Raw genomic sequence first — 53,845 nt, 5'->3', positions numbered from 1 at the left:
GGTGTCAGCGAGGCGCCGATGAATGTGCCGATGGCCTGGTCGACATGGGCATAGAAATAGTCGCGGTCCGCAAAGCTCTGCTCCGGCGGCGGCGAGGCAAGGCTGTTGACCAGCGACTTTCCGTCCGCATCGAAGATCCAGGCCGATTTGAGCTGCGGCAGCGCATAGGTCAGTTGCTTCAGGCGGCGGTGCAGGGCCGGTTCGCGCGAGCGGATGACGTCGTCGGGCAGGCCGCGCACCACCTCGTTGAGCTCGGCGAGGCTGCGGTCGATCGTCTCGAACACCTTGAGGGCGTGCTCATGTGCGACATCGAGGGTGCGCTCGATCTCGCGGTCGGCGATGTCGTGTGTCGAGGTGTAGGAGATCGAGGAGGCGATCGCGAACAACGCAATCGGGAGCGCCAGGGATGCGCCCATCATCCACTGCAACAGTCTCAGCGAATTGCGTTGCGCGCCCTGCACGGTCGCTCCGGTCCCACACCGGAGAGCTTACTTGAATTTTACGCCGGGAAGGAAGCGGCTTGTGGCGGTAACCGGAGGTTGCAATCCGCCGGTGCGCTCGCTCACGGAGCGGAGGAGAAATCTACTCCAACAGGCGCCCGCCATAGAATGCCCCGGCCGTTTCGGCCGGGCATCGCAGCATGAATGACGCCTAGATCTGGCGCTCGACCAGCTTGAGCTTGAGCTCGGCGATGGCTTCCGCCGGGTTGAGGCCCTTCGGGCATGCCTTGGCGCAGTTCATGATGGTGTGGCAGCGGTAGAGGCGGAACGGATCCTCGAGATCGTCGAGGCGCTCGCCGGTGGCCTCATCCCGTGAATCGGACACCCAGCGGTTGGCCTGGAGCAGCGCGGCGGGACCGAGATAGCGCTCGCTGTTCCACCAATAGCTCGGGCAGGAGGTCGAGCAGCAGGCGCAGAGGATGCACTCGTAGAGGCCGTCGAGCTTCTCGCGGTCCTCGTGGCTCTGCTTCCATTCCTTCTGCGGCGTCGGCGAGGTCGTCTTCAGCCACGGCTCGATCGACGCATATTGCGCGTAGAAATTGGTGAGGTCGGGGACCAGGTCCTTCACCACCGGCTGGTGCGGCAGCGGATTGATCTTCACCGCGCCGTCCTTCACGTCGTGCATCGAGCGGGTGCAGGCCAGCGTGTTCTGGCCGTCGATGTTCATCGCGCAGGAGCCGCAGACGCCTTCGCGGCAGGAGCGGCGGAAGGTCAGCGACGGGTCGATATGGTTCTTGATCCAGATCAGGCCGTCCAGCACCATCGGACCGCAATCATGGGTGTCGACGTAATAGGTGTCGACGCTCGGATTCTTGCCGTCGTCCGGATTCCAGCGATAGACGCGGAACTCGCGCGTTTCGGTCGCGCCCGCGGGCTTCGGCCAGGACTTGCCGCCGGTGATTTTCGAGTTCTTCGGAAGTGCGAATTCAACCATTTCGATTAAGGCCTTCGCTGTTCGATCAATACACGCGCGCCGCTTAGTAAACGCGAGCTTTGGGCGGGATGTACTGGACGTCGTTGGTCATGGTGTAGTCGTGAACCGGGCGGTACTCGATCTTGACCTTGCCGGAGTCTTCCAGCCAGGCCAGCGTGTGCTTCATCCAGTTCTTGTCGTCGCGGTCGGAGAAGTCCTCGCGGGCATGCGCGCCGCGGCTCTCGGTGCGGTTGGCGGCCGAGTTCATCGTCACCACCGCCTGCGAGATCAGATTGTCGAATTCGAGCGTCTCGATCAGGTCGGAATTCCACACCAGCGAGCGGTCGGACACGGCGATGTCGGTGATGCCGCTGTGGACCTTCTCGATCAGATTCTGACCTTCGCTCAGGATGTCGCCGGTGCGGAACACTGCGCAATTGTTCTGCATCACATGCTGCATGCCTTCGCGCAGTTTTGCGGTCGGCGTACCACCGGAGGCGTAGCGGTAATGGTCGAGGCGACCGAGCGCGAGATCGGCCGAATTCGCCGGCAGTTCGGGCTGCTTGGCGTTGGGCGTGAGCTTTTCGGCCAGCCGCAGCGCGGCGGCGCGGCCAAACACGACCAGGTCGATCAGTGAGTTCGAGCCGAGGCGGTTGGCGCCGTGCACGGAGACGCAGGCCGCTTCGCCGATCGCCATCAGACCGGGGATGATGGCGTTGTCGTCGCCGTCCTTCTTGGTCAGCACTTCGCCGTGATAATTGGTGGGGATGCCGCCCATGTTGTAGTGCACGGTCGGCACGATCGGGATCGGCTCGCGCGTCACGTCGACATTGGCGAAGATCTTTGCCGATTCGGAGATGCCCGGCAGGCGCTCGGCGAGCACCGCGGGATCGAGATGGTCGAGATGAAGAAAGATGTGGTCCTTCTTCTTGCCGACGCCGCGGCCTTCGCGAATCTCGATGGTCATCGCGCGCGAGACGACGTCGCGTGAGGCGAGGTCCTTCGCCGACGGCGCATAACGCTCCATGAAACGCTCGCCTTCGGAGTTGACGAGATAGCCGCCTTCGCCGCGCGCGCCTTCGGTCACGAGACAGCCCGAGCCGTAGATGCCGGTCGGGTGGAACTGCACGAATTCCATGTCCTGCATCGGCAGGCCGGCGCGCAGCACCATGCCGCCGCCGTCGCCGGTGCAGGTGTGCGCCGAGGTGCAGGAGGCATAGGCGCGGCCATAGCCGCCGGTCGCGAGAATCACCGTCTGGGCCCGGAAGCGGTGCAGCGTGCCGTCCTCGAGCTTGATCGCGACGACGCCGCGGCAGGTGCCCTGGTCGTCCATGATCAGGTCGATGGCGAAGAACTCGATGAAGAACTCGGCCGCGTGACGCAGCGACTGGCCGTACATCGTGTGCAGCATGGCGTGACCGGTGCGGTCGGCGGCGGCGCAGGTGCGCTGCGCCTGGCCCTTGCCGTAGTCCAAGGTCATGCCGCCGAACGGGCGCTGGTAGATCTTGCCGTCTTCGGTGCGCGAGAACGGCACGCCCCAGTGCTCGAGCTCGTAGACCGCCTCGGGCGCGTTGCGCACCATGTATTCGATCGCGTCCTGGTCGCCCAGCCAGTCCGACCCCTTCACCGTGTCGTACATGTGCCAGCGCCAGTCGTCCTTGTGCATGTTGCCGAGCGAAGCCGAGATGCCGCCTTGCGCCGCGACCGTATGCGAGCGGGTCGGAAACACTTTGGTGATGCAGGCCGTGCGGAGGCCGGCTTCGCCGCAGCCGACCACGGCGCGCAACCCCGCGCCGCCGGCGCCGACCACGACGACGTCATAGGTGTGGTCTTCGATCGGATAGGCTTTTCCGTTGGTGGCGGGAGCGCCGTTGCCCTTGCCATTCGTTCCTGTGGCCATGGGTTTACACTCCGGATGAAAGTTTCACGATCGCGTAGGTCGAGGCGAGCGCCACGGCGATCGAGAAGAAATTGTTGAGCATGACCGAGATGAGCTTCAGCTTCTCGTTATGGATGTAGTCCTCGATCACGACCTGCATGCCGATCTTCATGTGCCAGGCGCTGGCGACGATGAAGAGCAGCATGATCACCGCTATCGGCAGCGAGCCGAGGATCACCTTGGCGCCGGCCTGGTTGCTGCCGAGCGTCATCATGACGACGACGATCACCGGCAGCATCAGCAGGGTCATCGCGACGGCGGTGATGCGCTGGCGCCAGAAATCGGAGGTGCCGGAATGTGCGGCGCCGAGATTGCGGACGCGGCCGAGCGGGGTGCGCATGCTGCGCTTCGGGGTGTCGGCTGCGCTCATCGTACACCTCCGATCGCGTAGGCGATGATCCAGATCAGCACCGTCAGCACGATGCCGCCGATCAGCGCCCCCCAGGTCAGCGCTTCGCGCTCATTGGCCTTGAAGCCGTAGCCGAGATCCCACACCAGGTGCCGGATGCCGCTCAACATATGGTGCATCAGCGCCCAGGTGTAGCCGAACACGATCAGCCGGCCGATGACGCTGCCGGTGAACGCCTGGACGGTGGCGTAGGCGGCGTGGCCGGAGGCTGCGGCGACCAGCCACCAGACCAGCAGCAGCGTCCCGGCGTAAAGGGCGATGCCGGTGGCGCGATGGACGATGGAAAGGGCCATCGTCAGCGTCCAGCGGTAGACTTGCATGTGGGGAGAAAGCGGTCGTTCGATCCGTGCGGTCATGGGCTTCGATTGCTTTATTGCGGCCCAGCATGGGCGCGCGGGGATCGCGGAAGGTCGGCTCTATTTACGGAGTCGATTTGGCCTGCGCAATCACCAATTCGCCATCAATCGAACCGGCGTTCAGCGCTATGGCGTTGATGAAACAAGGCCAATCCGGTGCCTGGTATACCAGGGCGCTGGCCCACGGACCAAACATAGAATATATATTCATTTCTTCGTGCTTCCCGTCCATCGTCATTGAAATCGCTGTTGGAACACCTCTAAACGGACCATCCCGTCCAAACTTCCGATGGCGTGTGCCAGCGGACCTCCCGACCCGGTCTGCAAGCTGCCGCTTCACCATTTTTGGGGCATCTGCCGGATATGCGCAGCCTGCATTCCACCCCAGCCCGCAAATGCGATGTGTCGACCGCGCAAACCAGATCGCTTACAGCTTTCCGCGCAACCATGTCCGGGCGCATGCTTCGGAGACGTTGCGACCAGTCGCGGGGGGCAGGTCAGGGGTGATTGCAGGTCTCGATATCAAGGAGATCGTCGAACTCGCGCTGCTGCTGATCGCAACGGGCGCGCTCTCGGGATTTCTGGCCGGCGTGTTCGGCATCGGCGGCGGCGCGATTCTGGTGCCGGTGTTTTATGAATGCTTCCGCATCGCCGGCGTGCCACTGGAAGTGCGTATGCCGCTCTGCATCGGCACATCGCTGGCCGTGATCATCCCGACCTCGATCCGTTCGTTCCAAGCGCATTACAAGCGCGGCGCCGTCGACATCCCCATCCTTCGCGTCTGGTGGCTACCGATCGTAATCGGTGTCATCGCCGGCAGCGTGGTCGCGCGCTACGCGCCGGAGCGGCTGTTCAAGATCGTGTTCGTCGCCGTCGCCTGGTCGGCCGCGGTACGGCTGATCTTCGCGCGCGAGAGCTGGAAGCTCGGAGATGACTTGCCGAAGGGTCCGCTGATGCGAATCTACGGCTTCTGCGTCGGCATTTTGTCGACGTTGATGGGCATCGGCGGCGGCCTGTTCTCGAACCTGCTGATGACGTTCTACGGCCGGCCGATCCATCAGGCAGTGGCCACATCGTCGGCGCTCGCGGTGCTGATCTCGATCCCCGGCGCGCTCGGCTACATCTACGCCGGCTGGCCGGCGGCGGCCAGCTATCCCGGCGTTGCAGCCCTGCAAGTCCCATTCGCGCTCGGCTACGTCTCCCTGATCGGCGCCGTGCTGGTGATGCCGATGAGCCTCGTCACCGCGCCGCTCGGCGTGCGTGCCGCGCATGCGATGTCGAAGCGGACGCTGGAGGTGGCGTTCGGGTGTTATCTCTTCATTGTCGGCAGCCGGTTTGTGTTGAGCCTGGTGGGCGCTAGTTAACCGACCGGTCCTTCAATCTCACTTCGCTCCGAGTCCACACCCGGAGATCACCTTGCGCATCCAGGAGGTCGGCCTCGACCAACGCCTGAATGCGGGCCGCGAACACTTCATATTCGATAGGTGCGCCTAGCTCTCCCTCCTCGACCTTCTCCGCCGCGCAGTAAAGGACCATCGCCACCTTCTGCCAGCGAGGTTTCATCACGGAGAAAATGATTCGATCGATATCGGTCTCCAGCACCGACGGCGGCAGCGAGACTTCCTCCCAGCGAACTGTGCTGTCGATTGTTGCCGGCGGTAGCGGCGGCTCCAGGTCAGGGTATCTTTTGTAGATCAGTCGCAGAAGCTTGAACTGCAAATGGAAAACCGCCGTTACAAGCGGTTCTGCAAACAGCTTTCTGCCGTCATCGCCAACATCGACGATCGCGGCCTCAGCTCGGCGGAATGCCGCGGCAGCATCGAGCAGGTGTTTGTGTATCTTTTTTGCTTGCTCTCGGTTCATGTCCCCCAGCCCGGAGCGATTGCGCCCCTATTTCTTCGCGTACAGATCCTTGTACGTATCCCGCAAAATATTCTTCTGCACCTTGCCCATGGTGTTGCGCGGCAGCTCGTCGACGACAAAGACGCGCTTGGGCATCTTGAACTTTGCCAGCCGGCCGTCGAGCGCCTTCAGCACCGCCGCCTCGCTCACATCGGCGCCCTTGTTGCAGACCAGCACGGCCGTGACGCCCTCGCCGAAATCGGCATGGGGCACGCCAATCACGGCTGATTCGATCACGCCGGGCATGGCGTCGATCTCGCTCTCGATTTCCTTGGGGTAGACGTTGAAGCCGCCGGAGATCACGAGATCCTTGCCGCGGCCGAGAATGTGGACATAGCCCTTGCCGTCGATCTTGCCGAGGTCGCCGGTGATGAAGAAGCCGTCGTCGCGGAATTCCGCCTTGGTCTTCTCCGGCATGCGCCAATAGCCTTTGAACACGTTCGGGCCCTTGACCTCGATCATGCCGATTTCTTCACGCGGCAGTTCCTTGGCGGTTTCAGGATCGGTCACGCGTACGGAGACGCCGGGGAGGGGAAAGCCGACCGCGCCGGGCACGCGCTCGCCGTCATAGGGATTCGACGTATTCATGTTGGTCTCGGTCATGCCGTAGCGCTCGAGCACCGCGTGCCCCGTGCGCGCCGACCATTCGCGATGGGTTTCGGCCAGCAACGGCGCCGAGCCCGAGATGAACAGCCGCATGTGTTTTGTGGTTTCGCGCGATAGCCCGGCGTTCTGGAGCAGGCGGGTATAGAAGGTCGGCACGCCCATCAGCACCGTGGCACGCGCCATCAGCTTGATGATCAGATCCGGGTCGAGTTTTGGCAGGAAGATCATCGACGCGCGCGCGAACAGCGTCACATTGGTGGCCACGAACAGGCCATGGGTGTGGTAGATCGGCAGCGCGTGGATCAGCACGTCCTTGTCGGTGAAGCCCCAGTAGCCGACGAGCGCGAGCGAATTCGATGCCAGATTGTCATGGGTCAGCATCGCGCCCTTGGAGCGGCCGGTGGTGCCCGACGTGTAGAGGATCGCGGCGAGATCGTCGTTTGCACGCGACACCGTGGCGAATTCGCTGCTCGCCTTGTCGGCGGCCTCTGTCAGCGAGCCCTTGCCGTTCGGCCCGAGCGTCTCGACTTTTGCCTTCACCTTGGCGGCGATCGGGGCAAGGCCCTCCGCCTTGGAGGGATCGCAGACCACCAGCGAGGGCTCGGCATCGCCGATGAAGTAGTCGAGCTCGTTCAGCGTATAGGCGGAGTTGAGCGGCAGATAGACCGCGCCGGCCCGCACCGTGGCCAGGTACAGCACGATGTTGGCCACGGATTTCTCGACCTGCACCGCAACGCGATCGCCGGGCTTCACGCCGCGCGCGACCAGCACATTCGCCATTTGACCGGCCCGCGCGATCAGATCGCCATAGCTGATGCGCCCTCCGTCATGCGTCTCGATCGCAAGGCGCTTCGGATCGTCCAGGCCGTCGAACAGGCGGGAAAACAGGTTGGCGTTGGCAGCTGGGTTCATGCAAGATTTCCTCGACCGCAGGAACTTGTACGACAAGGCTCGTCAGACAAGGCCGGTCAAAACCGAGGGCTGGATTAGCAAAAACCGCCCCAATGAAGCAACGGAGACAGTTTGCATGACCAAAAACGGGAAACGCGTGGCCTGGGTCACGGGCGGGGGCAGCGGGATCGGGGAAGCCGGTGCCGAGGCGCTCGCGGCCGACGGCTGGATCGTCGTGGTCTCGGGCCGCCGCAAGGACGCCCTGGATACCGTGGTTGCGAAGATCGCCGGGGACGGCGGGGCGGCCGAGGCGATTGCTCTGGACGTGTCGGTCGCCTCCGAAGCCCAGAAGGCGGCCGATCAAATCGTCGCGAAGCACGGCCGGATCGACCTGCTCGTGAACAATGCCGGTATCAATGTTCCCAAGCGGAGCTGGAAGGACATGGAACTGGAGGGCTGGGACCAACTGGTCCAGGTCAATCTCAACGGCGTGCTCTATTGCATGCGCGCGGTGCTGCCGACGATGCGCAAGCAGCAGGACGGCGCCATCGTCAACGTCTCGTCCTGGGCCGGCCGCCACGTCTCGAAAATGCCGGGCCCGGCCTACACCACCACCAAACACGCCGTGCTGGCGCTGACCCATTCCTTCAACATGGACGAATGCGTCAACGGCCTGCGCGCCTGCTGCCTGATGCCGGGCGAGGTGGCGACCCCGATCCTGAAGCTGCGCCCGGTGGTGCCGAGCGAGGCCGAGCAGGCGAAGATGCTGCAATCCGAAGATCTGGGCCGCACCATCGCGTTCATCGCGAGCATGCCGGCGCGGGTGTGCATCAACGAGCTCTTGATCAGCCCGACGCATAATCGCGGGTTTATCCAGACGCCGCACAACAGGGATTAGCAGGACGTACAGCCGCTCGCGTCATTGCGAGCAAAGCGAAGCAATCCAGAAATGCGTGCGCGCTAGCAGTCTGGATTGCTTCCTCGCGTTGCTCCTCGCAATGACGGGTTGATGATGCACCCCACGAACATCCCTCCGCATAGTTTCACGCATCACAAAGAATTTTAATCCGAAACCCCATCGCAAACCCTCCCGTAGTTTGAGCCAACGACGGCGCTACTGCCTCACGTCAAACTGTCGCAAGCGCCGTTGTTGCCCAACTCGAACGCCGGCCAATGCCGGTCACCATCCAATCGGGAGACTCTCCATGTCGAAGCGTATTGCCTATCTCGCTGCCGCCGCGTTCAGCACCCTGGCCATCACCGCGACCGTCGTCGCGCCCGCCCGCGCCGAGGAAAAGACCGTCATGGTCGGCGGCGCCGCGATGTTCCCGTCCAAGAACATCGTCCAGAACGCCGTCAACTCGAAGGACCACACCACGCTGGTGGCGGCGGTGAAGGCGGCCGGCCTGGTGCCGACGCTGGAAGGCAAGGGCCCGTTCACGGTGTTCGCGCCGACCAACACCGCCTTCGGCAAGCTGCCGGCCGGCACCGTCGACACTCTGGTCAAGCCTGAGAACAAGGCCACTCTGACCAGGATCCTGACCTACCATGTCGTGCCCGGCAAGCTCGAGGCCTCCGACCTCACCGACGGCAAGAAGATGAAGACCGCCGAAGGCGAGGAACTGACGGTGAAGAAGCAGGACGGCAAGGTCTGGATCGTCGATGCCAAGGGCGGCACCTCGATGGTGACGATCAGCAACGTCAACCAGTCCAACGGCGTGATCCATGTGGTCGATACCGTGCTGATGCCCGCGACGTAACCCCGCGCGGTCCGGCTTCATCCCCGAACCGGATGCGACGAAAAAGCGAGCCGGGGATACCCGGCTCGCTTTATTGTGACCACTATAGATCGCCGGTATCGATTCGATGTCGGACAGGGCGTAACGAAAGCGGAAGCATCGGCGTATAATTGCTGTCAGACGATGTTCAGGACGGAACCATCATGTCGAGCCTCACAGTCACCGACGAGCAGGTCAGCGCCGCCCCGGCCAAAGTAATCCAGCCGGCCTGGGTCCGGGTCATGCACTGGATCAACGCCCTCGCCATGATTCTGATGATCCTGTCGGGTTGGCAGATCTACAACGCCTCGCCGCTGTTCGGCTTCAGCTTTCCCCGCGACTACACGCTCGGCGGCTGGCTCGCCGGCGGCCTGCTTTGGCATTTTGCGGCGATGTGGCTGTTGATGATCAACGGCCTCGCCTATCTCGTCACCGGTTTCGCCACCGGCCGCTTCCGCAAGAAACTGCTGCCGATCACCCCGTCCGGCGTGCTTCACGATGTCAGGGCGGCTCTGACCTTCAAGCTCGGCCATGCCGATCTCACCGTCTACAATTACGTCCAGCGCGTGCTCTATGCCGGCATCATCGTGGTCGGCGTGCTGATCGTGCTGTCGGGTCTGTCGATGTGGAAGCCGGTGCAACTGCATTGGCTGGTCATGCTGTTCGGCGACTATCCGACCGCGCGCTACATCCATTTCTTCTGCATGGCCGCGATCTGCGCCTTCCTCGTCATTCACGTTGTGCTCGCGCTGTTGGTGCCGAAGAGCCTGCGCGCGATGATCATCGGCCGTTGAGCGGAGCAAGAACCATGGCAAAACGCTCATTCCTGATCCCCGGCGTCGACAAGCGGCTGCTGATCAAGGACTCCCTCAAGACGATGCCTGATGTCAGCCGTCGCCGCTTCATCGCGGGCGGCGCCAGCTTGGGGGCGCTGACGCTGCTCACCGGCTGCGACGTGATCGACTCGTCCTCCGCCGAGGAGATGCTCAAGACGGTTTCGAAATTCAACGACGCCGTGCAGGATTTCATCTTCAATCCCGACGCGCTGGCGCCGACATTCCCCGAGAGCGCGATCACCAAGCCGTTTCCGTTCAACGCCTATTACGATCTCGACGACGCGCCGGATGTCGACGGCGCCGACTGGAAGCTCGAAGTCCGCGGCCTCGTCGACAACAAGAAGTCCTGGACGCTTCCGGAGTTGTACAAGCTGCCGCAGGTCACGCAGATCACCCGTCACATTTGTGTCGAGGGCTGGAGCGCGATCGGCAGCTGGACCGGCACGCCGTTGCGCGACTTCCTCAAGCTGATCGGTGCCGACACGCGCGCAAAGTACGTCTGGTTCCAGTGCGCCGACAAGGACGGCTACAATTCTCCGCTCGACATGCGTACCGCGCTGCATCCGCAGAGCCAGATGACGTTCAAATACGCCAACGAGATCTTGCCGCGCGCTTATGGGTTTCCAATGAAGATCCGCGTGCCGACCAAGCTCGGCTTCAAGAACCCGAAATACGTCGTGTCGATGGAAGTCACCAACGACTACAAGGGCGGTTATTGGGAAGACCAGGGGTATAATTCGTTTAGCGGGAGCTAGTCACGCTGTCCTACGGCACCGAGCCCTTCGGCCCCACCTTCTGCTGGCACAGCGCCGCAACCGCCCCCAACGCCAGCAGCGCCGCCGACACATTCAGCGCGTAACTCAAGCTCCCCAGCGCATCCGTGATCGCGCCGACCACGATCGGGCCGAGCGTCTGGCCGACGCCGAACGAGATCGTCATCGCCGCGATTGCGGTCGGCCACACCTCCGGCGGATAGTTGAAGCGCACGAAGGCGGTGGTCGAGCCGACCACGGCGAAGAAGGCGACGCCGAACACGACGGCGGAGACCGCGAGCCATGCCGGCGAATGCCCGAGCATCGGCAGGGCGGCGCCGAGCGCGTTGGTGCCGAGGATGATGGCGGTGGCAAGTCCGCCGCGATCGAGCGCGAGCACGCCGCGCCAGGCCCACGGCGTGACGAAGGCGCTGAGACCGATCAGGCTCCAGAACGCCGCCTGCGCCGCGGGGCCGCCGCCGCCGTCGCGCACATAGGCGATCATGAAGGTCATGTAGGCGATGTAGCCCGCGCCGAACAGGAAGTAGCCGGCGAGATAGATCAGTACGGGCACAATCGCGAAGGCGGCGTGGCCGCCTTGCGAGAAACGCACTCCGCTCTCGATGCGGACCAGGAACAGGGGCACGGTCATCACGACGGACAGCAGCGTCAGCGCCCACCACACGATCCACCACGAGCCCGGCCCGAAATATTGCAGCGTGAACGGGGCGATCAGGCCCGAGGCGAGAATGCCGATGCCCGGCCCGGCATAGAACAGGCTGAGGAGGAAATTGGCCCGCTGCGGGCGCGATTGCGCGATCGAAGCGGCCAGCGCGCCTCCGGCGACGAAACCGGCGGCGGCACCGAAGCCGAGCACGAGGCGCGCCAGGCTCAATGCAACGAAATTCCCGGTCAGCGCGCAAGTCGCAAGGGCGGCGACGCAGGCCAGGGTTCCGCCGCGGATCGCGGCCGCCCAGCCGACGCGCTGGATCAGCCGGGATGCCACAAGCGCGCCCACGAGATAGCCGACGGCGTTGATGGTGTTCATGAAACCGGCGGCCGAGTAGGACCAGCCGAGGTCTTCCCGCATGTCCGGCAGCACCAGGGCATAGGCAAAGCGGCCGATGCCGAGCCCGACCGTCGCAGCCAGCGACAGGGTCAGGATCAGCCGCGCGGGATGGGCGTCGGGTGGAGGGCGGCGGTCTTGAGCAAAACAGTCTTGGGCGGGCAAGGGGTACTCCGGCATGCGCAGTGTGGCAGGCCCTGCCTGCGTTGCACAGCCGCGAGGCGGCAATGGTGTCTTGCCAAGCGCGCAACGCCGCTCTAGCACTCCGGCCGAAATTCAAGAGCGCCGTCATGCCCGGCCTTGTGCCGGGCCATGACGAAACGGAGGAAGAACGTCATGGCGACCCACAAGCTGCTGCTGCTCCCCGGCGACGGTATCGGCCCCGAAGTGATGGGCGAGGTGAAGCGGCTGGTCGACTGGCTCAATTCGGCCGGGATCGCCAGGTTCGAGACCGATACCGGCCTGGTCGGCGGTTCGGCCTATGACGCGCACAAGGTGTCGATCTCGGAAGGCGACATGGCCAAGGCCAGGGACGCGGACGCGATCATTTTCGGCGCGGTCGGCGGCCCGAAATGGGATGCCGTGCCGTACGAGGTGCGCCCGGAAGCCGGCCTGCTCCGCCTGCGCAAGGATCTCGGCCTGTTCGCCAACCTCCGCCCCGCCGTCTGCTACCCGGCGCTGGCGGATGCCTCGAGCCTGAAGCGCGAAGCCGTCGAGGGCCTCGACATCGTGATCGTGCGCGAGCTCACCGGCGGCGTCTATTTCGGCGAGCCCAAGACCATCACCGATCTCGGCAACGGCCAGAAGCGTGCCATCGATACTCAGGTCTACGACACCTATGAGATCGAGCGCATCGCCCGCGTCGCCTTCGAGCTTGCGAAGAAGCGCAAGAACAAGGTGACGTCGATGGAGAAGCGCAACGTCATGAAGTCGGGCGTGCTCTGGAACGAGGTCGTGACCCAGGTCCACAAGCGCGAATATGCCGACGTGACGCTCGAGCACCAGCTCGCCGATTCCGGCGGCATGATGCTGGTGAAATGGCCGAAGCAGTTCGACGTCATCGTCACCGACAATCTGTTCGGCGACATGCTGTCCGACATCGCCGCGATGCTGACGGGATCGCTCGGCATGCTGCCCTCGGCCTCGCTCGGCGAGGTCGATGTCAAGAGCAAGAAGCGCAAGGCGCTGTACGAGCCCGTGCACGGCTCGGCGCCCGATATCGCAGGCCAGGGCCTCGCCAATCCGATCGCGATGATCTCGTCCTTCGGCATGGCGCTGCGCTATTCCTTCGACATGGGCGCGCTCGCCGACAAGGTCGACGCCGCGATCGCCGCCGTGCTGGCCAGCGGCCTGCGCACCGCCGACATCAAGTCGGACGGCACCACAGCCGCCTCGACCACGCAGATGGGCGAAGCGATCTTGAAGGAATTGCAGAAGCTGCACGCTTAGAGTCGTAGCCCGGATTGCTTCGCGAAATCCGGGCTACACCACAAACAAAAATGGCCGGACGCGAGCCCGGCCATTTTGATTCAGGTCGATAATTCCGCCTCAGTACAGCGGGAAATTTCGCGGGTACCCGCCAACATCCGACGGGGTGCTGAGCGGCTGGCGATCGATTGGACGGGTGTTGTTCTCGCGCGCGAATGTCGGGAGACCGTTCTCCGGCGGAAACGCATAGTCGGAGAACTTGCGGTCGCCCGGATTGACCTCGGTGCCGCCGTCGAGCCAGGAGCGCTTGCTCACATAGAGGCGGGTGCGGCCCTGCTGATAGACGGTGTTGGGGCCGCTCGGTCCGTAATAATGCCGGCCGCGATCGTCATAGCGCTTGGGCTTGGTGTCGGCCGAGGCCGGCGTCGCGAGGCTCATGGCAACCACGGCGCCTGCCGCGAGCCACGTCGCCAATTTGGCAGAGAATTTCGAGCTCATCACGTCCCCTTCAGGCGGCAAGCCGCCAGTCGATATCATCCCATACTAGCCCGGCCGGGGCGGCCGCAACTAGGTCTATTGGGTCACACCAGCGCGGAATAATCGTGCGCGTTGGCAAAAGTTGCATGAATACCAGCCACTTGAGCTTGATGCCGGTCAGAGCGCTCCGCGCAATTGTGCGTTCGCGGTACCCAGCAGCCAGTCCGACGAACCCTGGGAAGTGCAAGCGCGGCGCTTCAGCTCGGCATGGGCGAACAATTCGGCCAGCTTCGGCTCGTTGCCCGAGGTCAGTAGCGTCAGCCGGTTCAACGTGCAGGCGATCGCCGCGCGCCGCTCGGGCAGGGTACCGCCCTGGCAGGAGAAGCCGGAGATCTGGAGCGCTGGCTCCTCGCTGCGCTTGAGGTAGCCGAGGCAGGACGACGCGCCCGCCGCCGTGCCCGTTGGCCGGAACAGGGCGACATGGCCGAATTTGGTGTCGATCAGGCCGGCCTGCTCAAGCGGGGTCGCGGTGCCCAGTCCCATCTGGACGGCCAGGTCCGCGGTCGCCGGACGCGCCACGTCGAATTCGTCGCCTTCCCGGTAAATCTCGAGCTCGGCCACGGGCTTGTCCGCCTCGCTCGCCCAGCGCATCACGTCCCTGCGGCCGCCTTCGGGATGCCTGAGGATGGTGTAGGCTCCTGTTTTTTCTGATGAATCGAGCCGGCTGAGGGCGAAGGCCGGATGCGAGCGGTCGGCTACGCTCCAACCCGGCTTCACCGCCGACCCATCGTCGCGGAGCTCAGGCAGCTGGCCGAGTGCCGCAAGCCCGAGGATGGCAAACAGCACCAAAGCCCCCACATAGACGAACAGACGCGCCAGCGTGCCGACGATCTCATCGGCGAAGGCTGCGAGCGCCAATTGGATTTGGGTGGGGGTTGCGGCCGTGCGGGCCTCAGGCGACTGCATCCACGGCCTTCAGGCATGGTCCAACGTTGTCTTGAGGCCGGTTCTCGCATAGAAGCGCTGCTCTTCCTGTTTAAGCCTCAGCTTCAGGAAAGAGCTTTTTCGTCGGAGAGTGAACGATGGGTTACAAAGTCGCAGTCGTCGGCGCGACCGGCAATGTCGGACGGGAAATGCTCAACATCCTCGATGAGCGCAAATTCCCCGCGGACGAGGTGGTGGCCCTGGCGTCACGCCGCAGCATGGGCGTCGAGGTCTCCTACGGCGACCGCACCCTGAAGGTCAAAGCGCTCGAGCATTACGACTTCTCCGACGTCGACATCTGCTTGATGTCGGCGGGCGGCGAGGTGTCGAAGGAATGGTCGCCGAAGATCGGCGCCGCCGGCACCGTCGTGATCGACAATTCCTCGGCCTGGCGCATGGACCCGGACGTGCCGTTGATCGTGCCGGAAGTGAACGCGGATGCGACGGCCGGCTTCAAGAAGAAGAACATCATCGCCAACCCGAACTGCTCGACCGCGCAGCTCGTGGTCGCGCTGAAGCCCTTGCACGACAAGGCGACCATCAAGCGCGTGGTGGTCTCGACCTATCAATCGGTGTCGGGCGCCGGCAAGGATGCGATGGACGAATTGTTCTCGCAGACCAAGGCCGTCTACACCAACCAGGAGCTGGTCAATAAGAAGTTTCCCACGCGCATCGCCTTCAACGTCATCCCCCAGATCGACGTCTTCATGGAGGACGGCTACACCAAGGAAGAGTGGAAGATGATGGCGGAGACCAAGAAGATTCTTGATCCCAAGATCAAGCTCTCCGCGACCTGCGTGCGCGTGCCGGTTTTCGTCGGCCATTCCGAGGCCGTCAACATCGAGTTCGAGAATCCGATCACCGCGGACGAAGCGCGCGACATCCTGCGCAAGGCCCCGGGCTGCCTCGTCATCGACAAGCATGAGCCCGGCGGCTACGCTACGCCGTACGAAGCGGCCGGCGAGGACGCCACCTATATCAGCCGCATCCGCGAGGACGCGACGGTGGAGAACGGTCTCGTGCTGTGGTGCGTGTCGGACAATCTGCGCAAGGGCGCCGCGCTCAATGCGATTCAGATCGCCGAAGTCCTGATCAACCGCAAGCTGATCAGCGCGAAGAAAAAGGCGGCGTAAGCGCGGGATCCCACCATCTTTCCAAGATGACGAAAGAAGTGGTGGGCACGCTTCGCTTTGCCCACCCTAAGAAGGGCGATTTCAAGCCACGCTTCGCGCGTTCTTGAATTCCTTCGCGTCCTTGTCCAGCACGAACAGCGACCCTTCCGCGACGCCGAAATAGGCGCCGTGGGTCTGCATCTGGCCGGCATCGACCGCCTTCTGCACGAACGGGAAGGTCATCAGGTTTTCGAGGCTGCGGAACACCGCGGCCTTCTCGATGCGCTCGACGAATTGCGCCATGGTTTCGTGGTCGCGCTGCTCCACCACTTCGCCGGGCTTGATGAACATCTGCATCCATTTGCCGATGAAGTCGCCAGGCGTCAGCGGCTCGATCTTGTCGACGAAAGCGCGGATGCCGCCGCATTGTGCGTGCCCGAGCACCACGATGTGCTTCACCTTCAGCACCGTCACGGCATATTCCAGCGCCGCAGAGACGCCGTGAGCGTTGCCGTCGGGCTGATACACCGGCACCAGATTGGCGATGTTGCGGACCACGAAGAGTTCGCCCGGGCCGACGTCGAAGATCACTTCGGGCGAGACGCGGCTATCGCAGCAGCCGATCACCATCACTTCCGGGAACTGCCCCTTCACCGACAGCTCGCGGTAGCGGGTCTGCTCGGTCGGCAGCCGCTGAGTGGCGAAGGCCTTGTAGCCTTCCAGCAAGTGCTCTGGGAATGTGTTCATGGCCTATGCCTAATCATATACCGCAGGGGCGGACAAGCCTTTCGAATAGGCAGGCCAGATGCTATCGGCTTCGGTCCAGAAGTGTGACGAGGAAACCGGAAGGAACACTTGCATGACCCGCCCGCGCCGCAGCCATCTGTTCATGCCCGGCTCCAACCCCCGCGCGCTGGAAAAGGCGCGCAATCTCGCCGCTGACGGCCTGATCCTCGATCTGGAAGACTCTGTCGCGCCTGATGCCAAGGCATTGGCGCGCGACGGGGTCGCTGCCGCGATCGCGGCCAAAGGGTTCGGCAAGCGCGAGATCCTGATCCGGACCAACGGCCTCGACACGCCCTGGTGGGCCGACGATTTCGCGATGGCGGCCAAGGCCTCGCCCGACGGCATCCTGGTCCCGAAGGTCTCCAGCGTCGAGGACCTCGACACGATCGGCCGCCGTCTCGCCGAGCTCGGCGCGGCGCCAACCGTAAAAGTCTGGGCCATGATCGAGACCGCGCGCGCGGTGCTGCATGCGGAGGAACTGGCTGCCGCCGGACGCGATCCCAAGAGGCGCCTGTCAGGCTTCGTGTTCGGCCCGAACGACATTTCGCGCGAAACCCGGATCAAGATGCTGCCGGGCCGCGCCGCGATGATCCCGATGATCACCCATTGCATCCTGGCAACGCGCGCCCATGGCCTCGAACTCCTCGACGGTCCCTACAGCGACATCGCCAATTCCGACGGCTTCGCCACCGAATGCGCGCAGGGCCGCGATCTCGGTTTTGACGGCAAGACGCTGATTCATCCGTCGCAGATCGACGCCTGCAACGCGATCTTCACGCCGCCGGAGGAGGAAGTCGCGCGCGCGCGAAAGATCATCGCGGCGTTCGAATTGCCGGAGAACGTCTCGCGCGGCGCGATCCGTCTGGATGGCGCCATGGTGGAGCGCCTGCACGCCGACATGGCCCGACGCACGATCGAGATCGCGGATGCGATCGCCGCGATGGGGAAGGGTCAGGGCTAGGGCGCGTACCGCATCAGCTAGTCGCGGTATCGGCAGAACTCGTCCCCGTTTTCGTATTCGAGACAGGTCTTTACGCGAGGACGAGGCCGGACTTCGTGGTAATAGCGGCCTTCGCTCCGATTCGCAGAGCCATATCCGGGGCCGCGATCCATATCATCATCGTCGCGCCGCCAATTTCGTCCCGTGGTCTGATGATCCTCATCCCGGTCCATCATGCGTCCCATCTGGCGCTGACGCATGCGGTCCATGTCCATGCGGTCCTCGCCACGCTGCCGCGTCGTCCAATCTCGATTGATCCGCGTGTCTTCGGCGCTGCGGCGGTCTTGGTCGCGGGATTGGTCCGACTGCTGAGGTGTGCGGTCCGGCTGAGTTGGGGTGTTTTGGGTTTGGGATTGGCCCGACTGTTGGGGGGTGCGATCAGGGCCAGCTTGGCTGGAAGATTGGTTCGTATCCGGCGTCGTCTGCTGAGCAGACGCGGTGACGGGAACGAAGCCAGAGAGCAGGAACAGGACGGTTGCTAAGTCTGAACGGCGCATGATCTCACCTCGCGAGTTTGCTGTCTAACCGCGTGGCTCAGCTTTTGTTCTTAGTCATCTTCGCCTTTCGGCCGCGATCGGTTTTGACGGCAAGACGCTGATTCATCCGTCGCAGATCGACGCCTGCAACGCGATCTTCGCGGACGCGATCGCAGCGACGAGCAAGCCGTAGCTCAGCCTCGTCACTCGGCACTTCCATACAATGGGCGCGGGTCCCTTGGGGAACCGACGCCGTCATCGGCCGTTGCCTTGCATCGAGCGGCTGGGACAATCGGAGCCCCGCCTTGGCGCGGGCCATCGCCGCATGCGCATTTGGCAAGGAAGTTCGCCGGCCTTCACCTTCGTGTTCACCATGGGCATCGTCAATCTGTTCGGCGATGTCACTTATGAGGGCGGCGGCAGCATCAATGGTCCGTTCATGGCGACGCTGGGGGCGAGCGCCGCCGTGGTCAGCATCACCGCCGGCGCGGGAGAGTTTCTTGGCTATGCGCTGCGGCCCTTCTCCGGATACCTTGCCGACAAGAGCGGGCGCTATTGGCTCATCACCTTCATTGGCTATGGCATCAACCTGATTGCGGTGCCTGCGATGGCGGTTGCAGGAAACTGGCAGATCGCTGCTTTGCTGGTGCTGGCCGAGCGTGTCGGGCGCGCGATCCGCAAGCCGACGGTCGAGGCGATGATCTCGTACACGACCGGCGAACTCGGCAAGGGGTGGGTTTACGGTCTCAACACCGCGCTCGACGAGGTCGGAGCTACGATCGGACCGCTCATGATTGCCGCCGTCCTTTTCTGGAATGGCAGCTATCAGCTGGGCTATCTGCTGCTGCTGATTCCGGCGTTGCTTGCATTCCTGTCGCTCGCTGTGGCGCGCGCCGGCTTTCCCGTGCCTTCGAAGCTCGAGCAGGGTCAGACCGCTTCGGCCGGTGATTTCTCGCCTGCCTTCTGGGGCTACATGATCGCAGGCGCACTCTTTGCTGTCGGTCTTATGAGCTTTGAGCTGATCTCGTATCATTTCGATCGAACGCACGTCGTGACCGGGCAGTGGATACCTGTCTTCCTCGCGATCTCCACCGGATGCGGAGTCCTCGTCAGTCTTGCTTTCGGGAAGCTGTTCGATCGCTTCGGGCTACCGGTCGTGCTCGTTGCAGTTCTGCTGTCGGCGACGTTCTCGCCCTTCGTGTTCTTCGGCGGCTTCGGCACGGCGCTTGTGGGCATCGTATTGTGGGGAATCGGCTACGCCACTCAGGACACGCTGCTCAAGGCGCTGGTTGCGACCGTCCTGCCGGAAGGCAGGCGCAACCTTGCCTTCGGTCTGTTCTATGGAGGCTATGGCATTGGCTGGCTGATCGGCAGTGTCGTGACGGGTCTGCTCTATGAGCGCTCGATTCTGGCGCTGGTCATCTTCGCAATCGCCGCGCAGCTTGCATCTTTGCCGATGTTTGTCCTTGCCAGCCGCTTACAGCGTTAGTGGGTCACCGGCGCCGCAATCATCGCTGCCGCGCGTCCGCTCCGTTGGCATAGAGCAGGCGCCCCGACAAATGACCCGCATCCGTAAAGACGGGCAGCAGGCACAGGAACCCAGCAATGCGCAGGGCAGATGCAGTGCGCCGTGGGTCACCCGATCGAGCGTTTCCAACGTCGACGCATTGGCACAGTAGCCCTGATAGTTTTCCGCCGCGCTGGATCAAATTAGGTGCTCAGCCGAACCGCTCGGCCGCCCACGCATACAGGCTGCCCGGGATCGGCTTTTCGCCGCCGCGCCCTTTCGGCGAGATGTGCAGGCCGATGATGTCGGGGTCGGTGATGAGGCCGAGATAGCTCGAGGGATCGAAGAACAGTTTTGGCTCAGCGTGGACGGCGTAGAACGACTGCTTCGGCAATGCGCAGTTCAACTCGCCGGTGCGGCGCGCGAGCGCGGTGAGCGCCGCTGGCCCAAAGATCGCGATGCGGATGTCGGAGAGGCGGTTCGAACCGCCGCGCAGGCGGCGCACCGCAAACGTGACGCGATGGCGCAGCGACAGCCAGTCCGGCGTCAGCTCCTCCTGCTCCATCAGTTCCTCAAAGGCGCCTACGATGCCGTGCTCGGCCGGCAGATAGATCACGGAATTGCCGAGCTGGCGCGGCCGCTCCCAGGCGAAGTAGGGTTTTGCCGGATCGATCTCGGCGGGCTTGAGCAGCAGCACGTCAGCGTCGAGCCAGAGACCAAGACCCTTCGCCATCAGCTTCATGCGGAAGAAGTCACTGAACTGAAGCGTGGTCCAGTCGCGCCAGCTTCCATCCGGCTGCGGCGGGCGCAATCGTTCGGAGAACGCGTGCGGCAGGATCGCCTCGGCATCCGCATTGTCGACGCCGGCGGGCAGGCCGGGAATGGTGTCAAAGCTGTAGACCGTGACCTTGTGGCCGGCCGCGAGCTGCGAACGCAGACAGGTCTGGCGCAGGGTGTCCATCGGGCCATGCCAGAAGGTGACGATGTCGGGCAGCATGCGCGAAGCTATACGAGATAATGAGGGCAAAGAAAAAGCCCCGGCGCTGATGGCACCGGGGCTCGTGTAAAAGCTTGCGATCAAGCCCAGGCGCGTTCGCTCTTGAGCTTCTCTTCATAAGTGTCGATCGAGGACTTCTTCTCCATCGTGAGACCAATGTCGTCGAGGCCGTTGATCAGGCAGTGCTTGCGGAACGGGTCGATCTCGAACTTGACCTTGCCGCCGTCGGGTCCGCGGATCTCCTGGTTCGGCAGGTCGATCGTCAGCGTCGCGTTGGCGCCGCGCTCGGCGTCGTCGAACAGCTTGTCGAGGTCTTCCTGGCTGACGCGGATCGGCAGAATGCCGTTCTTGAAGCAGTTGTTGTAGAAGATGTCGCCGAACGACGTCGAGATCACGCAGCGGATGCCGAAATCGAGCAGCGCCCAGGGCGCGTGCTCGCGGCTCGAGCCGCAGCCGAAATTGTCGCCGGCCACCAGCACTTTCGAGGTGCGATAGGCGGGCTGGTTGAGAACAAAGTCCGGGTTCTCGCTGCCGTCGTCCTTGTAGCGCTGCTCGGAGAAGAGCCCCTTGCCAAGACCGGTGCGCTTGATGGTCTTGAGGTACTGCTTCGGAATGATCATGTCGGTATCGACATTGATGATCTTCAGCGGCGCCGCGACGCCTTCCAGCGTGGTGAACTTGTCCATGGTTGCGCTTTCCCGGGGTGGCTCAGAGGAACCGATATTTATCGCGATCGAGCCCCAAATCCTAGGCCGAATTCGGCAGATCTCGTCTGCTCAACCCGGCTCTTGGGCCTCAATCGCGGCCATATCGTCGTCCGAGAGGCCGAAATGATGTCCGATCTCGTGGATCAGGACGTGGCGGACGATATGGCCGAGGCTCTCGTCGTGCTCGGCCCAGTAATCCAGGATCGGCCGGCGGTAGAGCCAGACCATGTTGGGCAAACGCGCCACGTCGCCAAAACTCTGCTGCGGCAGGCCGACGCCCTGGAACAGGCCGAGCAGGTCGAACTCGCTCTCGCATTCCATCGTGTCCAGGACTTCCTCGGTTGGGAAGTCGTCGACGCGGATGATCACGCCCTCGCAGAGCTTGCGAAATTCCGCCGGCAGGCGCTCGAAGATGTCATGGGCCGTCGCTTCCATCTCGGCCAGCGAAGGCGCTTTCAATTCCGTCCACATGGATCCCTCTTAGCGCGGGTTCCGCGGCGATGCATCCGACATTATAAGCGCGGCGAGGTTGACGGGCGCCGTCAAAACGGGGAGCGTAGAGCTTCGAATAGGACGTTCAAGTGGGCGGAAAAATGCGAACGAAAACAGCGCTGACGCTACTGTGCATGGGGTTGTTTTCGCAGTTTTGCGTTGGCGCGGAAGCCCAGACCGCGGCCCCCGGGATCAGGCTGGCCCAGGCGGCCTCGTCAGACGATGTCCCGCCGCCGCGCAAGCGGCGCCCGGCGCGTCTGCGCGTTACGCCCTACTACACTCCTGACGGCGTCTATCCGCGCTACAACCCCGGTCCCGATGCGGTCCGCGAGTGCAACGCCACCTATGTGCAGGAATACCGCCCCAGCGGCACGGTGATCGTGCCGCATATGAGCTGCTACTGGCGCCGGGGCTGAGTTGGCCGATCCCGCCGGCAGCACCGCATGCGGGCGCAGCAGAGGTCGGTCATGACGAGATGGATCGGAGTAGCGGTTGCCCTCGGGCTGATCGTCGCTTCGCCCGGCGTCTCCATTGCCGCGACGCCGGATGCCGCAAAGTCAAAGGCATCGGCGTCCGCAACAGACCTCGGTGCGCCGCGTCACAGGCGCCATCATGACGCCGTGCGCCGTGTCGCACCTCACGAGCAGCGTTACTACGCGCGGCCCGTCCACTACCGTCCTTATCCTTACGGCGTGCCCGCACCGTTCGTGCTCGGCTTCGGGCCGTGGTGGTGACGTCGCAGCACGACGCCGGGAACGTCGTTCATTCATGAGGCATTCACGTCGCCGTCCCTAATTTAATCTTGGGAGCGACCATCAATGAACAGCGCAGACGCGCGGCGCGAACGAGTGTTGCAACTCCGCTGTCCAGACTCAGGGAGAAATCGATGCTGAGGATATTGGGTCTCAGAGCGAGCCCGATCCGCTTGCTCGGGATTGCGGCCGCCGCGACGCTGATGCTGTCGGCCGGGACCACGCGTCGTGCTGAAGCAATGACTCCGATCAATCCGACGGCGTTGCCGGCGGCGAAGGCCGCAAGCGACGACATGATCCAGGTTCGCCACGGCGGCGGTGGCGGCGGTGGACATGGCGGTGGTGGACATGGCGGCGGCTTCCATGGAGGGGGCGGCTTCCACGGTGGCGGAGGACATTTCGGCGGCTTCCGCGGCGGTGGCTTTCGCGGCGGTGGCTTCCACGGTGGTGGCTTCCGCGCCGCGCCCGCCTTTCATGGTGGCGGCTATCGCTACGGCGGAGTTCATCGCTTTGGCGGCTATCACCGTTATGGCGGCTATCGTCCCGCCTACTACGGCCATCGCCATTTCCACCGGCGCTATTACGGCGGCTACTATCCCTATTACAGCTATCCGCGCCGCTGCCGGGTCATCTGGACCTATTACGGCCCGCGCCGCGTCTGCCGCTGGCATCGCTGGCACCATCCGTACCGGTATTGGTAAGCACGATCGAAATGAAAAGGGCGCCTCGGTGGCGCCCTTTTTCATTCGGTGGCTTAAAGCCAATCCTTCAGCTTCCACGAAGCCGACTTCCAGCGTGTGAGGTTCTCCAGCTTCCACTGCTTGAACATCGCCGGCGGCCAGCGGCTGAGCCTTGAGGTTTCCTCGACCTCGGGTTTGGCGACGATGCGCAGCGGCGCGGTGCGCCGCCGATGCTGGGGCGTCGCCGCGCTGATCAGATCGACATATTCAGGCTTGTTGGCCATGAGGCGTGTCCTCGCGAAACCGTCGCGAGGACGCAGTGTCGGCGCTGCCGATTAACGGCGGGTTGCCGCGATCGTTCAAATTGCAGGAAGCGGCTCAGCGCCACTCCCTGACGTCGACGAAGTGACCCGCGATCGCCGCGGCCGCCGCCATCGCCGGCGACACCAGATGGGTGCGGCCCTTGAAGCCCTGGCGGCCCTCGAAATTGCGGTTCGAGGTCGAGGCGCAACGCTCTTCCGGAGCCAGCTTGTCCGGGTTCATGGCGAGGCACATCGAGCAGCCCGGCTCGCGCCATTCGAATCCGGCCGCGATGAAGATCTTGTCCAGACCCTCGGCCTCGGCCTGCTCCTTCACGAGGCCGGAGCCCGGCACGACCATGGCGTTGACATGCGCTGAAACGGTCTTGCCTTGCGCAATCTTTGCTGCCGCGCGCAAATCCTCGATGCGGCCGTTGGTGCAGGAGCCGATGAAGATGCGGTCGAGCTTGATGTCGGTGATCTTCGTGCCCGCGGTCAGGCCCATGTACTTCAAGGCGCGGTGCTTCGACAGGCGCTTGGCCTCGTCCGCGATCTTGTCGGGGTCGGGCACGATGCCGGTCACCGAGATCACGTCCTCGGGGCTCGTGCCCCAGGTCACGATCGGCGGCAGCTTGGCGGCGTCGAGGCGCAGCTCGTGGTCGAAATGCGCGCCCTCGTCGGAGCGCAGTTTCTCCCAGTAACGCATCGCCGCGTCCCAGGCGGCACCCTTCGGCGCCTTGGGACGATCGCGCAGGAAGTCGTAGGCTTTCTGATCGGGCGCAACCAGGCCGGCGCGCGCGCCGCCTTCGATCGACATGTTGCAGACGGTCATGCGGCCTTCCATGCTGAGCGCACGGATCGCATCGCCGGCGTACTCCAGCACGTAGCCGGTGCCGCCCGCGGTGCCGATCTCGCCGATGATGGCCAGGATGATGTCCTTGCCTGTCACGCCGTCCGGCAATTTGCCGTCGACGGTGACGCGCATGTTCTTCGCCTTCTTCTGGATCAGCGTCTGCGTCGCCAGCACGTGCTCGACCTCGCTCGTGCCGATGCCGTGCGCGAGCGCGCCGAACGCGCCATGCGTCGAGGTGTGGCTGTCACCGCAGACGATGGTGGTACCGGGCAGCGTAAAGCCCTGCTCGGGGCCGATGACGTGGACGACGCCCTGGCGCCTGTCGAACTCGTCGTAATATTCGATGCCGAATTCCCTGGCGTTGTCAGCCAGCGCCTTGATCTGCTCGATGCTCTCCGGATCCGGGTTCGGCTTGGTGCGGTCGGTGGTCGGGACGTTGTGATCGACGACAGCGAGCGTCTTCTCGGGCGCGTGGACCTTGCGCCCGGTGGTGCGTAGGCCTTCGAACGCCTGCGGTGAGGTCACCTCGTGCACCAGATGGCGATCGATATAGAGCAGGCAGGTGCCGTCCTCGGCTTCGTGCACCAGATGGTCGTTCCAGATCTTGTCGTACAATGTGGTCGGCTTGGACATGAGCGTCAGCTCCAGGAATGTTGTGTAGAGCGGGTTGCGCGGGTGGCGCGCGGGGCAACAAAATCGTCAGCGCAGCTTTTAGGCTGCGCGCGTAAGCTCTGACGTTGCCGAGGTCGCGAAGCGCCCGAAGAACCGGCCAGGCAGCCGTGAGCGATCGTCGATGACGATGCGCTTGGCGGACGAGAGGCTGGTCGGATCTGGAAACATTCCAAGAATATATAGCAGGCCGAATTGGAATCGCGAGGGCTTTCAAGGCTCGCGCAAGACATGCCCCTCACCCTGAGGAGCGCGCCTCAGCGCGCGTCTCGAAGGGCGAGGCCATCGGCGGGCCTGCATCCTTCGGGACGCGCGTTCCGCGCTCCTCAGGATGAGGGGCGAGACCTGCGAGCAGGCAACAAAAAAGCGCGGGGTTTGGCCCCGCGCTCTCCGAAACTCGCCTGTAAGCGAGAGCTTACTCGTTGACGGCGGTGGCGCGGTCCTGCTTTTTCTCGACGATGCGGGCCGACTTGCCGCGAAGGCTACGGAGATAATAGAGCTTGGCGCGACGCACCTTACCGCGGCGCACCACCTTGATCGAGTCGATCATCGGCGACATCACCGGGAACACGCGCTCGACGCCCTCGCCGTAGGAAATCTTGCGGACGGTGAAGCTCTCGTTGAGCCCACCGCCGGAGCGGCCAATGCAGACGCCTTCATAGGCCTGCACGCGGGATCGGTCGCCTTCGACCACCTTCACGTTGACGATCACGGTGTCGCCCGGTCCGAACTCCGGAATCTCCTTGCCGGCGGCGAGCTTGTCGAATTGCTCTTTTTCAAGCTGTTGGATCAGGTTCATGGGTAAGTCTCCATCGGCGCGCCCAGCCGCAGGACGGGGGCTGCGCGAAATTCGTCTATCCAGCTATTGCGGATGTGGCCGCTCCTATAGGACAAGCCGGAGCGTTTGTCACCCGTCTGTCTTGTTTTTTGGCGTTTTTTGGCGCCCGGCCCGATTCGGGGCCTTGCTCGGGATTTGGGCCCACAAATCGGGTCGCCGGGCCGCCGTCAGGGCCTCCGCTTCCGCCCGCCGCCAGCCAGCGACCTTGGCATGGTCGCCTGAGGTCAGGATTTCGGGGATCGGAGTTCCCTCGAACAGCTGCGGACGGGTGTATTGGGGGTATTCGAGCAGGCCGTCCGAAAAGCTTTCCTCGGTTCCCGAGGCTTCCTTGCCCATCACGCCCGGCAGCAGCCGGACGCAGGCATCTATTAGCGCCAGCGCGGCGATTTCACCCCCGGACAGCACGTAATCGCCGATCGAGACCTCCTCCAGGCCCCGCCCGTCGATCACCCGCTGATCCACCCCCTCGAACCGCCCGCAGACGATCAGGGGACCCGGACCCTTGGCCAGCTCCAGGACGCGCGCCTGGGTCAATGGCCGACCCCGAGGGCTCATCAGCAGTTTCGGCCGGTCCTGTTCGCTTTTGGCGGCATCGATGGCCGCCGCCAGAACATCGGCCCGGAGCACCATGCCCGGCCCGCCGCCGGCCGGGGTGTCGTCGACGCTGCGGTGGCGGTCGGTGGCCGAGGCCCGGATGTCCCGCGCCTCCAGCTCCCAAAGCCCGGACGCCAGCGCCCGGCCGGCCAGGCTCACGCCCAGCGGCCCCGGAAACATGTCCGGAAACAGCGTCAGCACCGTCGCGCGCCAGGGGGAGGAGGTGGTCATCGGATCCTTCGTCGGTCCCGGACAAGCGCAGCGCTGAACCGGGACCCATAATCACCACAGCCAGTTTTGCGACGGCTGGAGCGACCAGCTTAGCCAAAAAACCACGGCCTGTGGTTATGCGTCCCGGCCTTCGTCCTTGTCCTCGCCCTCGATCTCCTGCGGCAGCGCGATCACGACGCGGCCGCCGGCAAGATCGACCTCGGGCACCACCGCGTTCGTGAACGGCAGCAGCAGCGTCGGGCCTTTGGGCGGAGCGATCTCGATGAGGTCGCCGGCGCCGAAATTATGAATCGCGAGCACGCGGCCGAGCGCGTCGCCGTCAGGGGTGACGGCGGCAAGCCCGATCAAATCGGTGTGGTAATATTCGTCCGCGTCGGTCGCGGGCAGCTTTTCGCGCGCGACGTAGAGCTCGATGCCGTTGAGCCGTTCGGCCTCATCGCGGGTCGTGACGCCCTTGAACGTCGCGACCAGATGATCCTTGGCCTCGCGCGCCTGCGCGACCTCGAACTGGCGCTTGCCGTCCTTGGACGAGAGCAGACCGTAGCGCCTGATGGCAAAGGGATCTTCGGTGAAGGTCCACAGTTTGACGGCGCCGCGCACACCATGCGCGGCGCCGATCCGCGCGACGCAGACCAGCTCCGGCATGGTCTGGCCTTAACCCTTCGCGGCGGCTTCGGCCTGCGCCTTGCGCTCCTTGCGCGGCACGGCCTTCTCCGGATTGTTGCGCGCTTCGCGCTTCTTGACGCCGGCGGCGTCGAGGAAGCGCGACACACGGTCCGACGGCTGCGCGCCCTTGGCGAGCCAGGCCTTCACCTTGTCCATGTCGAGCTTCAGGCGGGTCTCGTTGTCCTTCGGCAGCAGCGGGTTGAAATAGCCGAGACGCTCGATGAAGCGGCCATCACGGGGAAAGCGCGAATCGGCGACGACGACGTGATAGACGGGGCGCTTCTTGGTGCCTGCGCGGGCGAGGCGGATAACGACGGACATCTGGTTCTCCTTGAAAGTACGGTTTGTTCGGTTGATCGGTATTTCGCGTTGCGCGGGACACCTACGACCCGTGCGACGAATTGCTCATTTCTTCTTGCCCGGAAATCCGCCGAGGCCCGGAAGCATCGGCTTGCCGCTCAGCCCGGTCAGGCCGGGAACGTTCGGCAGACCGGTGCGCAGACCAGCCGGCAAATCCTTCGGCAGGCTGGGCAGACCTTGTCCGCCGCCACCCTGCATCTTCTCCTGCAGCGCCTTCATCTCTTCCGGCGAAGGCGGCTTCATGCCGCCGCCAAAGCCCATCGCCTGCGCGATGCCGGCGAGCGGGCCGCGCTTGCCCGAACCCATGGCCTTCATCATGTCGGCCATGTTCCGGTGCATCTTGAGCAGCTTGTTGACCTGCTCGACGCTCTGGCCGGAACCTGCGGCGATGCGCTTCTTGCGGCTCGCCTTGAGCAAATCGGGATGACGGCGCTCGTCGCGCGTCATGGAATCGATCACCGCGACCTGGCGCTTCAAAATCTTGTCGTCGATGCCGGCGGCCGCGATCTGGTTCTTCATCTTGGCGATGCCGGGCATCATGCCCATCAGCCCGCTGATGCCGCCCATGTTCGCCATCTGCGACAGCTGCTCGCGCATATCGTTGAGGTCGAACTGACCCTTGCGCATGCGCTCGGCGGTGCGCGCGGCCTTTTCGGCGTCGATGTTGGCGGCGGCGCGTTCGACCAGCGAGACCACGTCGCCCATGCCGAGGATGCGGCCGGCGATACGGTCGGGATGGAAATCCTCCAGCGCATCGGTTTTTTCACCGGTGCCGAGCAGCTTGATCGGCTTGCCCGTGACGGCGCGCATCGACAGCGCGGCGCCGCCGCGGCCGTCGCCGTCCACACGTGTGAGCACGATGCCGGTCAGGCCGACGCGCTCGTCGAAGGCGCGGGCCAGGTTGACGGCGTCCTGGCCGGTGAGGCTGTCTGCCACCAGCAGCACTTCATGCGGATTGGCGGCGGCTTTGATGGCTGCCGCTTCCGCCATCATCTCTTCGTCGAGTGTCGTGCGGCCGGCGGTGTCGAGCAGCACGACGTCGTAGCCGCCGAGCTTGCCGGCCTCCAGCGCACGCTTCGCGATCTGAGCCGGCTGCTGGCCGGCGACGATCGGCAGCGTCGGAATGTCGAGGTCGCGGCCCAGTACGGCCAGCTGCTCCATCGCCGCGGGACGGTAGATGTCGAGCGACGCCATCAGCACCTTGCGCTTGTCGCGCTGGACCATGCGGCGGGCGAGCTTTGCGGTGGTGGTGGTTTTGCCGGAGCCTTGCAGGCCGACCATCATGATCGGCACCGGCGGCACGGAATTGACGTCGATGGTCTGGCTTTCGGCGCCGAGCATGTTGATCAGCTCGTCATGGACGATCTTGACCACCATCTGGCCTGGCGTGACCGACTTGACGACGGTGGCGCCGATCGCCTGCTCGCGGACCCGCTCGGTGAAGCTGCGCACCACTTCGAGCGCGACGTCGGCTTCCAGCAGCGCGCGGCGCACCTCGCGCATCGCGGCGTCGACGTCCTTTTCGGTCAGCGCACCGCGCCCCGTCAGACGATCGAGAATGCCGCCAAGCCGTTCCGACAGATTGTCGAACAATGCCGTTGTCCTTTTTCACCTCTCCCCGCAAGCGCGGGGCGAGGGAGCAGAAAATCCAAACACCTTTACGCCCGAGGGCGCATAGCGCTGTCGGGCGTTGGCCTCTGGCCTCAGGGACCAGTCGGCGGGTCGAAAAGAAAGCCTTTCCGAGAAGTGGCGGGGTTAAACGCCGCTGACGCTCAAAAGTCAAGGAAAGTTAGGGGGGCGGAACGCCTTCGCCAGGGTAAGTCACTGAAAAGATGATTCTTTTGACCGCAAGTTCCTTTTTTCTCTGGCCCGGCCCATATGAGGGTGATGTCCTGCCGCTCCGACCAGCCCTGAAGCTTGACCCGTGAAGATCACCCGCCGCCGCCTTTTCGGACTGCTTGCCGGGGCCAGCGCGTTGGTTGGCGTGCCCTCTCTTTGGATGTCCCGCATGAAAACCTATGACGGTCCCGCCTCCGACCATTTCGACGGGCTGACCTTCTTCGATCCGGACGGCGCGCCGCCGAAATCGCTTCGCGAGGTGCTGCGCTGGCAGTTCGGCGGCAAGCGACAGCGCGCGGCCTGGCCGGACTGGGCGCCGAGCCCCCACGCCGATACCCCGCCGGCGCGCGTCGACGGCGACAAGGTGCGGCTCTCCTTCGTCGGCCATGCCAGCTGGCTGATCCAGACCGGCGGCCTCAACATCCTCGTCGATCCCGTCTGGTCGACGCGGGTCTCGCCCGTCAGCTTCGCGGGACCGAAACGGCATAACGATCCCGGCATTGCCTTCGACAAGCTGCCGAAGATCGATATCGTGCTGGTCTCGCACGGTCACTACGATCACCTCGACATCGCGACGCTGTCGCGGCTCGCCAAGAATTTTGCCCCGCGCGTGGTCACCCCGCTCGGCAACGACGTCACGATGCGGAGCACCGATTCCACGCTCAAGGTGGAAGCCTTCGACTGGCACGATCGCGTCGAGCTCGGCGGCGGCATCGCCGTGACGCTGGTGCCGACCCGGCACTGGTCGGCGCGCGGCATGTTCGATCGCAACAAGGCGCTGTGGGCGAGTTTCGTGCTGGAGACGCCGGCGGGGAAAATCTACGTCGTCTGCGATTCCGGCTACGGCGATGGCAAGCATTTTCGCCGCGTCGCCGAGAAGTATGGGCCGTTGCGTCTCGCGATCCTCCCGATCGGCGCCTACGAGCCGCGCTGGTTCATGCGCGATCAGCACATGAATCCGGAAGATGCGGTGAAGGCGCTGGCGGATTGCGGCGCGCAAGCCGCGCTGGGGCATCATCACGGCACGTTCCAGCTGACCGATGAGGCAATCGACGCGCCGGCCAAGGCGCTGGTCGGGGCGCTGGATGCAGCAAAGATTCAGCAAGAGCGGTTCGTGGCGATGAAGCCGGGGCAGGTGGTGGAGATTTAACGTCCTGGCAAACCGCTGGTGCCCCGGACGCAGCGCAGCGTCTCTTCGACGGTGCGCTGCAGAGCCGGGGCCCATGCTTGCGGCACGCTGGGTCCCGGCTCAGCGCAGCAGCGTTTCACGCTGCAGCGCGTCCGGGACACGAGACCTACTGCTCCTTTGGCTTGATCGCCCAGCTCACATTCACCGTCACCGATAGTGTTTCCTCGCCCGGTGCGACGGCGGCGCCGCCTGCGGCCATTGGAGCAGCGGCCATGCGGCCCTTGAACAGCGGCATCGGGGCACCGCCTTCGGACACGCTGAGCGGCGCACCTAATGTCACACCGGCGGCCCTGGCATAGATCTCCGCCTTGCGGCGGGCATCGGTGACCGCCTGCTCGCGGGCGTCGTCGAGCAGTTTTGACGCCTGCGTCACTTCGAAGGAGATATTGCCGATATCGTTGGCGCCGGCGCCGACCAGCGTGTCGATGATGCCAGCGACCTTGGTCACGTCGCGGATTTTCACGGTGACGCGGTTAGAGGCGCGGAAGCCGACCACGGGCGAGGCGCCGGTGGATTTGTTCTGGCCATATTGCGGTTGCAGCGACAGCCGCGAGGTCTGGTAATCCTTCTCGGCAATGCCTGCGCTCTTCAGCGCCAGCAGCACCTTGCCCATCGCCGCATTGTTGGCGTCGGAAGCTTCCTTCGCCGACTTGGCGTCATTGGCTACGCCAGCATTGATCTGCGCCAGATCAGGCGCGGCGGAAATCGTGGCTTCGCCGCTCACCGAAATCGCGGACGGAAAATCGTCGGCGAGCGCAGGCGTTGCCGGCAGCGCGGCGGCAAAGGACGTAACAAGGGAGGCAAAAAGGATGGCAGGCTTTTTCATCGGTCTCACTTCAGCGGCACGAAAACATTGATCACGAGCTTGTCCTCCGCCGTCTTCAGGGGATCGGTGAGGTACTCCTCGATGAAGGTGTCCTTGGCTTCCAGCTTCTTGTCGTCGAGGTGATTGGTGATCGCCTCGTAGGTGTTGTCCATGTTGTCGTAGGAGCCGCGATGGACAAATTTCAGGGCTTTGCCCTCCGGCGATTTGCCGACGCTCATGTCCTTGGGCAGGTTCTTCGGGTCCTGCTCGACCGGGATCTCGGCAAGGAAGGTGAAGCCGGTGTCGTCGGTCGAGGTGTAGACGATCATCGAATTGCCGGCGTGCTTGATGCCCTGCTTGTCCAGCAGCGTGTTCAGCGCCTTGAAGGCGTCGATCAGCGTGTCGAAGGCCGAGTCCCAATTGGCGGTGCCCTTGACCATCACGACCTTCTTGGGCTCGAGCGTGGCCTCCTGGCCGAAGGGATCGGCGGTCTGCACGGGAGCCGGGTTTGCGGCGGCAGCGGGCGGCGGGGCGGCGGGGCTCGGTGAGGCACTGGCTGCGGGTGAGGGCGACGTTGCAGGGCTTGACGTCGCAGGGCTTGGCGAGGCGCTGGCCGCCGGCGAGGGCGTAGCCACGGGTGCGGGCGAGGCACTTGCCGCGGGGGCGGGCGAAGCCGACGGGGCCGGCGAGGGGCTCGCTGATGCGGCCGGCGCCGGGCTCGGCGTTTGGGCCAGCGTGGCGGACAGACCAAACGACAAGGCCGCTGCCGGGATCAGGGCGGCCAAAGCGAGACGACGAAACCTGAACATTTTTACTCTCCCCAAAACCTTATGCACCAAGGCCTTAATCCACCAAGGGCTTAACCCGGCTGCGCGTCCCGGTTTGCGCGAATTGCGTCGTTCTAACACGCGACCGCCGAATTCGTCCCATGACAGATGCGTCATGGCAGACGTCCTGACGTCAGGTGGCAAATCACTGGCCAAGCCGGCAAGGATCGCCATATAAGGCAGGCGAAATTCGGGAATTTTCATGAGCGCGCTGGCCAATCACGCATTTGCCAAGATGAACGGCATCGGCAACGAGATCGTCGTTGTCGACATGCGCGATTCCACCTCGCCGGTCACCCCGGACGATGCCCGCGCGGTGGCGTCGGCTCAAGGCGGCGTGCCCTACGACCAGTTGATGGTGCTGCAGAAGCCGCGGTTCGACGGCACCGAAGCCTTCATCCGCATCTACAACAATGACGGCTCCGAGGCCGGCGCCTGCGGCAACGGCATGCGCTGTGTGGTTCGGCGCCTGTTCGAGAAGACCGGCCAGACGACGGTGACGTTCGAGACGGCCGCGGGCCTGCTCAATTGCTGGCAGGGTCCTGCGCCCGATCTCTACACTGTCGACATGGGCGCGCCGAAGTTCGGCTGGCAGGACATTCCGCTCGACCAGGAATTCCGCGACACCCGCTACATCGAACTGCAGATCGGTCCGATCGACAATCCGATCCTGCATTCGCCCTCGGTGGTGAGCATGGGCAATCCGCATGCGGTGTTCTGGGTCGATGACGTCAACGCCTACGATCTCGAGCGCTTTGGTCCGCTGCTGGAAAATCACCCGATCTTCCCCGAGCGCGCCAATATCACGCTGGCCCATATCGTCGATCGCGACCACATCACGATCCGCACCTGGGAGCGCGGCGCCGGCCTCACCAGGGCCTGCGGCTCCGCGGCCTGCGCCACCGCAGTCGCGGCGGCGCGGCTGAAGCGCGCCGGGCGCAATGTCGAGATCACGCTGCCCGGCGGCAAGCTCGGCATCGAATGGCGCGAGCGCGACGACCACGTGCTGATGACGGGCACGGCGACCTTCGAATATGAAGGCAGTTTCGATCCGGCGCTGTTCGCGCCGGTCGGCTGATGGCCGTCGACATCGTCACCTTCGGCTGCCGCCTCAATGCCTTCGAGGCCGAGGTGATCCGCCGCGAGGCCGAGAGCGCGGGCCTTTCAGATACCATCGTCATCAACAGCTGCGCCGTCACCAACGAGGCGGTGGCGCAGGCGCGCCAGTCGATCCGCAAATTGAAGCGCGAGCGGCCGGGAGCGCGCATCGTCGTCACCGGCTGTGCCGCGCAGACGCAAAGCGGCATGTTCGCCGCTATGGCCGAGGTCGATCGCGTCGTCGGCAATGACGACAAGATGCGGTCGTCCGCCTGGCGCGAGGCGCGCAATGCGTTCGATCTCGGTGCCAGCGAAAAAATCGCCGTCAGCGACATCATGGCAGTGAAGGAGATGGCGCCGCATCTTATCGACGGTTTTGCGAGCGGCTTGCCGCGCGTGTTCGTGCAGGTGCAGAACGGCTGCGACCATCGCTGCACCTTCTGTATCATTCCGTTCGGGCGCGGCAATTCGCGCTCGGTGCCGATGGGCGCCGTCGTCGATCAGGTGCGGGCGTTGGTCGAGCGCGGCCATGCCGAGATCGTGCTGACCGGCGTCGATCTCACCAGTTACGGCAGTGATCTGCCGGGTGCACCGAAACTCGGGATGCTGACGAAGCAGATTTTGCGGCATGTGCCGGAGCTCAAGCGGCTGCGCATCTCTTCGATCGATTCGATCGAGGCAGATCGTGATCTGTTAGATGCTATCGCCGACGATTCGCGGCTGATGCCGCATCTGCATCTGTCGCTGCAGTCCGGCGACGACATGATCTTGAAGCGCATGAAGCGGCGGCATTCGCGTGGCGACGCAATTGCGTTCTGCGACCAGGTGCGCCGTCTGCGGCCGGACATCGCGTTCGGGGCCGACATCATCGCGGGCTTTCCGACCGAGACCGAGGAGATGTTCTCGCGCTCGCTCGATCTGGTCGAGGAATGCGGCCTGACTTTCCTGCACGTCTTCCCCTATTCGCCACGCCCCGGCACGCCGGCCGCGCGGATGCCGCAGGTCGCGGGGCCAGTCATCAAGGAACGCGCGAAGCGGCTACGTGCGGCGGGCGAAGCGGCATTGCGCCGCCGGCTGCAAGCCGAGATCGGCGCCACGCGTGAAGTGCTGATCGAGAGCGCGGAGCAGGGACGGACGGAGCACTATCTGCCGGTGGCGATTGGGGGCGAAGAGGTGGGAAGCGTCGTGCCGCTCAGAATTACGGCTAGTGATGGCGAGCGGTTAGCCACATAGTCAGTGTCGTCGCCCGGCTTGACCGGGCGACCCAGTACGCCGCGGCCCCTCCGTACCTCACGAATGTCTCTGGAATACTGGATCACCCGCTTTCGCGGGTGACGACATCTTCAACTTGGTACGCAGCGTACGCCTACAACGCCCGCACCTGCCAGAACCTGAGCGTCCGCCGCGCATTCTCCGGCGTCATGCGTGCGTAATGGCCTTGCGCCCTCGCGATGTCCGCCGGCTTCATCGCGCCCGTCGCAAAACGGCTTTCGAGCACGGCGGCGGTGGTCTCCCAGCTGAGCTGTGCCGCCTTGCACGGCACCAGCAGGCCGTCCTCGCGCAGGCTCTGCATCAGTGGGCGAATCACTTCGACGGTCGATCCGGACAGTGCCGCCAACGCCGCCACGGCTTCTTCATAGCGCCGCTGCGTGGCGAAGCCGAGCAATGTCGTCTCGGTCAGCTGGCCGCCCGCCTTGAGGTTTGCAATTGCCCGTTTGGCACCTTCGAAGTCGCGGACCCCCGACATTTCGCGCTCGACGCCGACGGTGACCGCTGCAATCGCGCCCTGGATCTCGTCGAACAGATGCGTCGGCGCGCGCGACAACAGGCGGGTGCGCACGGCGTCGGTCGCCGAGCGCAGCAACTCGCGGCGCAGATCCGATGGCAGGTCGACGCGGACGCCGACGCTGACGGCGAGTTCGGGATCGGCCTCGGCCTGTCCGACGATGACGGCAAATCCGTTGCCGGAAACGCGCGCGCCGGGATTGGCGGCAAGTCGCCGGCTGACGCTGGGATAGCGCCGCGCCAGCAGCGCATCGGTGACGATCTCCTTTAACCACCAGCGCCCGGCGACCGCGAGCAGATGCGGCTCGCCTTTGCTCGATGCGATCTTCACCAGCTCGCCATCGTCGAGGCGCGCGGATTCCTGGAGCACGGGACCGGCGATGCGGATCTCGTCATTGTTGGCGAGGCGGCGGATGACCGATGGCGGCGCCTGCGCGATCGGCGCGAGTTGCGCGCTGATCTCGGCGAGCGCAACGCGCGCACCCATGTCGGCGATGGCCCGGAGCTCGATGGTGCCGATCAGGCGCTCGAGCACGTCGTCGAACAGTGCGATCTGCTCGTCGTCAAAGCTGCCGGCGGAGGACAGGAACAGGTCGGTGACGCGGCGGGCGGTTGCCAGGCCCTTTTCCGCGGAGCCTGTCCGAAGCGCGCACTCGACCTCGTCGATGATCGATAACCCGGCCGTGGACATGACGCGCAGCTCGTCCTGAGCAGATTGACGGAAGCTTGTTCTAAGCAACCGCTATCATGAGGGACGAGCACTGAACGTTTCGTAAACTATAGGAAGCCCGGCGGGCACTGATCCTCATCCTGAGGAGCCCGCGAAGCGGGCGTCTCGAAGGATGGCCGCAGGTGAGATCCGGGCCTGCATGGTTCGCCCGGCGATGCAAGGCATCGTCCGGAGACGCGCGTTCCGCGCTCCTCACCATGAGGGTCTAAAATGGCTATTCTCCGTTCCACCCGCAGGCGCGGAGCCGCTCGTGCATGTGGGGCGGCGCCGGCGCCACGACGCGGACCGGCTCCTTATTCCGGGAGATCGGCACCACGATCTCGCGGGAATGCAGGTGCAGTTTCGGTTCCCCGAAACGCGGGCCGTTGCCGTAAATGTTATCGCCGAAGATCGGCCATCCCGTCGACGCCGAATGCACCCGCAATTGATGGGTCCGCCCGGTCACAGGTTCCATGGCGAGCCAGGTGAGGCCATTGCCCCGGCCCATCACCTTCCAGTTGGTGACCGCCTTCTGGCCTTCCGGATCCGGCTTCTGCCACCAGCCACGTTCGGCATTGAGCCGGCCGAGCGGCATATCGACGATGCCTTCGTCCTGGGCGGGGCCGCCCTCGACGATGGTCCAGTAGGTCTTGCCGATCTTGCCATGCTTGAACAGCAGGCCGAGCGAGGCGGTCGCCTTGCGATGACGGCCGAGGATGAGGCAACCGGAGGTGTCCTTGTCCAACCGGTGGGCCAGCACCGGCGGCCGCGGCAGGCCGAAACGGAGCGCGTCGAAGGAAGTTTCCAGATTGGCGCCACCCTTGGGGCCGCGATGCACCGGCAGGCCGGCCGGCTTGTCGATGACCAGCATCAATCCGTCGCGATGGAGCACGCGCGCCAGGATTTCATCAGCGGTCAATTCGGGAACATCGAGCAATTGCAGGACTTTCGGTCAAGACTTTCGTTTGGGAGCCGGAACGGCTAACACACCGCCACCATGAACGATACCACCCCCGAGACCCCCAAGCTGAGCTGGTGGCGCCGCCTGTCCGACGGGCTGAAGCGCACCTCGTCCTCGCTCGGGACCGCGGTCGCCGACCTCGTCACCAAGCGCAAGCTCGACCGCGCCATGCTCGACGACATCGAGGACGTGCTGCTGCGCGCCGACCTCGGCACCTCTGTCGCGGTGCGGATTGCGGACGCCGTCGGCACCGGGCGCTACGACAAGGCGATCTCGGCGGACGAGGTCAAGGACGTCGTCGCGACCGAGGTCGAGAAAGTGCTGGCGCCGGTGGCGAAGCCGCTCGAGATCGACGCCGGCAAGAAGCCCTTCGTCATCCTCGTGGTCGGCGTCAACGGCTCCGGCAAGACCACCACCATCGGAAAACTCTCGCAAAAATTCGCGTCCGAAGGCCGCAAGGTGATGCTGGCCGCCGGCGACACGTTTCGCGCCGCAGCGATCGAGCAGCTCAAGGTTTGGGGCGAACGCACAAAGACGCCCGTCATATCGGGCGCGCAGGGCTCGGATTCAGCGAGCCTAGCTTTCAACGCGCTGACGGCGGCGAAGGAGCAGGCCGTCGACGTGCTCCTGATCGACACCGCCGGTCGGCTTCAGAATAAGGCCGAGCTGATGAACGAGCTCGAAAAGGTCGTGCGGGTCATCCGCAAGGTGGACGCAACTGCGCCCCATGCGGTGCTGCTTGTGCTGGATGCCACCGTCGGCCAGAACGCGCTATCGCAGGTTGAGGCCTTCCATCGCACGGCCGGGGTCACCGGCCTCGTGATGACGAAGCTCGACGGCACCGCCCGCGGCGGCATTCTGGTGGCGCTCGCGGAAAAATTCAAACTGCCGGTGCACTTCATCGGCGTCGGCGAAGGCGTCGACGATCTCGCGCCGTTCACCGCGCGCGATTTCGCCCGCGCGATTGCCGGAATCGAATCGTAGGTTTCTATCGTCATGCCCCGCGCAGGCGGGGCATCCAGTACGCCGCGCCGTTAGTTGTGGATCACAAGCGTCTCGGAATACTGGATCCCCCGCCTCCGCGGGGGATGACAGCAACAAAGGTCAAGGAATGGACAAGACCCAGCCGCATCCGCTGTTCAAGCTTGCGACCGAGCTCGGCCCGCTGCTCGTGTTCTTCTTCATGAATGCGAAGTTCAATCTGTTCGCCGCGACCGGCGCTTTCATGGTCGCGATCGTCATTGCAATGATCGCCTCCTATGTGGTGACGCGGCACATCCCGATCATGGCGATCGTGACAGGCGTCATCGTGCTGGTGTTCGGCACGCTGACCCTGGTGCTGCACGACGAGACTTTCATCAAGCTCAAGCCGACCATCATCTACGCCCTGTTCGCCGCGATCCTCGGCGGTGGCCTGTTGTTCGGCCGCTCCTTCATCGCCATCATGTTCGACCAGATGTTCAACCTGACGCCGCGGGGCTGGCGCATCCTCACACTGCGCTGGGCGCTGTTCTTCGCCGGCATGGCGGTGCTGAACGAGATCGTCTGGCGCACCCAGAGCACGGACTTCTGGGTGAACTTCAAGGTGTTCGGCGTCACCCCGCTGACCATGGTCTTCGCCATCGCCCAGATGCCGCTGACCAAGCGTTATCATCTCGAGCCGGCGTCGCTGGAGGCAAGCGAGGCCGAGGCGGGGGATGTGCGGAAGGGTTGAGCTCTCTCAACTCGTCATTGCGAGCGAAGCGAAGCAATCCAGAATCCCTCCGCGGGGACAGTCTGGATTGCTTCGTCGCAAGAGCTCCTCGCAATGACGGTGACTATTTCAACGCCTTCTCCATCTGCGGCAACAACACCGTCCGCAGATTGTCCGGCGTGATCGGTCCCACCATCTTGTAGACGATGGTGCCTTCGCGTCCGACCACAAACGTCTCCGGCACGCCATAGACGCCCCATTCGATCGAGGCGCGGCCGTTGGCGTCCACGCCGACGTGGCCGAACGGGTTGCCGTAGCGCCCTAGGAAGCGCCGCGCGTTGTCGGCGGCGTCCTTGTAGTTGATGCCGACGAGCTGGAAGCGTTTGTCTTTTGCCAATTCGGTCAGGAGCGGCGCCTCGTCGTGGCACGGCACGCACCAGGACGCCCAGACATTGACGAGGCTGACCTTGCCCTTGAAGGCGGCGGGATCGAGGCCGGGGATCTGCGCGTTATTAGCCTGCAATCCATCGAGCGGCGGCAGCGTGGTTTGCGGCGCGGGACGACCGATCAGCGCGGAAGGAATCCGCGAGGGATCGCCGCTGCCGAGCCGGAACCAGAATAACAGTGCCAAGCCGATGAAGGCGACCAGCGGCAGCACCATCAGGAAGGTGCGGCGCTGCGGCGGAGCGGACGTCGGTTGATCGCTCGTCATCGCTGATCACTCCCGCTGCGCCCCGAACGGCGGGTGATGCCGCTGCGGTCGAAATCGCGCAAGCGCTGGGTCTGGCTACGGTAGTCGAGCACGATCCAGCCGATCAGGATCACGACCACGAGGGCGGCGGCGGCGTAGGACGTCACGATGAAGGGCGCGTAGGGACCAAGCGACATCATCATGCAGCCCCAATTTCGTTTGACGCGTTTTCTTTACGCGAACCGGTGCCCACGTCGCTCGAAAACGCCACACGGCTCGCCTGCATCATTTGCAGCGAGCGGACACGGCGGCGCAAAATCTCGTTGCGCATCGCTGCCAGATGCAGCGTGACGAACAGAAGCGTGAACGCGATCGCCATCACCAGCAACGGGATCAAGAAGGATTTGTCGAGCGACGAGCCGCCCATCCGCATCACCGATGCCGGCTGGTGCAGCGTATTCCACCAATCGACCGAGAACTTGATGATGGGCAGGTTGATCGCACCGACCAGGGTCAGCACGGCCGCAGCGCGCGCCGCGCGGGAGGGATCGTCGACCGCGCGCCACAGCGCCATCAGGCCGAGATACATCAGGAACAGGATCAGCACCGAGGTCAGCCGCGCGTCCCATTCCCAATAGGTGCCCCACATCGGCCGGCCCCATAGCGATCCCGTCAGCAGCGCAAGAAAGGTGAAGGCGGCGCCGATCGGAGCGGCGGCTTTGGCGGCGACGTCGGCGAGCGGATGCCGCCACACCAGCGTGCCGAGCGAGGCCAGGCTCATCACGCCCCATACGAACATCGACAGCCACGCATTGGGCACGTGGATGAACATGATCTTCACCGTCGCGCCCTGCTGGTAGTCGTCCGGCGCGTAGGCCGATTGATAGAGCCCGATCGTGAGCAGGATGGCAGTCGCGGCCGCAAGCCATGGCAACACCCGCGCCGTCAGCGCGAGGAACCGTGTGGGGTTGGCGAGGTCGATCAGGGTCATGGTATTCTGATAGTCACAGGTAAGCGCTCAGGCAATCAGCACGAAAGTCCGGAGCGAAAGTTGATCGGGGTCAAGGTCAGTCCAGTCCATGCTTCAGGCTCGCCGCGGCCGCGAAAGGGCCAACCACGAGGCTGACCAGCGACAGCGCGCACAGGATCGAGAACGGCGCGCCGAACGTCATGGGTCCGACGATCACGGCCTGCGAGGCCGCGACCCCGAAAATCAGGACCGGAATCGACAGCGGCAGCACCAGGACGGCCATCAGCAAGCCGCCGCGGTGCAGCGTCACCGCCAGCGCCGCGCCGATCATGCCGGTGAACGTTAGCGCCGGGGTGCCGGCAAGCAGCGTCAGCGCCACAGCGCCGGTTGCGACCATGTCGAGGTTGAGCAGCAGGCCGAGCACGGGGGTTGCGACGATCAGCGGCAGGCCGGCGGCGAGCCAATGCGCCAGCGCTTTCGACGCGCAGGCGAGTTCCAGCGGTGTCCGGCTCATGGTGATCAGGTCGAGCGAGCCGTCCTCGTGGTCGGCCATGAACAGCCGGTCGAGCGTCAGCAGGCTCGCCAGCAGCGCGCCCAGCCACAGGATCGCCGGCCCCAGCCGCGACAGCAGCGCCAGATCCGGCCCCACCGCAAACGGCATCAGCACCACCACGGTCAGGAAGAACAGCACGCCAATCAGCGCCCCGCCGCCGACGCGAAGCGCGATCCGGATGTCCCGGCGAATGAGGGCGGACAGGGCGGTCATGGGGTGGCTCTCGCAAGGCAGCGGCGGAAGGACGAGGCTAGACCCGACCGCGTGGAAATCTGAGGGTCGGGCCGTCTCATGCCACACTCCCGATCCGAAGCTCCCGCGAATCGATGCCGAGCGGGGCGTGAGTGGCGGCGATGATCAGGCCGCCGCAGCTGAGGTGCTCGCGCATCAATCCGGAAAACATGTCCTGGCCGGCGACATCCAGCGCCGTGGTCGGCTCGTCGAGCAGCCAGACCGGACGGCGGACCGTCAGCAGGCGGGCCAGCGAGAGCCGGCGGCGCTGGCCGGCGGACAGGAAGGCGGCCGGCAGATGGGCGGCGTGGTCGAGGCCGACGATGGCGAGGCTTTCGACGGGGTCAAAACGCTCGCCGCCGAGAAAATCGGCCCAGAATGCCAGATTCTCCGCCGCGCTCAGGGCCGGCTTCAGGGCGTCGCGATGACCGAGATAGTGGCACTGCTCCGGCAAGGTCAGCTCGGCATCGCCTCCGTCCAGCGCGATCGTGCCGCCCGCCGGAACGAGCAGGCCCGCGATCAGCCGCAGCAGCGACGTCTTGCCCGATCCGTTGCGGCCCACGACCGCCACGGCTTCGCCGGCGCCGGCCTCGAAATCGAGCCCGGAAAACACGTCGCGTCCGCCCCGCACGCAAATCACCCCGCGTCCGGAAAGCTGCATCGTGCCTCGTATCAATCCGCTCAAGCCAGGCCTCAGGAAATCTTGGGGTAGCGCATGGGAATTTTTGGCTCGCGAATTGCTGCGGCACCATTGTGGCTGTGGCGGCGCCGTTAGAAAGCTTCTATAAGCCCGGAACTACTTGATGCAGCAACTTAACCTGCCCCTGCAAGCGACCTAGCCGGAATCGCTGACGGTGTTAAAATACCCCTTGCCGGGTATAACTAACAATTGGGATTTCCTTTCATGACCTCGCTCGACAGCTTCAAATGCAAAAAGACCCTCAAGGTCGGCGCCAAGACCTATGTCTATTACAGCCTGCCCACGGCCGAGAAGAATGGTCTGAAGGGAATTTCCAAACTTCCCTATTCGATGAAGGTTTTGCTCGAGAACCTGCTCCGCAACGAGGACGGTCGCTCGGTCAAGAAGGAAGACATCGTCGCGGTGTCGAAATGGCTGCGCAAGAAGTCGCTGGAGCATGAGATCGCGTTCCGCCCGGCTCGCGTGCTGATGCAGGATTTTACCGGCGTGCCGGCGGTGGTCGACCTCGCTGCCATGCGCAACGCGATGCAGAAGCTCGGCGGCGATGCCGAGAAGATCAATCCGCTGGTGCCGGTCGATCTCGTTATCGACCACTCCGTGATCGTGAACTTCTTCGGTGACAACAAGGCTTTCGGCAAGAACGTCACCGAGGAATACAAGCAGAACCAGGAGCGCTACGAGTTCCTGAAGTGGGGCCAGAAGGCGTTCACGAACTTCTCCGTCGTGCCGCCCGGCACCGGCATCTGCCACCAGGTCAATCTCGAATATCTCTCGCAGACGGTCTGGACCAAGAAGGAGAAGATGACGGTCGGCAAGAAGACCGGCACCTTCGAGGTCGCCTATCCCGACTCGCTGGTCGGCACGGACTCCCACACCACCATGGTCAACGGTCTCGCCGTGCTCGGCTGGGGCGTCGGTGGCATCGAGGCGGAAGCCTGCATGCTCGGTCAGCCGCTGTCGATGCTGCTGCCGACCGTCGTCGGCTTCAAGCTGAAGGGCGCGATGAGGGAAGGCGTCACCGCGACCGACCTCGTGCTGACAGTGACGCAGATGCTGCGCAAGCTCGGCGTCGTCGGCAAGTTCGTCGAGTTCTTCGGCCCCGGCCTCGACCATCTCTCCGTCGCCGACAAGGCGACCATCGCCAACATGGCGCCCGAATACGGCGCGACCTGCGGCTTCTTCCCGGTCGACGCCGCCGCGCTCGATTATCTCAAGACCTCCGGCCGCGCCCCGGCGCGCGTCGCGCTGGTGCAGGCCTATGCCAAGGCGCAAGGGCTGTTCCGCACCGCCAAGTCGGCCGATCCGGTGTTCACGGAGACGCTGACGCTCGACCTCGGCGACGTCGTGCCTTCGATGGCCGGTCCGAAGCGTCCCGAAGGCCGCATTGCGCTGCCGTCGGTCGCCGAAGGCTTTTCGGTCGCCCTCGCCAGCGAATACAAGAAGACCGACGAGCCGACGAAGCGCTTTGCCGTCGACGGCAGGAACTTCGACCTCGGCCATGGCGACGTCGTGATCGCGGCGATCACCTCCTGCACCAACACCTCGAATCCGAGCGTGCTGATCGGCGCCGGTCTGCTGGCGCGTAATGCCGCCGCGAAGGGCCTCAAGGCGAAGCCGTGGGTGAAGACCTCGCTCGCCCCGGGCAGCCAGGTGGTGGCGGCCTATCTCGCCGATTCCGGTCTCCAGGCCGATCTCGACAAGGTCGGCTTCAACCTGATTGGCTTCGGCTGCACCACCTGCATCGGCAATTCCGGCCCGCTGCCCGAGGAGATCTCGAAGTCGATCAACGACAACGGCATCGTCGCGGCTGCCGTGCTCTCCGGTAACCGCAACTTCGAAGGCCGCGTCTCGCCGGACGTGCAGGCGAACTATCTGGCCTCGCCGCCGCTCGTCGTCGCCCACGCGCTCGCGGGCAGCGTCACCAAGAACCTGGCCGTCGAGCCGCTCGGCGAAGGCAAGGACGGCAAGCCGGTCTACCTGAAGGACATCTGGCCGACGACGAAGGAGATCAACGCCTTCATGAAGAAGTTCGTGACCGCGGCGATCTTCAAGAAGAAGTATGCCGACGTGTTCAAGGGCGACACCAACTGGCGCAAGATCAAGACGGTCGAGAGCGAGACCTATCGCTGGAACATGAGCTCGACCTATGTGCAGAACCCGCCCTATTTCGACGGCATGAAGAAGGAGCCGGAACCGGTCACCGACATCGTCGAGGCGCGCATCCTCGCCATGTTCGGCGACAAGATCACCACCGACCACATCTCGCCGGCCGGTTCAATCAAGCTCACCTCGCCCGCGGGCAAATACCTCAGCGAGCACCAGGTGCGTCCGGCCGACTTCAACCAGTACGGCACGCGGCGCGGCAACCATGAAGTCATGATGCGCGGCACCTTCGCCAATATCCGCATCAAGAACTTCATGCTCAAAGGTGCGGACGGAAATATCCCCGAAGGCGGCCTGACCAAGCACTGGCCCGACGGCGAGCAGATGTCGATCTACGACGCCGCGATGAAGTACCAGCAGGAGCAGGTCCCGCTGGTGGTGTTCGCGGGCGCGGAATACGGCAACGGCTCCTCGCGCGACTGGGCCGCGAAGGGCACCCGTCTGCTCGGCGTGCGCGCCGTGATCTGCCAGAGCTTCGAGCGCATCCACCGCTCCAATCTGGTCGGCATGGGCGTGCTGCCGCTGACCTTCGAGGACGGCACCTCCTGGTCGTCGCTCGGTCTGAAGGGCGACGAGAAGGTCACGTTGCGTGGTCTCGTCGGCGATTTGAAGCCGCGCCAGAAGCTGACCGCGGAGATCGTCTCCGGCGACGGCTCGTTGCAGCGCATTTCGCTGCTTTGCCGCATCGATACACTGGATGAGCTCGAATACTACCGCAACGGCGGCATCCTGCACTACGTGCTGCGCAAGCTGGCGGCGTAAGCGCGGATTTGTGAACGGTGGCTCACTGCGAAGTGAGTAGTAGGTTACACGAAGGCGGCCTATCACAAGGCCGCCTTCGTGCCTTTGCGGCAGGCTTCAGATGGGCCCGTCCGGCAGAGAACTTCGCCAAGCGGTCGAATGTGCGAGGCTCGTAAGACTACGGTGACCATCCGGCGGTAAGATTTCCCCTCTCACGAGTAATGGTGTGCGGCGCTCGACATGACAACAATGACGGCTTCTCATCTGGTTTCGCGTTGGTCCGGTGCCCTCTGGTCGGGCGCACTCGGGATCTGCGCGATCGTCGCCGTCATTCGTCCTGCCGAGGCTGAGCCCCGCGCCGTTGTCGAATTGTTTACCTCGCAGGGCTGCTCCTCCTGCCCGCCGGCCGACAAGATCATCGGCGACCTCTCCAGCGATCCCTCGATCATCGCGCTGAGCATGCCGATCGACTATTGGGATTATCTTGGCTGGAAGGACACACTGGCGGATTCGCGTTTTTCTGCACGGCAGCGGGCCTACTCGCGCATGCGCGGCGACCGCGAAGTCTATACGCCCCAGGTCGTGGTCAACGGCTCCACGCATGTCGTCGGCAGCGACCGCACCGGCATCGAAAGCGCGATCGGCAAGACCGACAAGGGCACAGGCGTGATGAGCGTGCCGGTGACGATGTCGCTCGCGGGCAAGCAGATCAATGTCTCGGTGGCCGCGAGCAAGGAGCCGGCGGTCTCGCGTGGCGAGGTCTGGATCTGCTCGATTGCGAAATCGGTGCCGATCGCGATCAGCCGCGGCGAAAATCGCGGACAGCAGGTCATCTATCACAACGTGGTTCGCAACCTGCTCAAGGTCGGCGACTGGACCGGCCGTTCGGAAAGCTGGACGGTGCCGATCGAGAACCTCACGCGCGACGGCGTCGACGGCGCTGTGGTCTATGTCCAGGACGGCAGCCGCGAAAAGCCGGGGCCGATGCTGGGCGCGGCGTATACGTCGCTGCACTGATTTCGATTCTCTCTCTAAGAGTCGTACTGCCTAAGCGGCGTACTGCGCTCTCAATCTTCATGGTGAGGAGCGCGCCCTTGCGCGCGTGGCGGACGATGCTGCGCATCGCCGCGAGAACCATGCAGGCCCGCTGATGCAGCCCGGCCTCGATCCTTCGAGACGCCGCTTCGCGGCTCCTCAGGATGAGGGGAGAGAGTTTGTGGTGAGATATCCGTCGAGGCAGAAACATCCCGGCACAAACAAAAAAGGACCAACTTGCGTTGGCCCTCCTTGTCGTGCGAACAGACCCGATCCTGACGACCCCGGGGGGCTGGGGGCTGAGGAATCCGGAACCGAAAGGACCGGGTCAACGCACACCTGCTTTTTGGCAGGGCAGGGCGGCAGTCGCTTGGCGGAAAAGCGGCGACACTATGATTCTTGCTAACGATCCCGTGACGGTTTGCGCGACAGAGTTCCACCCTGCGTGTGCCCGGAATTCGCACCGGATTTTATGCGTCCTCTCAAGGCCCCCTTGCGGTGGGGAACAGTTGGGGCAATCATGCAGCTGTCATGATCCGCGGTTCCGGGGACGGTCTTCGCGGACGTGGTCATGCTGTGGCGACAGGAGGCTTTCTATGAGTCTGTCGGAGGATGCCGATCCGAGCGAACAGCGCGCGGCGGCGCGCCCAGCCGCTGCGAATGCGCAACTGGGCCGGGTGACGTTCAATCGGCTCGAGTTGCATCGTATTCTCAATCTCTACGGCCGTATGGTCGCCGACGGCGAGTGGCGTGACTATGCCATCGACTTCCTGAAAGACCGCGCCGTGTTCTCGGTGTTTCGCCGCGCCTCGGAAGTGCCGATCTATCGCATCGAAAAAGATCCGCGCCTCGCGCGCAAGCAGGGCATGTACAGCGTGATCTCTGCGACGGGTCTGATCCTGCGCCGCGGCCACGAGCTCGAACGCGTGCTGCTGGTGATCGATCGCAAGCTGGCTGTGGTGTAGCTGCCCACCCATCCTGCGAGAGCGAGCCTAGTTTCCCGGCACTGTACCCGCGCCCTCGCCGAGGTCGCGCTGCATCATCACCGTATCCAGCCAGCGGCCGAATTTCAGCCCGACGCTGGGGTGCGTGCCGATCATCTTGAAGCCGCCCTTGGTGTGCACGCCGATCGAGCCGGCATTGGCGGAATCGCCGATCACCGCGATCATCTGGCGGAAGCCTCGCGCCTCGCATTCGGCGACCAGACGCTCCAGCAACAGAAGTCCGACGCCGCGACGGTGAAAGCCTGGATCGAGATAGATCGAGTTCTCGACCGTGAAGCGGTAGGCCGGCCGCGGCCGGTAGGCCCCCGCATAGGCATAGCCGGCAATGCGGCCGTCGAGGATGGCGACGAAATAGGGATAGCCGCCGTCGATCAGCGTACGATAGCGGCGCGTCATCTCGGCGAGGTCGGGCGGGTCCAGCTCGAAGGTCGCGGTGCCCTCGCGGACGGCCTGCTGGTAGATGGCGGTGATGGCGGGAAGGTCGGCCTCGAGGGTGGGCCTGATTTCAGGTGCGGACATGGGGCGAGATTAGAGCGTTCCCGGGACGGCTGGAAGAGGCAACGGCTTCTCGGCGCCGTCTTCGCGAGCGCAGCAGGCCCCATCTTCTCCGCTGTCATGCCCCGCATAGGCGGGCGTCCAGTACTCCGAGACAGCGCGGCTAGAACGGAGCCGCTGCGGCGTACAGGATCGCCCGCCCCAGTGCGCAATTGCGGACAAGGCGGGGCGATGACAGCGGCGGGTGCTGCGACGTCCGGCCCCAAACAAAAACCCCGGCCTTTCGGCCGGGGCTCGTGTTGTTCGCTCTGGGCTTGCGCTTAGTCGCGCTGGCCGAGGAGCTGCAGGAGCAGCGTGAACAGGTTGATGAAGTTCAGGTACAGCGACAGCGCGCCGGTGATGGCCGCACGCTCCGCGACTTCACCGCCGGCCGAGGCGTAGCCGTAGATGTAGTCGTTCTTCAGCCGCTGGGTATCCCAGGCGGTGAGGCCCGCGAACACCAGCACGCCAACCACCGACACGACGAACTGGAGCAACGAGCTCGCCAGGAACAGGTTGACCAGGCTCGCGATGACGATGCCGATCAGGCCCATGAACAGGAACGAACCCATTCCGCTCATGTCACGCTTGGTGGTGTAGCCGTAGAGGCTGAGCGCGCCGAAGGTCGCCGCGGTGATGAAGAACACCCGCACGATCGAGGTGTGGGTGAACACCAGGAAGATCGAGGACAGCGAGACGCCCATCAGCGCCGCGAACACCCAGAACAGGATCTGGGCGGTCGAGGGCGCGAGACGGTTGATGCCCGCCGAGATCACGAACACCATGGCGAGCGGCGCGAGCATGAACAGCCACTTCAAGGGGCTGACGAACATCGCGTAGCCGAACGGCGTCAGGAACAGCTTGCCGACGCGGACGGCTTCCGGGGTCGGAACATCCGTCACGGCGGCCATGTAGACGCCGAGTGCGGCAAGGCCGGTGATGGCCAGGCCGATGCTCATGTAGTTGTAGATGCGCAGCATGTAGGCGCGCAGGCCGGCATCGACCGTCGCGGCGTCAACACGCCCGGCGGCCCTGCCGAAAGGAGAAGCGTAGTTACGGTCTAGGTCCGACATGGTCGAATTCCCGTTGGTTAGCCCGGTCCGGCATGAGGGCTCCATGCCACCGGTTCGTCAAATTCTATCTCGGATACCGATGTCTGCCGACTAAATTTTGGCTAACAATCGGGGCTCCGAACCCATTCGATATGTGGGAAACTAGCACATTCGCTGCAACCGTCCACGCGCGGCTGAATGTCGCCCTCGTCCGCAATCCTGGCGAGCAAACGTGGTTAATCGCCGGAATCGTGCGATTCCGCCCCCGCGCAGCCGCCCGCTACCATTTGTCACAAATTCCGCAACACCGTGGCGGGCTTTTTGTTCAACGCCAGGAGCGTGCCGGCGAGCCCGAGGCCGACCGTGACGACCAGGGCGGCCGCGACCACGCCGGCCGCGCTGCCGGCCTGCCAGACGAAGGTGAGCGTCATCAGCCGGGTCACGATCATCCAGGCCGCGACGCTGCCGGCGAAAACGCCGAAAACCGCAGTGGCGAGGCCGATCAGGAGGTATTCGAGCGCATAGGCGCCGAGCAGCCGCAGCCGGGTCGCGCCCAGGGTCTTGAGGATCACCGCATCGTAGACCCGGTGGCGATGGCCGGCGGCGAGCGCGCCGCCCAGCACCAGGATCGCCGAAATCAGGGTCACGGCGCTGGCGCCGCGGATCGCCAGTGCCAGATTGGTCACGACCGAGCCGACCGTCTCCATCACCTCGCGCACACGCACGCTCGTCACCATCGGATAGGCGTCGGCGACCTCCTTGATGATCTTGCCGTCGCCAGCCGCGTCGCCGCCGGCTTCCGTCAGCGTCGCGATGTGGGTATGCGGCGCGCCCTTGAATGCGTTCGGCGAGAACACCAGGACGAAATTGATACCGAGGCCCTGCCAGTCGATGCTGCGCAGATTGCTGATCTTCGCGGGGATGTCGCGGCCGAGGATATTGACCACGACCTCGTCACCGAGCTTGAGGCCGAGCCCGTCCGCGATCTTCTTCTCCATCGAAACCAGCGGTGGGCCGGTATAATCGGCGCTCCACCACTCGCCCTCGACCACCTTGGAGCCTTTCGGCAGATCGGCGGTATAGGTCAGGCCACGGTCGCTCTGCAGCACCCACTCGGAATCGGTGGCGGGCTTGAGCTCCTCGGCGCGGACGCCGCGGGCTCCGACGATGCGCCCGCGCAGCATCGGCACGTCCTCGACCTTCGCGCCAGGGGCGATCTGGCGCAGATAACCGTCGAACTGCTCGGCCTGCGTGCTCGGGATGTCGATGAAGAAGAACGATGGTGCGTGCTCGGGCAATGCCGCCAGGAACTGCCGGCGCAGATTGCCGTCGATCTGGGTGATGGTGACGAGCACCGCGAGCCCGAGGCCCAACGACAGCACGACCGAGGGCGTCAGCGCGCCCGGCCGGTGGATGTTGGCGATCGCGAGGCGCAGCATCGGCAACCGCGTGCGCGGCAGCCGCCGCGCGATCGCCATCAGCAGCACGGCAATGCCGCGCAGCAGCGCGAACACGACGACGGAGGAGGCCACGAACACCGCGGCGATGCGCTTGTCGAACGACAGGCCAATCACGACCGCGATGAGCAGCGCGACCACGACGGCCATGAAAACGAGGTAGCTCCAGCGTGGCCGGTGCCATTCGTTGCTGATGGTGTCGCGGAACAGCGCGGCCACCGGCACGTCGTGCACGCGCCCGAGTGGCCACAGGCCGAAGGCAAGCGCAGTGAGCAGCCCGTAGACGAACGACAGCGCGAGCTCGTCGGCATGCACCGCCGGGACCACCGGCAGCGGCAGCAGCTTGCCGAACAGGCCGACGATCGCAAAGGGCATGGCGGCGCCGAGTGCAAGGCCGATCAACGAACCGATCGCTGCGAGCAGGAGAACCTGCGCGAGATAGATGCCGAACACGTCGCGCCCGGTGGCGCCGACGGCCTTCAAGGCCGCGATCACCTCGAGCTTGTGGTCGATATGGCTCTTGACGGCATTGGCGACGCCGACACCGCCGACCAGCAGCGCAGCGAGGCCGACCAGCGTCAAAAACTGCGTGAAGCGGCTGATATTGCGTTCGAGCTGCGGCGAGGCATTGGAACGGCTGCGGACCTCCCAGCCGGCCTGCGGCGCGGCGTTGCGCGCATCCGCGATGAAGGTTTCGGTGTCGCGCTCGCTGTTGGCGATCTCCGGCAGCTTCACCCGATAGACCCAGCGCACCAGGCTGCCGGGCTGGATCAGGCCTGTCGCGCGCAGGCCTGCCTCGCTGATCAGGAAGCGCGGGCCGAAGCCGATGCCGCCGGCGAGTTTGTCAGGCTCGGCCTCGACCGTGCTGCGGATCTGGAACGTTGCTGAGCCGACGGTGACGCGATCACCGGTCTTGAGCGAGAGCCGCGCCAGCAGCGTCGGATCGGCGGCGGCGCCGAACGCGCCGTCGCGCTCCGCGAGCAGGTCGGACATCGGCAGCGGCGGCGCCAGCGTCAGCTGTCCGAGCATCGGATAGGTATCGTCGACCGCCTTCATCTCGACCAGTGCGAGCTGGCCCTCCGCCGACCGCGCCATGCCGCGCAGTGTGGCGGCGCTCGAGACGGTACCGCGCGAACGCAGGAAGGCGACTTCCTCCGGCTTCGCTTCGCGCTGAAACAAGACGAACGACACGTCGCCGCCGAGCAGCGTGCGGCCCTCGCGAGCGAGGCCGTCGCTCAGGCTCGCCGAGACCGAGCCGACGCCGGCGATGGCCATCACGCCGAGCGCGATGCAGGAAATGAATACGTAAAAGCCGCGCAAGCCGCCGCGCAATTCGCGCAGCGCGTAGCGCAGCGACAGCGCGACGCCGTTGGGCTTCGCGAACGGTTCGACTGCTGCGCTCATGCGGGCGCAGACTGCGTGTCGATGCGCCCCGAACGCAGGCGGATGACGCGATCGCAGCGATGCGCGAGCGAGGAATCGTGCGTGACCAGCACCAGGGTCATGCCGCGCTCGGCATGCTTACTGAACAGGAGATCGACGATCTGCTTGCCGGTGGCTTCGTCGAGATTGCCGGTCGGCTCGTCGGCAACGAGGATCGCGGGATCGGGCGCCAGCGCGCGCGCCAGCGCGACGCGCTGCTGCTCGCCGCCGGAGAGTTGCGTCGGATAATGATGCAGACGGTCGCCGAGCCCGACCGAATGCAGCTCCTGCGCCGCGCGCTTCGCGGCGTCGGGATTGCCGGCGAGTTCGAGCGGCACGGCGACGTTCTCCAGCGCCGTCATCGTCGGGATCAAATGGAAGGACTGGAAGACGATGCCGACCTGGCGGCCGCGGAAGCGGGCCAGCGCGTCCTCGTCGAGGGCATTGAAAGGCGTGCCGCTGACCACCACCTCTCCGCTATCAGGACGCTCCAGCCCAGCCATCACCATCAGCAGCGTGGATTTGCCCGAGCCTGACGGGCCGATCAGGCCGATCGTCTCGCTACGGCCGACGCGCAAGCTGATATCCTTGAGAATGTGAACGCGTGCCGCGCCCGTACCCAATGACAGATTGACGTTGGAGATGGCGATGGTGTCCGCCGAGCTGGCGGCGAGCGAAGAGGAAGAGATGCGAGTGTCCATGGTCCGGTCATATGGCAACTCCGTACGCGCGGTCGAGAGGCGTTACGGTTTGTTCATGCACATAGCCGTGTTGATGTTCGCTTTGATGACGGTCGCAAATCCGGCTTGGGCGGAATCGACAAAATCGGTCAAGCTTGTCGTTCTCGGCGATTCCTTAAGCGCCGGTCTTGGCCTCCCGGCCCAGGAAGCATTCCCCACAAAGCTTCAAAAAGCCTTGCAGGCCAAAGGCATAGACATCGACATGACCAACGCGGGGGTGTCCGGGGACACCTCGTCCGGCGGCCGTGACCGGCTCGACTGGTCGGTCCCTGATGGAACCGATGGTGTCATCATCGAGCTCGGCGCCAACGACGCATTGCGCGGCATCAATCCCGATTTGACGCGCGCCGCGCTGGCCGAGATCGTCCAGCGCCTCAAGGTGCGCAAGATTCCAGTCATGCTGTGCGGCATGCTGGCGGCGCCGAATTACGGCTCGGATTATGCGGCACGCTTCAATTCGATTTATCCGGATCTGGCGAGAAAATTCGACGTGCCGCTCTATCCGTTTTTTCTTGAGGGTGTCGCGGCCGACGCCAAACTCAACCAGGCCGACGGCATTCATCCGACCGCGCCCGGCGTCGACATCATCGTCAAGAATATCTTGCCCACGGTTGAGGCATTCCTTGGCACGATAGCTGAGCAACGGCGTTGAAAAGCAGGCAGCGCCGACCGTAATTCCCAGGGTTTTACCGGGGTGAGGCGCGCGATGCTTCGCAGGGTCACACAACTGCGATAGGAATTGGGGTACCGGTGATTCGTCGCCGGCTCTAAAATTTGGATATGGTCTTTCCGAGGATCATGCCCAAGCATCGGGAGTGCGAAACGATGCCGCGTTTGTTCACCGGTCTGGAAATTCCGGCCGAGATTGGCCAGTCGCTTTCCAATTTGCGGGGCGGGCTTCCCGGCGCCCGCTGGATCGACCCCGAAAATTACCATGTCACCCTGCGTTTCATCGGCAATATCGACGGCATGTCCGCCAACGAAATCGCCTCGATGCTGTTTCGCGTCGACCGCAAGCCGTTCGAGGTGAAGGTGCAGGGACTGCAGAGTTTCGGCGGACGCAAGCCGCGTGCGGTGGTCGCAACCATCGTGCCAAGCAAGCCGCTGATGGAATTGCAGGCCGAGCTCGAGCGCATGATGCAGCGGATCGGCCTCGACCCTGAAGGCCGCAAGTTTATCCCGCACGTCACGCTGGCCCGTCTGCATGACGCCACCGACCGAGATGTCGCCGACTATCTCTCGCTGCGCGGCTATTTTCCCAGCAAGGCGTTCACGGCCGAACGCTTCGTGCTGTTCTCCTCGCGCGCCTCCACCGGCGGCGGTCCCTATGTGGTCGAGGACGCTTACGAGTTGTGTGAGTGAGCTTGGCTCGCGAGCCATATGGCGCGTGGCGTCTATCGCGGTCAGAATGGCAACCCGTGTTTGTCATAGACAACAATTTCGTCTGCCGTCTGGTCGGCTACCACAGGCAGCTCGCTCCAGCGTCGGCGGCTCGCAGCCATATCGTCCAAGAGAGCAGCCTTGCGGTGCTGATTGTCGATCCGGCTAAGCCGCTCCTCGATAGCTCGCTTCGTCGCGACCACAACGGTCTCGCCGGTGAGTTGCGCCAGCCTCCACGCGAGATGCTCGGTCTCGGGGTCCTCGATACTAAGAGCCATGTCAGGAACCTCAAAGTAGCCGCTAAACTCTCTGATATTTCAATCATCCGCCCGCACCCACGTGGACCAGGGTAAGCGCATGCGCCCCTTGCGCCAATACACAGTTGCAATTTCCGCCGGTCTCTGGCGGTA

58 protein-coding genes (1 of these 58 cut by a window edge) are annotated in these 53,845 nt (G+C 64.3%); 22 read left to right on the top strand and 36 right to left on the bottom strand.

What is annotated here, in order from left to right; genetic code table 11:
• The 5 genes from IVB27_RS13955 to sdhC form a co-directional block, all read right to left on the bottom strand.
• Positions 1 to 461 carry the 5' portion of a hybrid sensor histidine kinase/response regulator family protein gene (locus IVB27_RS13955; RefSeq protein WP_247444128.1) on the bottom strand. 1,708 nt of this gene lie to the left of the window's left edge, so the window shows 461 of its 2,169 coding nt (coding positions 1-461); its start codon is at positions 459 to 461; the stop codon falls past the left edge of the window.
• Between the two features lie 190 nt (positions 462 to 651).
• A complete protein-coding gene (sdhB, locus tag IVB27_RS13950) occupies positions 652 to 1,434 on the bottom strand; it encodes a succinate dehydrogenase iron-sulfur subunit (RefSeq protein WP_247444127.1) in 783 nt (260 codons plus the stop codon).
• A gap of 43 nt (positions 1,435 to 1,477) precedes the next feature.
• Positions 1,478 to 3,313: a succinate dehydrogenase flavoprotein subunit gene (gene sdhA, locus IVB27_RS13945; RefSeq protein WP_247444126.1), complete on the bottom strand. Its 1,836-nt coding sequence runs from the start codon at positions 3,311 to 3,313 to the stop codon at positions 1,478 to 1,480.
• 4 nt (positions 3,314 to 3,317) lie between these two features.
• Positions 3,318 to 3,722 (bottom strand): succinate dehydrogenase, hydrophobic membrane anchor protein, encoded by a 405-nt coding sequence (gene sdhD / locus IVB27_RS13940; protein ID WP_247444125.1) that lies wholly within the window; start codon positions 3,720 to 3,722, stop codon positions 3,318 to 3,320.
• Positions 3,719 to 4,117: a succinate dehydrogenase, cytochrome b556 subunit gene (gene sdhC, locus IVB27_RS13935; RefSeq protein ID WP_247444123.1), complete on the bottom strand. Its 399-nt coding sequence runs from the start codon at positions 4,115 to 4,117 to the stop codon at positions 3,719 to 3,721. The genes sdhD and sdhC overlap by 4 nt, the downstream gene beginning before the upstream one ends.
• 503 nt (positions 4,118 to 4,620) lie before the next feature.
• Between sdhC and IVB27_RS13930 the strand changes: the two genes are divergently transcribed.
• A complete protein-coding gene (locus IVB27_RS13930; RefSeq protein ID WP_247444122.1) occupies positions 4,621 to 5,481 on the top strand; it encodes a sulfite exporter TauE/SafE family protein in 861 nt (286 codons plus the stop codon).
• Here IVB27_RS13930 and IVB27_RS13925 read toward each other — a convergent pair.
• Both IVB27_RS13925 and IVB27_RS13920 read right to left on the bottom strand, forming a co-directional pair.
• Positions 5,474 to 5,980, bottom strand: a complete 507-nt coding sequence (locus tag IVB27_RS13925; RefSeq protein WP_247444121.1) for a hypothetical protein — start codon at positions 5,978 to 5,980, stop codon at positions 5,474 to 5,476. The genes IVB27_RS13930 and IVB27_RS13925 overlap by 8 nt on opposite strands.
• Before the next feature lie 27 nt (positions 5,981 to 6,007).
• Positions 6,008 to 7,537 carry a malonate--CoA ligase gene (locus IVB27_RS13920; RefSeq protein WP_247444120.1) on the bottom strand — a complete coding sequence of 510 codons (1,530 nt, stop codon included), beginning with the start codon at positions 7,535 to 7,537 and terminating at the stop codon, positions 6,008 to 6,010.
• Positions 7,538 to 7,652: 115 nt separating this feature from the next.
• On the opposite strand from IVB27_RS13920, the gene IVB27_RS13915 reads away from it, so the two are divergent.
• From IVB27_RS13915 to IVB27_RS13900, 4 genes are all read left to right on the top strand, one after another.
• A complete protein-coding gene (locus tag IVB27_RS13915; protein ID WP_247444119.1) occupies positions 7,653 to 8,414 on the top strand; it encodes an SDR family oxidoreductase in 762 nt (253 codons plus the stop codon).
• A gap of 307 nt (positions 8,415 to 8,721) precedes the next feature.
• Positions 8,722 to 9,276 carry a fasciclin domain-containing protein gene (locus IVB27_RS13910; protein WP_247444118.1) on the top strand — a complete coding sequence of 185 codons (555 nt, stop codon included), beginning with the start codon at positions 8,722 to 8,724 and terminating at the stop codon, positions 9,274 to 9,276.
• Positions 9,277 to 9,458: 182 nt separating this feature from the next.
• Complete coding sequence (locus IVB27_RS13905; RefSeq protein ID WP_247444117.1) at positions 9,459 to 10,088, top strand: cytochrome b/b6 domain-containing protein; 630 nt, start codon at positions 9,459 to 9,461, stop codon at positions 10,086 to 10,088.
• 14 nt (positions 10,089 to 10,102) lie between these two features.
• On the top strand, positions 10,103 to 10,885 hold the full coding sequence (locus IVB27_RS13900) for a molybdopterin-dependent oxidoreductase (RefSeq protein ID WP_247344544.1): 783 nt from the start codon (positions 10,103 to 10,105) through the stop codon (positions 10,883 to 10,885).
• A 10-nt stretch (positions 10,886 to 10,895) separates the two neighbouring features.
• On the opposite strand, the gene IVB27_RS13895 is transcribed toward IVB27_RS13900, so the two are convergent.
• Positions 10,896 to 12,128 (bottom strand): YbfB/YjiJ family MFS transporter, encoded by a 1,233-nt coding sequence (locus tag IVB27_RS13895; protein WP_247444116.1) that lies wholly within the window; start codon positions 12,126 to 12,128, stop codon positions 10,896 to 10,898.
• 156 nt (positions 12,129 to 12,284) lie between these two features.
• On the opposite strand from IVB27_RS13895, the gene leuB reads away from it, so the two are divergent.
• Complete coding sequence (gene leuB / locus IVB27_RS13890) at positions 12,285 to 13,397, top strand: 3-isopropylmalate dehydrogenase (protein ID WP_247444115.1); 1,113 nt, start codon at positions 12,285 to 12,287, stop codon at positions 13,395 to 13,397.
• Positions 13,398 to 13,496: 99 nt separating this feature from the next.
• On the opposite strand, the gene IVB27_RS13885 is transcribed toward leuB, so the two are convergent.
• Both IVB27_RS13885 and IVB27_RS13880 read right to left on the bottom strand, forming a co-directional pair.
• Positions 13,497 to 13,874, bottom strand: coding sequence for a hypothetical protein (locus IVB27_RS13885; protein WP_247344536.1), 378 nt, complete (start codon positions 13,872 to 13,874; stop codon positions 13,497 to 13,499).
• Between the two features lie 156 nt (positions 13,875 to 14,030).
• Entirely contained in the window at positions 14,031 to 14,819 is a 789-nt protein-coding gene (locus IVB27_RS13880) for a hypothetical protein (RefSeq protein WP_247444114.1), read from the bottom strand.
• A 116-nt stretch (positions 14,820 to 14,935) separates the two neighbouring features.
• On the opposite strand from IVB27_RS13880, the gene IVB27_RS13875 reads away from it, so the two are divergent.
• Positions 14,936 to 15,970: an aspartate-semialdehyde dehydrogenase gene (locus IVB27_RS13875; RefSeq protein WP_247344531.1), complete on the top strand. Its 1,035-nt coding sequence runs from the start codon at positions 14,936 to 14,938 to the stop codon at positions 15,968 to 15,970.
• Positions 15,971 to 16,051: 81 nt separating this feature from the next.
• Here IVB27_RS13875 and IVB27_RS13870 read toward each other — a convergent pair whose 3' ends face one another.
• Complete coding sequence (locus IVB27_RS13870) at positions 16,052 to 16,696, bottom strand: carbonic anhydrase (protein WP_247444113.1); 645 nt, start codon at positions 16,694 to 16,696, stop codon at positions 16,052 to 16,054.
• A 112-nt stretch (positions 16,697 to 16,808) separates the two neighbouring features.
• Here IVB27_RS13870 and IVB27_RS13865 point away from each other — a divergent pair, with 112 nt between their 5' ends.
• Positions 16,809 to 17,696 (top strand): HpcH/HpaI aldolase/citrate lyase family protein, encoded by an 888-nt coding sequence (locus tag IVB27_RS13865; RefSeq protein ID WP_247444112.1) that lies wholly within the window; start codon positions 16,809 to 16,811, stop codon positions 17,694 to 17,696.
• A gap of 17 nt (positions 17,697 to 17,713) precedes the next feature.
• On the opposite strand, the gene IVB27_RS13860 is transcribed toward IVB27_RS13865, so the two are convergent.
• Positions 17,714 to 18,232, bottom strand: a complete 519-nt coding sequence (locus tag IVB27_RS13860; RefSeq protein ID WP_247444111.1) for a hypothetical protein — start codon at positions 18,230 to 18,232, stop codon at positions 17,714 to 17,716.
• Positions 18,233 to 18,536: 304 nt separating this feature from the next.
• Between IVB27_RS13860 and IVB27_RS13855 the strand changes: the two genes are divergently transcribed.
• Complete coding sequence (locus IVB27_RS13855; protein WP_247444110.1) at positions 18,537 to 19,700, top strand: MFS transporter; 1,164 nt, start codon at positions 18,537 to 18,539, stop codon at positions 19,698 to 19,700.
• Positions 19,701 to 19,929: 229 nt separating this feature from the next.
• Here the strand turns inward: IVB27_RS13855 and IVB27_RS13850 are convergent, their stop codons facing one another.
• The 3 genes from IVB27_RS13850 to IVB27_RS13840 all read right to left on the bottom strand — a co-directional run bounded on the left by IVB27_RS13850 (position 19,930) and on the right by IVB27_RS13840 (position 21,893).
• Positions 19,930 to 20,715, bottom strand: coding sequence for a glycosyltransferase family 32 protein (locus IVB27_RS13850; protein WP_247444109.1), 786 nt, complete (start codon positions 20,713 to 20,715; stop codon positions 19,930 to 19,932).
• 80 nt (positions 20,716 to 20,795) lie between these two features.
• Positions 20,796 to 21,401 carry a 3-isopropylmalate dehydratase small subunit gene (gene leuD, locus IVB27_RS13845; RefSeq protein WP_092027938.1) on the bottom strand — a complete coding sequence of 202 codons (606 nt, stop codon included), beginning with the start codon at positions 21,399 to 21,401 and terminating at the stop codon, positions 20,796 to 20,798.
• A gap of 90 nt (positions 21,402 to 21,491) precedes the next feature.
• Positions 21,492 to 21,893: a metallopeptidase family protein gene (locus IVB27_RS13840; RefSeq protein WP_247444108.1), complete on the bottom strand. Its 402-nt coding sequence runs from the start codon at positions 21,891 to 21,893 to the stop codon at positions 21,492 to 21,494.
• Positions 21,894 to 22,048: 155 nt separating this feature from the next.
• Between IVB27_RS13840 and IVB27_RS13835 the strand changes: the two genes are divergently transcribed.
• The 3 genes from IVB27_RS13835 (at position 22,049) to IVB27_RS13825 (ending at position 23,367) form a co-directional block, all read left to right on the top strand.
• On the top strand, positions 22,049 to 22,330 hold the full coding sequence (locus tag IVB27_RS13835) for a hypothetical protein (RefSeq protein WP_247444195.1): 282 nt from the start codon (positions 22,049 to 22,051) through the stop codon (positions 22,328 to 22,330).
• A gap of 51 nt (positions 22,331 to 22,381) precedes the next feature.
• The gene (locus IVB27_RS13830; protein ID WP_247444107.1) at positions 22,382 to 22,648 is read left to right on the top strand and encodes a hypothetical protein; all 267 of its coding nucleotides are present in this window, start codon (positions 22,382 to 22,384) and stop codon (positions 22,646 to 22,648) included.
• Between the two features lie 152 nt (positions 22,649 to 22,800).
• Complete coding sequence (locus tag IVB27_RS13825) at positions 22,801 to 23,367, top strand: hypothetical protein (protein ID WP_247444105.1); 567 nt, start codon at positions 22,801 to 22,803, stop codon at positions 23,365 to 23,367.
• 53 nt (positions 23,368 to 23,420) lie between these two features.
• Here IVB27_RS13825 and IVB27_RS13820 read toward each other — a convergent pair whose 3' ends face one another.
• From IVB27_RS13820 to ffh, 7 genes are all read right to left on the bottom strand, one after another.
• On the bottom strand, positions 23,421 to 23,630 hold the full coding sequence (locus IVB27_RS13820) for a hypothetical protein (RefSeq protein ID WP_247444104.1): 210 nt from the start codon (positions 23,628 to 23,630) through the stop codon (positions 23,421 to 23,423).
• A 94-nt stretch (positions 23,631 to 23,724) separates the two neighbouring features.
• The gene (leuC, locus tag IVB27_RS13815) at positions 23,725 to 25,131 is read right to left on the bottom strand and encodes a 3-isopropylmalate dehydratase large subunit (RefSeq protein ID WP_247444103.1); all 1,407 of its coding nucleotides are present in this window, start codon (positions 25,129 to 25,131) and stop codon (positions 23,725 to 23,727) included.
• 451 nt (positions 25,132 to 25,582) lie between these two features.
• Entirely contained in the window at positions 25,583 to 25,966 is a 384-nt protein-coding gene (gene rplS / locus IVB27_RS13810; protein ID WP_247344496.1) for a 50S ribosomal protein L19, read from the bottom strand.
• Positions 25,967 to 26,074: 108 nt separating this feature from the next.
• Positions 26,075 to 26,830, bottom strand: coding sequence for a tRNA (guanosine(37)-N1)-methyltransferase TrmD (gene trmD, locus IVB27_RS13805; protein WP_247444102.1), 756 nt, complete (start codon positions 26,828 to 26,830; stop codon positions 26,075 to 26,077).
• Positions 26,831 to 26,944: 114 nt separating this feature from the next.
• Positions 26,945 to 27,475: a ribosome maturation factor RimM gene (gene rimM / locus IVB27_RS13800; RefSeq protein WP_247444101.1), complete on the bottom strand. Its 531-nt coding sequence runs from the start codon at positions 27,473 to 27,475 to the stop codon at positions 26,945 to 26,947.
• Between the two features lie 9 nt (positions 27,476 to 27,484).
• A complete protein-coding gene (gene rpsP, locus IVB27_RS13795) occupies positions 27,485 to 27,817 on the bottom strand; it encodes a 30S ribosomal protein S16 (RefSeq protein ID WP_014438992.1) in 333 nt (110 codons plus the stop codon).
• An 84-nt stretch (positions 27,818 to 27,901) separates the two neighbouring features.
• Positions 27,902 to 29,449, bottom strand: a complete 1,548-nt coding sequence (ffh, locus tag IVB27_RS13790) for a signal recognition particle protein (RefSeq protein ID WP_247444100.1) — start codon at positions 29,447 to 29,449, stop codon at positions 27,902 to 27,904.
• A gap of 331 nt (positions 29,450 to 29,780) precedes the next feature.
• On the opposite strand from ffh, the gene IVB27_RS13785 reads away from it, so the two are divergent.
• Positions 29,781 to 30,845, top strand: coding sequence for an MBL fold metallo-hydrolase (locus IVB27_RS13785; protein WP_247444099.1), 1,065 nt, complete (start codon positions 29,781 to 29,783; stop codon positions 30,843 to 30,845).
• Positions 30,846 to 30,990: 145 nt separating this feature from the next.
• Here the strand turns inward: IVB27_RS13785 and IVB27_RS13780 are convergent, their stop codons facing one another.
• Positions 30,991 to 31,710, bottom strand: coding sequence for an SIMPL domain-containing protein (locus IVB27_RS13780; RefSeq protein ID WP_247444098.1), 720 nt, complete (start codon positions 31,708 to 31,710; stop codon positions 30,991 to 30,993).
• Between the two features lie 5 nt (positions 31,711 to 31,715).
• Positions 31,716 to 32,498, bottom strand: coding sequence for a GyrI-like domain-containing protein (locus IVB27_RS13775; RefSeq protein ID WP_247444097.1), 783 nt, complete (start codon positions 32,496 to 32,498; stop codon positions 31,716 to 31,718).
• A gap of 220 nt (positions 32,499 to 32,718) precedes the next feature.
• Here IVB27_RS13775 and dapF point away from each other — a divergent pair, with 220 nt between their 5' ends.
• Together dapF and mtaB are read left to right on the top strand one after the other, a co-directional pair.
• Positions 32,719 to 33,594: a diaminopimelate epimerase gene (gene dapF / locus IVB27_RS13770; RefSeq protein ID WP_247444096.1), complete on the top strand. Its 876-nt coding sequence runs from the start codon at positions 32,719 to 32,721 to the stop codon at positions 33,592 to 33,594.
• Entirely contained in the window at positions 33,594 to 34,847 is a 1,254-nt protein-coding gene (gene mtaB, locus IVB27_RS13765) for a tRNA (N(6)-L-threonylcarbamoyladenosine(37)-C(2))-methylthiotransferase MtaB (protein ID WP_247444095.1), read from the top strand. The genes dapF and mtaB overlap by 1 nt, the downstream gene beginning before the upstream one ends.
• Positions 34,848 to 34,980: 133 nt before the next feature.
• Here mtaB and IVB27_RS13760 read toward each other — a convergent pair whose 3' ends face one another.
• Together IVB27_RS13760 and IVB27_RS13755 are read right to left on the bottom strand one after the other, a co-directional pair.
• Positions 34,981 to 36,090, bottom strand: a complete 1,110-nt coding sequence (locus tag IVB27_RS13760) for a DUF2336 domain-containing protein (RefSeq protein ID WP_247444094.1) — start codon at positions 36,088 to 36,090, stop codon at positions 34,981 to 34,983.
• Positions 36,091 to 36,343: 253 nt separating this feature from the next.
• Positions 36,344 to 37,045, bottom strand: coding sequence for an RluA family pseudouridine synthase (locus tag IVB27_RS13755; RefSeq protein ID WP_247444093.1), 702 nt, complete (start codon positions 37,043 to 37,045; stop codon positions 36,344 to 36,346).
• A gap of 60 nt (positions 37,046 to 37,105) precedes the next feature.
• Here IVB27_RS13755 and ftsY point away from each other — a divergent pair, with 60 nt between their 5' ends.
• Together ftsY and IVB27_RS13745 are read left to right on the top strand one after the other, a co-directional pair.
• Positions 37,106 to 38,053, top strand: coding sequence for a signal recognition particle-docking protein FtsY (gene ftsY, locus IVB27_RS13750; protein ID WP_247444092.1), 948 nt, complete (start codon positions 37,106 to 37,108; stop codon positions 38,051 to 38,053).
• Positions 38,054 to 38,180: 127 nt separating this feature from the next.
• Positions 38,181 to 38,783, top strand: a complete 603-nt coding sequence (locus tag IVB27_RS13745) for a septation protein A (protein WP_247444091.1) — start codon at positions 38,181 to 38,183, stop codon at positions 38,781 to 38,783.
• Positions 38,784 to 38,886: 103 nt separating this feature from the next.
• Here the strand turns inward: IVB27_RS13745 and IVB27_RS13740 are convergent, their stop codons facing one another.
• The 5 genes from IVB27_RS13740 to ccmA form a co-directional block, all read right to left on the bottom strand.
• Positions 38,887 to 39,474, bottom strand: coding sequence for a DsbE family thiol:disulfide interchange protein (locus IVB27_RS13740; RefSeq protein WP_247444090.1), 588 nt, complete (start codon positions 39,472 to 39,474; stop codon positions 38,887 to 38,889).
• Positions 39,471 to 39,656 carry a heme exporter protein CcmD gene (ccmD, locus tag IVB27_RS13735; RefSeq protein WP_247444089.1) on the bottom strand — a complete coding sequence of 62 codons (186 nt, stop codon included), beginning with the start codon at positions 39,654 to 39,656 and terminating at the stop codon, positions 39,471 to 39,473. Before ccmD ends, IVB27_RS13740 begins: the two co-directional genes overlap by 4 nt.
• A complete protein-coding gene (locus tag IVB27_RS13730) occupies positions 39,653 to 40,444 on the bottom strand; it encodes a heme ABC transporter permease (RefSeq protein ID WP_247444088.1) in 792 nt (263 codons plus the stop codon). The genes ccmD and IVB27_RS13730 overlap by 4 nt, the downstream gene beginning before the upstream one ends.
• A gap of 76 nt (positions 40,445 to 40,520) precedes the next feature.
• Complete coding sequence (gene ccmB / locus IVB27_RS13725) at positions 40,521 to 41,189, bottom strand: heme exporter protein CcmB (protein WP_247444087.1); 669 nt, start codon at positions 41,187 to 41,189, stop codon at positions 40,521 to 40,523.
• Between the two features lie 76 nt (positions 41,190 to 41,265).
• On the bottom strand, positions 41,266 to 41,868 hold the full coding sequence (ccmA, locus tag IVB27_RS13720) for a heme ABC exporter ATP-binding protein CcmA (protein ID WP_247444086.1): 603 nt from the start codon (positions 41,866 to 41,868) through the stop codon (positions 41,266 to 41,268).
• A gap of 243 nt (positions 41,869 to 42,111) precedes the next feature.
• Here ccmA and acnA point away from each other — a divergent pair, with 243 nt between their 5' ends.
• The 3 genes from acnA to IVB27_RS13705 all read left to right on the top strand — a co-directional run bounded on the left by acnA (position 42,112) and on the right by IVB27_RS13705 (position 46,811).
• Positions 42,112 to 44,832, top strand: coding sequence for an aconitate hydratase AcnA (gene acnA / locus IVB27_RS13715; protein WP_247444085.1), 2,721 nt, complete (start codon positions 42,112 to 42,114; stop codon positions 44,830 to 44,832).
• 219 nt (positions 44,833 to 45,051) lie between these two features.
• Positions 45,052 to 45,828: a DUF1223 domain-containing protein gene (locus IVB27_RS13710; RefSeq protein WP_247444084.1), complete on the top strand. Its 777-nt coding sequence runs from the start codon at positions 45,052 to 45,054 to the stop codon at positions 45,826 to 45,828.
• A gap of 614 nt (positions 45,829 to 46,442) precedes the next feature.
• A complete protein-coding gene (locus tag IVB27_RS13705) occupies positions 46,443 to 46,811 on the top strand; it encodes a DUF2794 domain-containing protein (protein ID WP_247344437.1) in 369 nt (122 codons plus the stop codon).
• Positions 46,812 to 46,838: 27 nt separating this feature from the next.
• Here the strand turns inward: IVB27_RS13705 and IVB27_RS13700 are convergent, their stop codons facing one another.
• The 4 genes from IVB27_RS13700 to IVB27_RS13685 form a co-directional block, all read right to left on the bottom strand.
• The gene (locus tag IVB27_RS13700; protein WP_247444083.1) at positions 46,839 to 47,369 is read right to left on the bottom strand and encodes a GNAT family N-acetyltransferase; all 531 of its coding nucleotides are present in this window, start codon (positions 47,367 to 47,369) and stop codon (positions 46,839 to 46,841) included.
• Positions 47,370 to 47,665: 296 nt separating this feature from the next.
• Complete coding sequence (locus IVB27_RS13695) at positions 47,666 to 48,457, bottom strand: Bax inhibitor-1/YccA family protein (RefSeq protein ID WP_247344431.1); 792 nt, start codon at positions 48,455 to 48,457, stop codon at positions 47,666 to 47,668.
• A 269-nt stretch (positions 48,458 to 48,726) separates the two neighbouring features.
• Entirely contained in the window at positions 48,727 to 51,297 is a 2,571-nt protein-coding gene (locus IVB27_RS13690) for an ABC transporter permease (protein ID WP_247444082.1), read from the bottom strand.
• The gene (locus IVB27_RS13685) at positions 51,294 to 52,016 is read right to left on the bottom strand and encodes an ABC transporter ATP-binding protein (protein WP_247444081.1); all 723 of its coding nucleotides are present in this window, start codon (positions 52,014 to 52,016) and stop codon (positions 51,294 to 51,296) included. The genes IVB27_RS13690 and IVB27_RS13685 overlap by 4 nt, the downstream gene beginning before the upstream one ends.
• Before the next feature lie 55 nt (positions 52,017 to 52,071).
• On the opposite strand from IVB27_RS13685, the gene IVB27_RS13680 reads away from it, so the two are divergent.
• The gene (locus IVB27_RS13680) at positions 52,072 to 52,707 is read left to right on the top strand and encodes an arylesterase (RefSeq protein ID WP_247444194.1); all 636 of its coding nucleotides are present in this window, start codon (positions 52,072 to 52,074) and stop codon (positions 52,705 to 52,707) included.
• Positions 52,708 to 52,880: 173 nt separating this feature from the next.
• Complete coding sequence (thpR, locus tag IVB27_RS13675) at positions 52,881 to 53,417, top strand: RNA 2',3'-cyclic phosphodiesterase (protein ID WP_247444080.1); 537 nt, start codon at positions 52,881 to 52,883, stop codon at positions 53,415 to 53,417.
• Positions 53,418 to 53,458: 41 nt separating this feature from the next.
• Here thpR and IVB27_RS13670 read toward each other — a convergent pair whose 3' ends face one another.
• Positions 53,459 to 53,713, bottom strand: coding sequence for a type II toxin-antitoxin system VapB family antitoxin (locus IVB27_RS13670; RefSeq protein WP_247444079.1), 255 nt, complete (start codon positions 53,711 to 53,713; stop codon positions 53,459 to 53,461).
• Positions 53,714 to 53,845 lie beyond the last annotated feature (132 nt).

The sequence above is a fragment of the Bradyrhizobium sp. 197 genome, assembly GCF_023073375.1.
In the GTDB taxonomy this organism is placed as follows: domain Bacteria; phylum Pseudomonadota; class Alphaproteobacteria; order Rhizobiales; family Xanthobacteraceae; genus Bradyrhizobium.
The sequence above is the reverse complement of the archived record's forward strand: the minus strand, read 5'-3'. Positions and strand labels throughout refer to the sequence as shown.

Excerpts from the sequence above, each read along its gene's own strand:
- sdhB (WP_247444127.1), bottom strand. The coding sequence starts at position 1,434 with ATGGTTGAATTCGCACTTCCGAAGAACTCGAAAATCACCGGCGGCAAG.
- sdhA (WP_247444126.1), bottom strand. The coding sequence starts at position 3,313 with ATGGCCACAGGAACGAATGGCAAGGGCAACGGCGCTCCCGCCACCAAC.
- sdhD (WP_247444125.1), bottom strand. The coding sequence starts at position 3,722 with ATGAGCGCAGCCGACACCCCGAAGCGCAGCATGCGCACCCCGCTCGGC.
- sdhC (WP_247444123.1), bottom strand. The coding sequence starts at position 4,117 with ATGACCGCACGGATCGAACGACCGCTTTCTCCCCACATGCAAGTCTAC.
- IVB27_RS13925 (WP_247444121.1), bottom strand. The coding sequence starts at position 5,980 with ATGAACCGAGAGCAAGCAAAAAAGATACACAAACACCTGCTCGATGCT.
- IVB27_RS13920 (WP_247444120.1), bottom strand. The coding sequence starts at position 7,537 with ATGAACCCAGCTGCCAACGCCAACCTGTTTTCCCGCCTGTTCGACGGC.
- IVB27_RS13915 (WP_247444119.1), top strand. The coding sequence starts at position 7,653 with ATGACCAAAAACGGGAAACGCGTGGCCTGGGTCACGGGCGGGGGCAGC.
- IVB27_RS13910 (WP_247444118.1), top strand. The coding sequence starts at position 8,722 with ATGTCGAAGCGTATTGCCTATCTCGCTGCCGCCGCGTTCAGCACCCTG.
- IVB27_RS13905 (WP_247444117.1), top strand. The coding sequence starts at position 9,459 with ATGTCGAGCCTCACAGTCACCGACGAGCAGGTCAGCGCCGCCCCGGCC.
- IVB27_RS13900 (WP_247344544.1), top strand. The coding sequence starts at position 10,103 with ATGGCAAAACGCTCATTCCTGATCCCCGGCGTCGACAAGCGGCTGCTG.
- IVB27_RS13895 (WP_247444116.1), bottom strand. The coding sequence starts at position 12,128 with ATGCCGGAGTACCCCTTGCCCGCCCAAGACTGTTTTGCTCAAGACCGC.
- leuB (WP_247444115.1), top strand. The coding sequence starts at position 12,285 with ATGGCGACCCACAAGCTGCTGCTGCTCCCCGGCGACGGTATCGGCCCC.
- IVB27_RS13885 (WP_247344536.1), bottom strand. The coding sequence starts at position 13,874 with ATGAGCTCGAAATTCTCTGCCAAATTGGCGACGTGGCTCGCGGCAGGC.
- IVB27_RS13880 (WP_247444114.1), bottom strand. The coding sequence starts at position 14,819 with ATGCAGTCGCCTGAGGCCCGCACGGCCGCAACCCCCACCCAAATCCAA.
- IVB27_RS13875 (WP_247344531.1), top strand. The coding sequence starts at position 14,936 with ATGGGTTACAAAGTCGCAGTCGTCGGCGCGACCGGCAATGTCGGACGG.
- IVB27_RS13870 (WP_247444113.1), bottom strand. The coding sequence starts at position 16,696 with ATGAACACATTCCCAGAGCACTTGCTGGAAGGCTACAAGGCCTTCGCC.
- IVB27_RS13865 (WP_247444112.1), top strand. The coding sequence starts at position 16,809 with ATGACCCGCCCGCGCCGCAGCCATCTGTTCATGCCCGGCTCCAACCCC.
- IVB27_RS13860 (WP_247444111.1), bottom strand. The coding sequence starts at position 18,232 with ATGCGCCGTTCAGACTTAGCAACCGTCCTGTTCCTGCTCTCTGGCTTC.
- IVB27_RS13855 (WP_247444110.1), top strand. The coding sequence starts at position 18,537 with ATGCGCATTTGGCAAGGAAGTTCGCCGGCCTTCACCTTCGTGTTCACC.
- IVB27_RS13850 (WP_247444109.1), bottom strand. The coding sequence starts at position 20,715 with ATGCTGCCCGACATCGTCACCTTCTGGCATGGCCCGATGGACACCCTG.
- leuD (WP_092027938.1), bottom strand. The coding sequence starts at position 21,401 with ATGGACAAGTTCACCACGCTGGAAGGCGTCGCGGCGCCGCTGAAGATC.
- IVB27_RS13840 (WP_247444108.1), bottom strand. The coding sequence starts at position 21,893 with ATGTGGACGGAATTGAAAGCGCCTTCGCTGGCCGAGATGGAAGCGACG.
- IVB27_RS13835 (WP_247444195.1), top strand. The coding sequence starts at position 22,049 with ATGGGGTTGTTTTCGCAGTTTTGCGTTGGCGCGGAAGCCCAGACCGCG.
- IVB27_RS13830 (WP_247444107.1), top strand. The coding sequence starts at position 22,382 with ATGACGAGATGGATCGGAGTAGCGGTTGCCCTCGGGCTGATCGTCGCT.
- IVB27_RS13825 (WP_247444105.1), top strand. The coding sequence starts at position 22,801 with ATGCTGAGGATATTGGGTCTCAGAGCGAGCCCGATCCGCTTGCTCGGG.
- IVB27_RS13820 (WP_247444104.1), bottom strand. The coding sequence starts at position 23,630 with ATGGCCAACAAGCCTGAATATGTCGATCTGATCAGCGCGGCGACGCCC.
- leuC (WP_247444103.1), bottom strand. The coding sequence starts at position 25,131 with ATGTCCAAGCCGACCACATTGTACGACAAGATCTGGAACGACCATCTG.
- rplS (WP_247344496.1), bottom strand. The coding sequence starts at position 25,966 with ATGAACCTGATCCAACAGCTTGAAAAAGAGCAATTCGACAAGCTCGCC.
- trmD (WP_247444102.1), bottom strand. The coding sequence starts at position 26,830 with ATGACCACCTCCTCCCCCTGGCGCGCGACGGTGCTGACGCTGTTTCCG.
- rimM (WP_247444101.1), bottom strand. The coding sequence starts at position 27,475 with ATGCCGGAGCTGGTCTGCGTCGCGCGGATCGGCGCCGCGCATGGTGTG.
- rpsP (WP_014438992.1), bottom strand. The coding sequence starts at position 27,817 with ATGTCCGTCGTTATCCGCCTCGCCCGCGCAGGCACCAAGAAGCGCCCC.
- IVB27_RS13780 (WP_247444098.1), bottom strand. The coding sequence starts at position 31,710 with ATGAAAAAGCCTGCCATCCTTTTTGCCTCCCTTGTTACGTCCTTTGCC.
- IVB27_RS13775 (WP_247444097.1), bottom strand. The coding sequence starts at position 32,498 with ATGTTCAGGTTTCGTCGTCTCGCTTTGGCCGCCCTGATCCCGGCAGCG.
- dapF (WP_247444096.1), top strand. The coding sequence starts at position 32,719 with ATGAGCGCGCTGGCCAATCACGCATTTGCCAAGATGAACGGCATCGGC.
- mtaB (WP_247444095.1), top strand. The coding sequence starts at position 33,594 with ATGGCCGTCGACATCGTCACCTTCGGCTGCCGCCTCAATGCCTTCGAG.
- IVB27_RS13760 (WP_247444094.1), bottom strand. The coding sequence starts at position 36,090 with ATGTCCACGGCCGGGTTATCGATCATCGACGAGGTCGAGTGCGCGCTT.
- ftsY (WP_247444092.1), top strand. The coding sequence starts at position 37,106 with ATGAACGATACCACCCCCGAGACCCCCAAGCTGAGCTGGTGGCGCCGC.
- IVB27_RS13745 (WP_247444091.1), top strand. The coding sequence starts at position 38,181 with ATGGACAAGACCCAGCCGCATCCGCTGTTCAAGCTTGCGACCGAGCTC.
- IVB27_RS13740 (WP_247444090.1), bottom strand. The coding sequence starts at position 39,474 with ATGACGAGCGATCAACCGACGTCCGCTCCGCCGCAGCGCCGCACCTTC.
- ccmD (WP_247444089.1), bottom strand. The coding sequence starts at position 39,656 with ATGATGATGTCGCTTGGTCCCTACGCGCCCTTCATCGTGACGTCCTAC.
- IVB27_RS13730 (WP_247444088.1), bottom strand. The coding sequence starts at position 40,444 with ATGACCCTGATCGACCTCGCCAACCCCACACGGTTCCTCGCGCTGACG.
- ccmB (WP_247444087.1), bottom strand. The coding sequence starts at position 41,189 with ATGACCGCCCTGTCCGCCCTCATTCGCCGGGACATCCGGATCGCGCTT.
- ccmA (WP_247444086.1), bottom strand. The coding sequence starts at position 41,868 with ATGCAGCTTTCCGGACGCGGGGTGATTTGCGTGCGGGGCGGACGCGAC.
- acnA (WP_247444085.1), top strand. The coding sequence starts at position 42,112 with ATGACCTCGCTCGACAGCTTCAAATGCAAAAAGACCCTCAAGGTCGGC.
- IVB27_RS13710 (WP_247444084.1), top strand. The coding sequence starts at position 45,052 with ATGACAACAATGACGGCTTCTCATCTGGTTTCGCGTTGGTCCGGTGCC.
- IVB27_RS13705 (WP_247344437.1), top strand. The coding sequence starts at position 46,443 with ATGAGTCTGTCGGAGGATGCCGATCCGAGCGAACAGCGCGCGGCGGCG.
- IVB27_RS13700 (WP_247444083.1), bottom strand. The coding sequence starts at position 47,369 with ATGTCCGCACCTGAAATCAGGCCCACCCTCGAGGCCGACCTTCCCGCC.
- IVB27_RS13695 (WP_247344431.1), bottom strand. The coding sequence starts at position 48,457 with ATGTCGGACCTAGACCGTAACTACGCTTCTCCTTTCGGCAGGGCCGCC.
- IVB27_RS13690 (WP_247444082.1), bottom strand. The coding sequence starts at position 51,297 with ATGAGCGCAGCAGTCGAACCGTTCGCGAAGCCCAACGGCGTCGCGCTG.
- IVB27_RS13685 (WP_247444081.1), bottom strand. The coding sequence starts at position 52,016 with ATGGACACTCGCATCTCTTCCTCTTCGCTCGCCGCCAGCTCGGCGGAC.
- IVB27_RS13680 (WP_247444194.1), top strand. The coding sequence starts at position 52,072 with ATGCACATAGCCGTGTTGATGTTCGCTTTGATGACGGTCGCAAATCCG.
- thpR (WP_247444080.1), top strand. The coding sequence starts at position 52,881 with ATGCCGCGTTTGTTCACCGGTCTGGAAATTCCGGCCGAGATTGGCCAG.
- IVB27_RS13670 (WP_247444079.1), bottom strand. The coding sequence starts at position 53,713 with ATGGCTCTTAGTATCGAGGACCCCGAGACCGAGCATCTCGCGTGGAGG.